This window comes from Flavobacterium erciyesense, assembly GCF_018069925.1.
Lineage (GTDB): Bacteria > Bacteroidota > Bacteroidia > Flavobacteriales > Flavobacteriaceae > Flavobacterium > Flavobacterium erciyesense.
This window is the reverse complement of record NZ_JAGPXB010000004.1, coordinates 1-57,671: the sequence shown is the minus strand read 5'-3', so window position 1 is coordinate 57,671 and position 57,671 is coordinate 1. Positions and strand designations below refer to the sequence as shown.

General features: G+C 35.7%; 46 protein-coding genes (1 of these 46 running past the window's edge). 19 read left to right on the top strand and 27 right to left on the bottom strand.

Annotated elements, in window-relative coordinates; all coding sequences use genetic code 11:
• The 11 genes from KBJ98_RS06030 to KBJ98_RS05980 all read left to right on the top strand — a co-directional run.
• Positions 1–1,957 carry the 3' portion of a tetratricopeptide repeat protein gene (locus KBJ98_RS06030; RefSeq protein ID WP_210788742.1) on the top strand. It extends 1,058 nt beyond the left edge of the window, so 1,957 of the gene's 3,015 nt are visible here — the last part of the coding sequence; its start codon lies beyond the left edge, outside the window; the stop codon is at positions 1,955–1,957.
• Between the two features lie 67 nt (positions 1,958–2,024).
• Positions 2,025–2,780 (top strand): PhzF family phenazine biosynthesis protein, encoded by a 756-nt coding sequence (locus tag KBJ98_RS06025; protein WP_225899073.1) that lies wholly within the window; start codon positions 2,025–2,027, stop codon positions 2,778–2,780.
• Positions 2,781–2,934: 154 nt separating this feature from the next.
• A complete protein-coding gene (locus KBJ98_RS06020; RefSeq protein ID WP_210788741.1) occupies positions 2,935–4,743 on the top strand; it encodes a TonB-dependent receptor in 1,809 nt (602 codons plus the stop codon).
• Positions 4,744–4,845: 102 nt separating this feature from the next.
• Positions 4,846–5,295, top strand: a complete 450-nt coding sequence (locus KBJ98_RS06015) for a hypothetical protein (RefSeq protein ID WP_210788740.1) — start codon at positions 4,846–4,848, stop codon at positions 5,293–5,295.
• Positions 5,296–5,504: 209 nt separating this feature from the next.
• Entirely contained in the window at positions 5,505–7,181 is a 1,677-nt protein-coding gene (gene asnB / locus KBJ98_RS06010; RefSeq protein ID WP_210788739.1) for an asparagine synthase B, read from the top strand.
• 172 nt (positions 7,182–7,353) lie between these two features.
• On the top strand, positions 7,354–8,979 hold the full coding sequence (locus tag KBJ98_RS06005) for an amidohydrolase (protein ID WP_210788738.1): 1,626 nt from the start codon (positions 7,354–7,356) through the stop codon (positions 8,977–8,979).
• Positions 8,980–9,162: 183 nt separating this feature from the next.
• The gene (asnB, locus tag KBJ98_RS06000; RefSeq protein WP_210788736.1) at positions 9,163–10,767 is read left to right on the top strand and encodes an asparagine synthase B; all 1,605 of its coding nucleotides are present in this window, start codon (positions 9,163–9,165) and stop codon (positions 10,765–10,767) included.
• 301 nt (positions 10,768–11,068) lie between these two features.
• Positions 11,069–13,012, top strand: a complete 1,944-nt coding sequence (gene gyrB, locus KBJ98_RS05995; RefSeq protein ID WP_210788734.1) for a DNA topoisomerase (ATP-hydrolyzing) subunit B — start codon at positions 11,069–11,071, stop codon at positions 13,010–13,012.
• A gap of 66 nt (positions 13,013–13,078) precedes the next feature.
• Positions 13,079–14,014, top strand: a complete 936-nt coding sequence (gene mdh / locus KBJ98_RS05990; RefSeq protein ID WP_210788733.1) for a malate dehydrogenase — start codon at positions 13,079–13,081, stop codon at positions 14,012–14,014.
• Between the two features lie 226 nt (positions 14,015–14,240).
• The gene (secDF, locus tag KBJ98_RS05985) at positions 14,241–17,213 is read left to right on the top strand and encodes a protein translocase subunit SecDF (RefSeq protein WP_210788731.1); all 2,973 of its coding nucleotides are present in this window, start codon (positions 14,241–14,243) and stop codon (positions 17,211–17,213) included.
• A 97-nt stretch (positions 17,214–17,310) separates the two neighbouring features.
• Positions 17,311–17,940: an acyloxyacyl hydrolase gene (locus tag KBJ98_RS05980; protein ID WP_210788729.1), complete on the top strand. Its 630-nt coding sequence runs from the start codon at positions 17,311–17,313 to the stop codon at positions 17,938–17,940.
• 60 nt (positions 17,941–18,000) lie between these two features.
• On the opposite strand, the gene lgt is transcribed toward KBJ98_RS05980, so the two are convergent.
• From lgt to KBJ98_RS05955, 5 genes are all read right to left on the bottom strand, one after another.
• Positions 18,001–18,924, bottom strand: a complete 924-nt coding sequence (gene lgt, locus KBJ98_RS05975) for a prolipoprotein diacylglyceryl transferase (RefSeq protein ID WP_210788727.1) — start codon at positions 18,922–18,924, stop codon at positions 18,001–18,003.
• A 51-nt stretch (positions 18,925–18,975) separates the two neighbouring features.
• Positions 18,976–19,218: a membrane protein insertion efficiency factor YidD gene (gene yidD / locus KBJ98_RS05970; RefSeq protein ID WP_210788725.1), complete on the bottom strand. Its 243-nt coding sequence runs from the start codon at positions 19,216–19,218 to the stop codon at positions 18,976–18,978.
• A 50-nt stretch (positions 19,219–19,268) separates the two neighbouring features.
• Positions 19,269–20,747, bottom strand: coding sequence for a cysteine--tRNA ligase (gene cysS, locus KBJ98_RS05965; protein ID WP_210788724.1), 1,479 nt, complete (start codon positions 20,745–20,747; stop codon positions 19,269–19,271).
• 124 nt (positions 20,748–20,871) lie between these two features.
• Complete coding sequence (gene folE, locus KBJ98_RS05960) at positions 20,872–21,543, bottom strand: GTP cyclohydrolase I FolE (protein ID WP_210788723.1); 672 nt, start codon at positions 21,541–21,543, stop codon at positions 20,872–20,874.
• Positions 21,544–21,734: 191 nt separating this feature from the next.
• Entirely contained in the window at positions 21,735–22,940 is a 1,206-nt protein-coding gene (locus KBJ98_RS05955) for a pyridoxal phosphate-dependent aminotransferase (protein WP_210788722.1), read from the bottom strand.
• Positions 22,941–23,067: 127 nt separating this feature from the next.
• Here KBJ98_RS05955 and KBJ98_RS05950 point away from each other — a divergent pair, with 127 nt between their 5' ends.
• On the top strand, positions 23,068–24,396 hold the full coding sequence (locus KBJ98_RS05950) for a PDZ domain-containing protein (RefSeq protein WP_210788721.1): 1,329 nt from the start codon (positions 23,068–23,070) through the stop codon (positions 24,394–24,396).
• A gap of 54 nt (positions 24,397–24,450) precedes the next feature.
• On the opposite strand, the gene KBJ98_RS05945 is transcribed toward KBJ98_RS05950, so the two are convergent.
• The gene (locus KBJ98_RS05945) at positions 24,451–24,837 is read right to left on the bottom strand and encodes a DUF1573 domain-containing protein (protein WP_210788720.1); all 387 of its coding nucleotides are present in this window, start codon (positions 24,835–24,837) and stop codon (positions 24,451–24,453) included.
• 160 nt (positions 24,838–24,997) lie between these two features.
• On the opposite strand from KBJ98_RS05945, the gene KBJ98_RS05940 reads away from it, so the two are divergent.
• Both KBJ98_RS05940 and KBJ98_RS05935 read left to right on the top strand, forming a co-directional pair.
• The gene (locus KBJ98_RS05940) at positions 24,998–27,631 is read left to right on the top strand and encodes a valine--tRNA ligase (protein ID WP_210788719.1); all 2,634 of its coding nucleotides are present in this window, start codon (positions 24,998–25,000) and stop codon (positions 27,629–27,631) included.
• Positions 27,632–27,931: 300 nt separating this feature from the next.
• On the top strand, positions 27,932–28,309 hold the full coding sequence (locus KBJ98_RS05935; RefSeq protein WP_210788718.1) for a hypothetical protein: 378 nt from the start codon (positions 27,932–27,934) through the stop codon (positions 28,307–28,309).
• A 67-nt stretch (positions 28,310–28,376) separates the two neighbouring features.
• On the opposite strand, the gene KBJ98_RS05930 is transcribed toward KBJ98_RS05935, so the two are convergent.
• From KBJ98_RS05930 to KBJ98_RS05880, 11 genes are all read right to left on the bottom strand, one after another.
• Complete coding sequence (locus KBJ98_RS05930) at positions 28,377–30,587, bottom strand: TonB-dependent siderophore receptor (RefSeq protein ID WP_210788717.1); 2,211 nt, start codon at positions 30,585–30,587, stop codon at positions 28,377–28,379.
• Between the two features lie 348 nt (positions 30,588–30,935).
• Positions 30,936–31,946: an FAD:protein FMN transferase gene (locus tag KBJ98_RS05925; protein WP_210788716.1), complete on the bottom strand. Its 1,011-nt coding sequence runs from the start codon at positions 31,944–31,946 to the stop codon at positions 30,936–30,938.
• Between the two features lie 54 nt (positions 31,947–32,000).
• Positions 32,001–33,137, bottom strand: a complete 1,137-nt coding sequence (gene chrA, locus KBJ98_RS05920; protein ID WP_210788715.1) for a chromate efflux transporter — start codon at positions 33,135–33,137, stop codon at positions 32,001–32,003.
• A gap of 242 nt (positions 33,138–33,379) precedes the next feature.
• On the bottom strand, positions 33,380–35,563 hold the full coding sequence (locus KBJ98_RS05915; protein WP_210788714.1) for a PepSY domain-containing protein: 2,184 nt from the start codon (positions 35,561–35,563) through the stop codon (positions 33,380–33,382).
• Between the two features lie 236 nt (positions 35,564–35,799).
• Complete coding sequence (locus KBJ98_RS05910) at positions 35,800–36,282, bottom strand: DUF2271 domain-containing protein (protein WP_210788713.1); 483 nt, start codon at positions 36,280–36,282, stop codon at positions 35,800–35,802.
• Between the two features lie 16 nt (positions 36,283–36,298).
• Positions 36,299–37,789 carry an ankyrin repeat domain-containing protein gene (locus tag KBJ98_RS05905; RefSeq protein ID WP_210788712.1) on the bottom strand — a complete coding sequence of 497 codons (1,491 nt, stop codon included), beginning with the start codon at positions 37,787–37,789 and terminating at the stop codon, positions 36,299–36,301.
• 409 nt (positions 37,790–38,198) lie between these two features.
• Positions 38,199–38,678, bottom strand: a complete 480-nt coding sequence (locus KBJ98_RS05900) for a DUF6265 family protein (RefSeq protein WP_210788711.1) — start codon at positions 38,676–38,678, stop codon at positions 38,199–38,201.
• A gap of 294 nt (positions 38,679–38,972) precedes the next feature.
• Entirely contained in the window at positions 38,973–41,279 is a 2,307-nt protein-coding gene (locus KBJ98_RS05895; protein ID WP_210788710.1) for a type IA DNA topoisomerase, read from the bottom strand.
• Positions 41,280–41,399: 120 nt separating this feature from the next.
• Positions 41,400–42,611 carry a sensor histidine kinase gene (locus KBJ98_RS05890; RefSeq protein ID WP_210788709.1) on the bottom strand — a complete coding sequence of 404 codons (1,212 nt, stop codon included), beginning with the start codon at positions 42,609–42,611 and terminating at the stop codon, positions 41,400–41,402.
• A gap of 629 nt (positions 42,612–43,240) precedes the next feature.
• Positions 43,241–43,699, bottom strand: a complete 459-nt coding sequence (locus KBJ98_RS05885) for a hypothetical protein (RefSeq protein ID WP_210788708.1) — start codon at positions 43,697–43,699, stop codon at positions 43,241–43,243.
• Complete coding sequence (locus tag KBJ98_RS05880; protein ID WP_210788707.1) at positions 43,677–45,194, bottom strand: hypothetical protein; 1,518 nt, start codon at positions 45,192–45,194, stop codon at positions 43,677–43,679. Before KBJ98_RS05880 ends, KBJ98_RS05885 begins: the two co-directional genes overlap by 23 nt.
• 838 nt (positions 45,195–46,032) lie before the next feature.
• Here KBJ98_RS05880 and prfA point away from each other — a divergent pair.
• Positions 46,033–47,109 carry a peptide chain release factor 1 gene (prfA, locus tag KBJ98_RS05875; protein ID WP_210788706.1) on the top strand — a complete coding sequence of 359 codons (1,077 nt, stop codon included), beginning with the start codon at positions 46,033–46,035 and terminating at the stop codon, positions 47,107–47,109.
• 81 nt (positions 47,110–47,190) lie between these two features.
• Here the strand turns inward: prfA and KBJ98_RS05870 are convergent, their stop codons facing one another.
• From KBJ98_RS05870 to KBJ98_RS05840, 7 genes are all read right to left on the bottom strand, one after another.
• Positions 47,191–47,532 (bottom strand): hypothetical protein, encoded by a 342-nt coding sequence (locus KBJ98_RS05870; protein WP_210788705.1) that lies wholly within the window; start codon positions 47,530–47,532, stop codon positions 47,191–47,193.
• A 261-nt stretch (positions 47,533–47,793) separates the two neighbouring features.
• Positions 47,794–48,087 carry a YtxH domain-containing protein gene (locus KBJ98_RS05865; RefSeq protein ID WP_210788704.1) on the bottom strand — a complete coding sequence of 98 codons (294 nt, stop codon included), beginning with the start codon at positions 48,085–48,087 and terminating at the stop codon, positions 47,794–47,796.
• A gap of 21 nt (positions 48,088–48,108) precedes the next feature.
• Positions 48,109–48,252 carry a lmo0937 family membrane protein gene (locus KBJ98_RS05860; RefSeq protein WP_166136815.1) on the bottom strand — a complete coding sequence of 48 codons (144 nt, stop codon included), beginning with the start codon at positions 48,250–48,252 and terminating at the stop codon, positions 48,109–48,111.
• A 27-nt stretch (positions 48,253–48,279) separates the two neighbouring features.
• Entirely contained in the window at positions 48,280–48,915 is a 636-nt protein-coding gene (locus KBJ98_RS05855) for a porin family protein (RefSeq protein WP_210788703.1), read from the bottom strand.
• 375 nt (positions 48,916–49,290) lie between these two features.
• Positions 49,291–51,078: a sensor histidine kinase gene (locus tag KBJ98_RS05850; protein ID WP_210788702.1), complete on the bottom strand. Its 1,788-nt coding sequence runs from the start codon at positions 51,076–51,078 to the stop codon at positions 49,291–49,293.
• A gap of 1 nt (position 51,079) precedes the next feature.
• Positions 51,080–51,526, bottom strand: coding sequence for a response regulator (locus KBJ98_RS05845; RefSeq protein ID WP_210788701.1), 447 nt, complete (start codon positions 51,524–51,526; stop codon positions 51,080–51,082).
• Between the two features lie 11 nt (positions 51,527–51,537).
• On the bottom strand, positions 51,538–52,101 hold the full coding sequence (locus KBJ98_RS05840) for a helix-turn-helix domain-containing protein (RefSeq protein ID WP_210788700.1): 564 nt from the start codon (positions 52,099–52,101) through the stop codon (positions 51,538–51,540).
• A gap of 412 nt (positions 52,102–52,513) precedes the next feature.
• On the opposite strand from KBJ98_RS05840, the gene pyrF reads away from it, so the two are divergent.
• A complete protein-coding gene (pyrF, locus tag KBJ98_RS05835; protein WP_210788699.1) occupies positions 52,514–53,356 on the top strand; it encodes an orotidine-5'-phosphate decarboxylase in 843 nt (280 codons plus the stop codon).
• Positions 53,357–53,399: 43 nt separating this feature from the next.
• Complete coding sequence (locus KBJ98_RS05830) at positions 53,400–54,194, top strand: ABC transporter substrate-binding protein (RefSeq protein ID WP_210788698.1); 795 nt, start codon at positions 53,400–53,402, stop codon at positions 54,192–54,194.
• Here KBJ98_RS05830 and KBJ98_RS05825 read toward each other — a convergent pair.
• Positions 54,189–54,338 carry a hypothetical protein gene (locus tag KBJ98_RS05825; RefSeq protein ID WP_210788697.1) on the bottom strand — a complete coding sequence of 50 codons (150 nt, stop codon included), beginning with the start codon at positions 54,336–54,338 and terminating at the stop codon, positions 54,189–54,191. The genes KBJ98_RS05830 and KBJ98_RS05825 overlap by 6 nt on opposite strands.
• Positions 54,339–54,445: 107 nt before the next feature.
• On the opposite strand from KBJ98_RS05825, the gene KBJ98_RS05820 reads away from it, so the two are divergent.
• The gene (locus KBJ98_RS05820; protein WP_210788696.1) at positions 54,446–55,231 is read left to right on the top strand and encodes an alpha/beta fold hydrolase; all 786 of its coding nucleotides are present in this window, start codon (positions 54,446–54,448) and stop codon (positions 55,229–55,231) included.
• 224 nt (positions 55,232–55,455) lie between these two features.
• Here KBJ98_RS05820 and purU read toward each other — a convergent pair whose 3' ends face one another.
• Both purU and KBJ98_RS05810 read right to left on the bottom strand, forming a co-directional pair.
• Entirely contained in the window at positions 55,456–56,310 is an 855-nt protein-coding gene (purU, locus tag KBJ98_RS05815) for a formyltetrahydrofolate deformylase (RefSeq protein WP_210788695.1), read from the bottom strand.
• Positions 56,311–56,419: 109 nt separating this feature from the next.
• Positions 56,420–57,127, bottom strand: coding sequence for a DUF4197 domain-containing protein (locus tag KBJ98_RS05810; protein ID WP_210788694.1), 708 nt, complete (start codon positions 57,125–57,127; stop codon positions 56,420–56,422).
• 280 nt (positions 57,128–57,407) lie between these two features.
• Here KBJ98_RS05810 and KBJ98_RS05805 point away from each other — a divergent pair.
• Positions 57,408–57,671: cobalamin-dependent protein (locus KBJ98_RS05805; RefSeq protein WP_210788693.1), on the top strand; the 264-nt coding region annotated here is incomplete at its 3' end.

Below are 57,671 nucleotides of genomic sequence, written 5' to 3'. Positions count from 1 at the left end.
TGCTTTGAATTACGCCAAACTAAGTTACGAATTAGGGAATTCTTACGAAAGTGTTCCTGCAGTATTGCAAGCTTTTTTGAAAAAGTATCCTAAAAATGCCAGTAGAGTTGAGGTTGAAAAATTATTAATCGACTCCTATATTTCATCTAAAAACTACAAAGAAGCTTTGGTATTGTTAGAGCGCAACAAATCACCTGAAAATAAGTTGGCCTATCAAAAGGTTTTATTTTACAGAGGATTGGAATTGTACACCGATACAAAATACTCCGAAGCATTGTCCATGTTGACTAAATCTTTGAACGAAGCAAAAGATCCATATATAACAGCACGAGCTACTTTTTGGAAAGCTGAAACTGAATATGTTTTAGAGGATTACAAAGAAGCCGTTTTAAGTTTTAAACAGTTTAGTGCTGCAGCAAAAGCGAGTACAACACCTGAGTTTAAAAATCACAATTACAATATTGCCTACACTTATTTTAAACTAAAAGAGTACGATCAGGCGGCTACTTTTTTCCAGAATCAAATAGAACAAGCGCCATCGGATAAGGTTCGTTTGTACGATTCGTATTTGCGCATGGCCGATTGTCGTTTTGTGACTTCAAAATACAGTCAAGCCATTGAAGGCTACACAAAAGCCATCGATGCTAAAAGTTCTGATGCAGATTATGCTTATTTTCAACGTGCCATTTCACAAGGTTTTTTAAATAAAAATGACAAAAAAATTGCAGAACTGAACTCTTTTTTGCAACTGTATTTAAAGTCGGATTGGCGAGATGATGCACTTTTTGAGTTGGCAAATACTTATGCCGCTGACAATAAAAACGATTTGGCCGTTAAAACATATGACCGTTTGATAACCGAATTTAAAAAAGGTTCTTTTGGGGCAAAAGCTATTTTACGTCAAGGCTTGGTGTACTACAATACTGATAAAGACGACTTGGCTTTGCAGAAATTCAAAAAAGTTGCTGCTGAATTCCCAAGAACTCCCGAGGCACTTGAGGCCGTGGCAACAGCTCGTTTGATTTATGTTGATAATGGTAGGGTAGATGAGTATGCAACTTGGGTGCGTACTTTAGATTTTGTGGCGGTTACTGATGCAGAGCTTGATAACGATTCATACGAAGCAGCAGAGCGTCAGTACCAGCAAAACAACACCAAACAAGCCATTGCTGGATTTAGTAGTTACGTGAGTCAATTTCCAAAAGGGATTCACGCACTAAAAGCCAATTACTTTTTAGCACAATTGTATTTTGCACAAGAGTCTTTCGATCAAGCTGTACCTTCATATCAATATGTAATTGCACAAGCTAATAACGAATATACAGAGCAATCTTTGTCGCGCTTGGCACAAATTTTTATCAAAAAGGATAATAATGAGCAAGCAATTCTAGTTTTACTTCGATTAGAAAATGAAGCCGAAGTGGCACAAAACAAAACTTTCGCACAAGCCAATTTGATGCGACTGTTCCGACTTATAAAAGACAATGATAACGCTGTTCGATATGCGGAGAAGGTATTGCAAAACCCAAAAGCCGATGATGCTTTAAAAAGTGATGCACAAATTACCATTGCTCGCGCGGCAATAGCATTAGGTGACGAGGCCAAAGCCAAAACGGCTTACGCCAATGTGCAGCTTATTGCCAAAGGGGAACTTGCAGCCGAAGCTTTATACTATGACGCATATTTTAAAACAAAAGAAGGGAAGTTTGAAGCCTCGAATGTGGCTGTTCAAAAACTAGCCAAAAATTATGCGGGTTACAAATATTACGGAGCGAAAGGTTTGGTGCTTATGGCGACTAATTTTTACAATTTGAAAGATAGTTTTCAGGCAACTTATATTCTTGAAAATGTAATTCAGAATTTTACAGATTATAAAGATGTTGTTGAAGATGCAAAGAAAGAATTGGATCGAATTAAAACCGAAGAGGCAAAAACCAATTCCAGTATTACCAAATAAATTGAATTAATAAATCAGTAAAGGTGCTTTGAGAATTTTTGCAGCACTCTTTTAGATATTTTAAAATATGACTTTACCTTTTTATATAGTAGATGTTTTTGCAGAACAAAAATATGCTGGCAATCAGTTGGCTGTTTTTACTGATGCGCAATCACTCTCTACTGAGCAAATGCAACAAATAGCAAGAGAAATTAATTTTGCCGAAAGTACTTTTATCACTGCCTTAAATCAGGACACGGGTACTGCTTCGGTACGTATTTTTACACCTGATCAAGAAATGAAATTTGCAGGTCATCCTATAATCGGAACATCGTGGATTTTGATGCATAAAATTTTTCAGAAAAACTTCGATGCTATTACGCTTGAAGTTCCTGTAGGAGCAATTCCAGTGCAACAAAAAGGGGATTTGGTTTGGCTTCAAGCTGCGCAACCTTCCTTTTTAAATACTTTTTCGGCAACTGATTTTGAGAATTTCAGTAACTTAAATGTAGCCGATTTTGATACAAATTTTGACATTCAAGAGGTAACAACAGGTAGCGCTTTTGTAATAATTCCTTTGAAATCAGCAGAAGCATTAAAACGTTTGCAACTCGACAAGCAAAAGGCGCACGAGTGGTTGGTAGCGAATTGTGGTACGGCGCACCGCGCTTTTTACTTTTTTACTTTGGAAGGGAATAAATTGGAATCGCGCATGCTTTGCATAGAAGACAATCAACTCAAAGAAGATGCCGCCACGGGAAGTGCGAGTACTTGTTTGCAAGCTTTTTTACTAAAGTATTACCAGCAAGAAATTCAAATAACCATCACCAAGGCGATTATATGAACCGTCCTTCGCGCATTTATTTTGACGGAAAAAAAGAGGCTGAACATTTTGAAATAAAAATTGGAGGCAAAACACAATATGTAGCAAAAGGCGAATGGGAAGTGTAAAATTCTCTTTTTATTCACAAACAAACACACGTATAAAACAGTACAAAATGGTAGTTATAAAATCGATCATACATACAATAAAAGCCTCTCAGACGAAGCAATTTGCTTTTTTGAACCCAAAAACCACTGCGGTAAGTTTGCTGGTTTTGTTGGTTTCTCAAATTTCGTTAGCACAAAAGAAAGAACAAATAGGCAATGAAACAGTTAATGTCGTAAAGGCCTATACTCCCAAAATTTCGGATGCATCCAAAGCCAAAGAAAATCCAGATTTAGACGATGAAGGTAACGAGAAAAAGGAACGTATTAAATATGCTATTTTCTCGTTCCCAGTAGCTTCGACTTTTACACCATCAAAAGGAAAAGCAGAAGGTGTGACCAAAGAAAAACAAGCACAAGTTTTTCAAAATTATGCCACTTTGGGTGTTGGGAATTATGGTACTTTGATTGGGGAACTTTTTGTAAACCATGAACTCAACAACACGGATTATGTAGGAGGAATGTTCCGTCATCATTCTTCGCAAGGAGGAATTAATGAAGTGGTTTTAGATGATAATTTTTACGATACTGCTCTCGATGTAATGTACGGTTCCAATCAAAAAGGATTGTCGTATAATCTAAATGCAGGCTATCAAAACCAAGTATACAATTGGTACGGTTTACCTGCTAGTTTTGGAGCAGGAAACACACCGCAAGCTAATGCTCAACTTATTAGTGGTATTGACCCACTTCAGGCATACACTACGCTTTCTTTAGGCGGAAATGTTGTGGTTTCTGAAAGTTTTTTACAAGACGCAACGGTTAAATTTACTCACTTTTTTGATAAGTATGATTCTTCCGAAAATCACTTTGCAGTAAAACCAACCTTTGTGTTTAACGCAAATGATAAAGCCATTAAAACCGAATTGACGGTTGATTATCTGTCTGGAAGTTTAAAAAATAATTTTAGCAATACTAATGTCGAAGCTTTAAAATACGGTTTTACAAATTTAGGTTTGGCACCAAGTTTTGAGATGCAAAGAGATGATTGGACACTGAATCTTGGAGCAGCATTCTTTTATAGTATGGACAGTCAAAACAGTAAAAACTCTTTTTTTATCTATCCGAAAGTAACCGCATCATACAAAGTTGTAGGCGATTTGATGCTGTTTTATGCTGGTGCTCAAGGCGATTTAAAACAAAACAGTTACGAAAGCTTGGTAGGACAAAATCCGTTTTTGTCACCGACCAATTTGATGCGTCCTACAGACCAACAATATGATATTTATGCAGGTTTAAAGGGGAAATTGTCAAACTCAGTTAGCTATAATGTACGTGGATCGTACTTAAACGAACGTAATAAATTTTTGTTTCGTGCGAACAATTACAGTGAAAACAATACGAATCCAGATTATGGTTTTGGTAATTCTTTTCAGGTGGTTTACGATGATGTGAAGACCGCTAGTTTTTATGGAGAGTTAAAAGCTGATTTTTCAAAAGCGGTTAGTTTTGGTGTAAATGGAACGGTAAGTACTTACAAAACGGCTTTCCAACAAGAAGCTTGGAACCTTCCAACGCTGCAAGTAAATGCCAATTTAGATGTTACTTTTTCTCCAAAATGGTTTGCTGCTGCACACGTTTATTATGTCGGAGAACGAAAAGACTTTCAAGAAAATACCTCCATTGTCACCAACAGCCCACCAATAACTTTGGATGGTTATTTTGATGTAAATGCAAAAATTGGATACAAATACAGTGACCGTTTGACAGCATTTTTAAACGGAAACAACTTGGCCAACAATTCTTATCAAAAATGGTTGAATTTACCAGTGCAAGGTTTGCAGCTTGTTGTAGGAGCCAATTATAAATTCGATTTTTAACTAAGAAAAATAAAATTCAGAACAATCAACAAGAGGCAGCTTATTGAATTCGCTACATGCAATTCTTAGCTGCTTTATTGATTTTAGCATTATTTCACAAATATGACTTTCAAACAAAAAATACACACACACTACATTCAACTGGTACAAGACCGAATTGATGTTTTCAAAGACATGATTGTAGCTTTGACAGAAGATTCAAAAAACGATGCCAAAGGTTCCGCTGGAGACAAGCACGAAACAGCACTTTCGATGATGCATTTGGAGCAAGAAAAACTCAATCATAAACTCAAGGAAGTATTGGGTCAAAAGGCCATTCTTGATAAAATTGATCCTTCAACTGTGGCGTCTACAATTATTTTGGGTAGTTTGGTCAAAGCCAATGGTATTCTTTTGTACATGTGTGCTGCACTTCCAAAGATTGCAGTCGATGAAGTTACGGTAATTGCGCTTTCGCCTCAATCGCCCCTTGGTTCAAAACTGATGGGTCAGCGAGTAGGCTTTTCGTTTGAGGTAAACACCACCAAATATTTGATCGAACAAATCAATTAATTCTTTCCATCTGAATTTAGATTGCAACAACAATTTTACAGTTTGTAATTAGAAGTACTAATTTTTTCAATCTATAATTACATATTTAATGTTATTGTTATTTTTTGATTTATTATTTAAACTAAAAAAGGCTTTTATGTTTTTAATTTAGAAGCATAATCACATCTTTGCCTTATCAAAATAAATAATAATATCAAAAATATAGCAATATGTGCGGAATTGTATGTGCCTTCGATTTGAAACAAAAAGCTGAGGTTTTAAGACCACAAGTTCTAGAAATGTCTAAAATAATTCGTCACCGTGGTCCAGACTGGAGCGGAATTTTTAGCAATGATAAAGCCATTTTATCACACGAGCGTTTGGCAATTGTTGATCCTGCCTCAGGAAAACAACCTTTGTTGAGTGCCGATAAACAATTGGTTTTGGCTGCGAATGGCGAAATTTACAATCACAGACTTTTACGCAAACAATTCGAAGGGAAATACCAATTTCAAACAGAAAGCGATTGCGAAGTTATTTTGGCTTTATACCAAGAAAAAGGTCCACATTTTATTGATGAAATGAATGGTATTTTCGGATTTGCTATTTATGATGTCGAAAAAGACGAGTATTTCGTGGCCCGCGATCACATGGGAATTATTCCTTTGTACATCGGTTGGGATCAGCACGGTACTTTTTACGTAGCTTCAGAATTGAAAGCGTTGGAAGGATTTTGCACCAAAATTCAATTGTTTCCTCCGGGGCATTATATGACAAGTACAGATGGTGAATTTGTACAATGGTACAAGAGAGATTGGACAGAATTTGATGCTGTAAAAGACAATGAAACCGATATCAGTGCCATAAAGACAGCTTTAGAAGCCGCCGTGCACAGACAATTAATGAGTGATGTACCTTACGGAGTATTACTTTCTGGAGGTTTAGATTCTTCTATCACTTCGGCTGTAGCCAAAAAATATGCTCAAAAACGTATCGAATCAGGCGATGTTGCCGATGCTTGGTACCCTCAATTACATTCGTTTTCAGTAGGATTGGAAGGTTCACCAGACTTAGCTGCAGCTCAAATTGTAGCCGACCATATTGGCACTATTCATCACGAAATCAAATTCACGATTCAAGAAGGTTTGGATGCCGTACGTGATGTAATTTATAATTTAGAAACTTATGATGTTACTACGATTAGAGCATCAACGCCAATGTGGCTAATGGCTCGTGTGATTAAGTCAATGGGTATTAAAATGGTATTATCCGGCGAAGGTGCCGATGAACTTTTTGGAGGCTATTTGTATTTTCACAAAGCGCCAAATGCAAGAGAATTTCACGAAGAGAACGTTCGTAAATTAGGTAAATTACACATGTACGATTGTTTGCGTGCCAACAAAAGTTTAGCGGCTTGGGGAATTGAAGGTCGTGTTCCGTTTTTAGATAAAGAGTTTATGGATGTGGCTATGCGCATCAATCCACAAGATAAAATGATCAATAAAGAGCATCCAATGGAGAAATGGGTTGTTCGTAAGGCTTTTGAAGATATGCTGCCGCAAAGTGTAGCGTGGAGACAAAAAGAGCAATTCAGTGATGGCGTAGGATACAGCTGGATTGATACGCTGAAAGCTACTGTTGCAGTTGAAATTACCGATGAACAATTGGCTAATGCCAAATATAAATTCCCATTACAAACCCCAACTTCGAAAGAAGAGTACTATTATCGTTCTATTTTTCACGAACACTTTCCGAGTGATGCTGCGGCGCTTTGTGTGCCACAAGAAGCAAGCGTGGCTTGTAGTACCAAAATTGCATTGGAGTGGGATGAGGCCTTTAAAAACATGAACGATCCATCCGGTAGAGCGGTAGCAAGTGTGCATGATGATGCTTATGAAAAAGTATAAGTTTTGATATCAAATCCATTTTTGCCATTTTGGATTTCTTTAAAAGCGTTTCCTTTGTGGGACGCTTTTTTTGTAAAATATTTTCAAGTTTGGTGAGACAAAAAATATAATCGTTCAAGCCGTCAGTTATTTAGGGAGAGTTTTTTATATTAGCATTCCTAAAAAAACAACTATGAAATTTTATACTTTCTTTTTCGCATCCTTACTTCTGATGTCCTGCTCCAACAAAAAAAAAATTGAGGTAGATACCATTGTAACCGATGCTACTATTTATACCGTAAACGAAGCTTTTGCTACTGCCACAGCCATGGCCATTGACAATGGGAAAATTGTTGCCATTGGCTCAGATAGCGAAATTACAGGAAAATACGAATCTAAAAACACTGTTGAAGCTGACGGGAAATTCATTTATCCGGGCTTGTATGATGCACATTGCCACTTTTATAATTTTGGGTTGACCTTGCAAGAAGTTGATTTACGAGGCACCAAAAGTATGGATGAAATCGTGAGTCGTTTGCAAGCTTTTCAAAAGAAAAAGAATCCTGCTTTTATTGTGGGTAATGGTTGGGATCAAAATGATTGGGCTGTGAAAAAATATCCAACAAAAGCCGATTTAGATAAAGCATTTCCAGACATTCCGGTAGTGTTAAATCGTGTTGATGGACATGCCATAATTGTAAATAGTAAAGCCCTGCAACTAGCGGGAATTACAAAAGATACAAATGCAGACGGCGGTCAAATTGAACTCGCAAATGGTGAGCCAACAGGTATTTTAGTTGATAATCCGATGGAATTGGTTTTTAAAATTATTCCAAAACCAACTCGTAAAATTCAAATAGCAGCTTTGTTAGACGCCGAAAAAGTAATGTTCGAGCACGGTTTAACAACAGTTAACGATGCAGGTTTAGATCCAGATGTGATTCATTTGATTGATAGTTTGCAAAAGGCCAAATTATTAAAACTGAATGTGTATGCTATGATTACTGCCAATCAAAAAAATATTGATTTGTACTTAAAAAAAGGAGTTTATAAAACGGATCAAATCAATGTACGTTCTTTTAAAATGTATGGCGACGGAGCGTTAGGTTCTCGCGGTGCTTGTATGCACAAAGCCTATTCTGATAAGCCAGGGCAATTTGGAGCTTTGCTAGCACCAATTGTAGGTTTAAAAGATGTTGCAAAACAACTAGCGCCTTCAGATTTTCAACTTAATACACATGCCATTGGTGATAGCGCAAACACGGTAATCCTTAAAATTTACAAAGAAGTTTTAGCGGGTACCAAAGATCGTCGTTGGAAAATTGAACACGCTCAAGTACTACGCGAAGCTGATTTTGATTATTTTAGGTTCGGAATCATTCCATCGGTTCAACCAACGCATGCTACTTCTGACATGTATTGGGCAGGCGAACGCTTAGGAAAGGAACGTTTAAAAAATGCTTATGCGTACAAAAAATTATTGCAAAAAGCAGGAACTATTGCTTTAGGAACTGATTTTCCAGTTGAAGAAGTAAATCCGATGTTAACGTTTCACGCTGCCGTTGCGAGAAAAGACAGCAAAGAATATCCTAAAGGCGGATTTCAGATTGAAAATGCATTGTCGCGCGCTGAGACTCTACGAGGTATGACTTTGTGGGCAGCATTTTCGAATTTTGAAGAAAAAGAAAAAGGCAGTTTAGAAGTTGGTAAATGGGCTGATTTTGTGCTTTATGATCAAGATTTGATGAAAGTGCCAGAAAATCAAATTGTGAAAATCAAACCTGCAGGAACGTACCTGAAAGGGCAAAAAGTGAAGTAATTTCATTTGATGCTTTTGAATAAATGTCATTTTAATTTGAAATGCTTCGGTATATTCTGATTACATTTTGAATTCAAATCTTATTTTTTACTTCAAAAACGAAAGTAGAAAGCAAAGTTGTGTTTGCACTTATAAGCGAGTAGCTCATATTTGCCAACTTGCTTAACAGTTAAATTATATGCTATGTGCGGATTATTAGCCATTATAGGTAAAGGAAAAGACGAACAGTTAGTACGAGACCTTTCGGCGCGTATGGCGCATCGTGGTCCTGATGAAAATGATTTATTTCAAACCGAAAAAGGACATTTCTTAGCTCACGAACGTCTCGCTGTCATCGATTTGCATTCGGGTAAACAACCTATTCAAGGTTCTGAGTCGGTGTACATGGTGCACAATGGCGAAATTTATAACCATGTAGAATTACGAAAAGGAATTCTTGATGGGTGTACTTTTCGAACCAAGAGCGACTCAGAGGTCATTGTACACCTGTATGAACTATTGGGTTACGATTTTTGTACGCAATTAGACGGTGATTTTGCTTTTGTGATTGTTGATGGCGATGATTATATGGCAGCACGCGATCCGTTGGGTGTAAAGCCACTGTATTATGGTTTGGATGAGCGCGGTAGAATGTTTTTTGCCTCCGAAATGAAAGCGATAATTGACCAGTGCAAAACATGTTCTACTTTTCCGCCAGGGCATTACTATACTCCAAAAACAGGTTTTGTGAAATACTTCAGACCAGAATTTGAGGATTATCAAACGGCTACTCAGGAGTCTGATTTGGTTCTAATACGAGAAACCTTGACAAAAGCGACTCAAAAAAGAATGATAGCTGATGTTCCTGTTGGTGTTTTGTTGTCTGGTGGTTTGGATTCGTCACTTATTACGGCTATCGCCAGCAGATTTTTCGAAGAAAAGGGTCAAAAATTAAAGTCATTTGCAATTGGTTTGGATAGTGAAGCTCCAGATGTAGTAGCTGCTCGAAAAGTTGCTCAGTTTTTAGATACAGCGCATACAGAAGTGTTTTTTACCGTAGAGCAAGGACTTGAGATTTTAGATACGCTAATCAAACAAATAGAAACTTATGATGTGATTACCGTGCGAGCTAGCGTTCCGATGTATTTTGTAGCAAAGGCAATTCAGCAAGCGGGAATCAAAGTAATACTTTCTGGCGAAGGTGCCGATGAAATTTTTGGTGGCTATTTGTATTTTGCGAATGCGCCATCTGCCGAAGATTTTCAAAAAGAAACAATCGAGAGAGTACAAAAATTATTTACAGCTGATTTATTGCGTACTGATAAAGCCACAATGGCGCACGGCGTAGAGGCAAGAGTTCCTTTTTTAGATGCTGAATTTTTAAACGTGGCTTTTGGTATTCAACCGTATGAAAAAATGCCTCGAAATCACGATGGAAAGGAGAAATTCATTTTACGAAAAGCATTTGATACGCCTGAAAATCCGTATTTGCCAGAGGAAGTTTTGTGGAGACAAAAAGAACAATTTTCGGATGGTGTTGGTTATTCGTGGGTAGACCAACTGATTGATTTTTGCGCCAAGCAAATTTCGGATGAGCAATTGGCTGGAGCCGCTCAAGAATACCCATACAATTCGCCTACAACGAAAGAGGCGTATTTGTATCGTCAAATTTTTCATAAACATTATCCACAGTTAAGTGCTGCGCAAACGGTTCGCAAATGGATTCCAAAGTGGCAAGAAAACCAAGACCCAAGCGGAAGAGCCAATGCTGCCCATGTCAAGTCAGCATTGTCGGGAAAGACTGAATGATACAGTAATACTTTTAGTGCTTGTCGTGCCACTAAAATCAGATATAAATTTTGATAAAAAAAACAGATTTTTAGGGTAAAACTGCTCAGTTTGCTACTAAAAATCTGTTTTTTATTTAGGATGATTTTTGTATTTCGATACAAGCTTGCTTTTTATTGGTTTTAGCAATTCAAATAGCTTAATTTTTTAAACAAATGTTAATAACTTAAAGCCTTTAAAAGTGATTTTAACGGTTATATAATTTGCGTTTTTATATATTTGCGTGTTATACAAAAAATTACATTTTTTAGATTAAAACAATATGAGCGAAGAAATCAATAAAGGGAATTATTCAGCCGATAGTATTCAGGCATTAGAGGGAATGGAGCACGTAAGAATGCGTCCTTCGATGTATATAGGCGATGTTGGAGTTCGAGGACTGCACCATTTGGTTTATGAAGTTGTCGACAACTCTATTGATGAAGCAATGGGAGGACACTGTGATACGATTTCGGTTGCAATTAATGAAGATGGTTCGATTACAGTTGAGGATAACGGTCGTGGTATTCCGGTAGGAATTCATAAAAAAGAAGGCGTTTCTGCACTAGAGGTCGTAATGACCAAAATTGGTGCCGGAGGAAAATTTGATAAAGATTCGTATAAAGTTTCTGGAGGTTTGCACGGTGTGGGTGTTTCGTGTGTGAATGCATTGTCCAATCACTTGATAGCCACTGTTCACAGTAGCGATGGTAAAGTGTACCAACAAGAATATGAGAAAGGAAAAGCTTTATATCCAGTAAAACAAATTGGTGATACTACTAAAAGAGGTACCATTGTTACTTTTTACCCAGATCCAACCATTTTTACGCAAACGACAGAGTATTCATATGATACACTTTCGGCACGTATGCGTGAACTTTCGTTCTTAAACAAAGGAATCACTATTACGTTTACTGATAAAAGAGAAGTTGATAAGGACGGAAATTTCATGTCAGAAGTGTTTCATTCTACTGAAGGTTTAAAAGAGTATATTCGTTATTTAGACGGGAACCGTGAGCCAATTATTGGACACGTAATTTCTATGGATCACGAAAAAGGTGATATTCCTGTTGAGGTAGCTTTGATTTACAATACGAGTTACTCTGAGAACATTTTCTCTTATGTAAATAACATCAACACGCATGAAGGAGGAACGCACTTGCAAGGATTTAGAACGGGATTAACTCGTTCCTTGAAAAAGTATGCAGATGCTTCTGGAATGTTAGATAAATTAAAATTTGATATCTCTGGAGATGATTTCCGTGAAGGTTTAACGGCTATTATTTCGGTAAAAGTTGCTGAGCCTCAATTTGAAGGTCAAACGAAAACTAAGTTGGGTAACAGAGAAGTTGTTTCTCCTGTTAGTCAAGCAGTGAGTGAGATGGTAGAAAATTATTTGGAGGAAAATCCAAATGATGCTCGAATCATTGTTCAAAAAGTAATTTTGGCTGCACAAGCGCGTCATGCTGCAAAAAAAGCACGTGAAATGGTTCAGCGCAAAACCGTAATGGGTGGCGGTGGATTACCAGGAAAACTGTCTGATTGTTCAGAGCAAGATCCTGCAAAATGTGAAGTATATCTTGTCGAGGGTGACTCGGCAGGTGGTACAGCAAAACAAGGTCGTGACCGTGCGTTTCAAGCAATTTTGCCATTACGTGGTAAAATCTTAAACGTAGAAAAAGCGATGCATCACAAAGTTTTTGAAAACGAAGAGATTCGAAATATTTTTACTGCATTGGGTGTAACTATTGGTACTGCCGAAGATAGTAAAGCTTTAAATATTGAAAAATTACGCTACCACAAGGTTATCATTATGTGTGATGCCGATGTCGATGGTAGTCACATTTCTACTTTAATTTTGACGTTCTTTTTCCGTTTTATGAAAGAATTAATCGAAGAAGGACACGTGTATATTGCAGCTCCGCCATTGTACCTTGTTAAAAAAGGAAACAAAAAAGAGTATGCGTGGAATGATGTGCAACGCGATCAAGCCAATGAGCGCATGGGTGGAAGTGCAGCAATCCAGCGTTACAAAGGTCTTGGAGAAATGAACGCAGAGCAATTATGGGAAACTACCATGGATCCTAACTTTAGAACCTTACGTCAAGTAACTATTGATAGTTTGGCAGAGGCGGATAGAGTGTTCTCTATGTTAATGGGTGACGAGGTGCCACCTCGTAGAGAATTTATCGAGAAAAATGCAGTTTACGCAAATATCGATGCTTAATTAATTTTTTTGAAAAGCTCAATAAAAATAAACCAAATAAACAATTAACCGAATAAACTATAAAAGATGAAAGTGACCATCGTAGGAGCAGGAAATGTAGGCGCGACTTGTGCAGATGTGATTTCATACAGAGGAATTGCAAGCGAAGTGGTTTTGCTAGATATAAAAGAGGGTTTTGCTGAAGGAAAAGCGCTTGATATCATGCAATGCGCAACCAACACTGGTTTCAATACCAAAGTGACGGGAGTAACTAATGATTATTCTAAAACAGCAGGAAGTGATGTGGTGGTTATTACATCAGGAATTCCAAGAAAACCAGGAATGACTCGCGAAGAACTAATTGGTATTAACGCAGGAATTGTAAAGACGGTGACTGAGAATGTGTTACAATATTCGCCTGAAACTATCATTGTTGTAGTTTCGAACCCAATGGATACGATGACTTATTTGGCATTGAAATCTACTGGTTTGCCAAAAAACAGAATCATTGGTATGGGTGGTGCGCTTGATAGCTCTCGTTTTAGAACGTATTTATCTTTAGCTTTAGACAAACCTGCTAATGATATTTCGGCAATGGTAATTGGTGGTCATGGTGATACAACTATGATCCCGCTTACTCGTTTAGCTTCTTATAATGGTATTCCAGTTTCTCAATTTTTATCTGAAGAGCAATTACAAAAAGTAGCTGCTGATACAATGGTAGGTGGTGCCACACTTACGGGGCTTTTGGGTACATCAGCTTGGTATGCGCCGGGTGCTTCAGTGGCGTTTTTGGTAGATAGTATTTTAAACGATCAAAAGAAAATGATTGCTTGTTCTGTATTTGTAGAAGGAGAATATGGTCAAGATGATATTTGCATCGGTGTACCTTGTATAATAGGTAAAAACGGTGTTGAGGAAATTGTAGATATTCAATTGAACGAAACTGAAAAAGGCTTGTTTGAAAAGAGTGCAGCTGCAGTCCGACAAATGAACGACGCCTTAAAATCGATTTTAGCCTAAGAAAATCACAAATAATTAAGGAAGACTGCTTAAGGGCAGTCTTTTTCTTGAGATTAATTAATAAATAAATTGGTTAATCTTAACCTTAATTATATATTTGCTCGGTTTAAAAAAAATAGCCCAACGCAATTGTTTCTTTTTTATTGTTTGTAAAATAGAAAAAGTGCAGCAGGAGTCGAAGCAAATCATCAATAAACAAATTTAAAATAATTAATTTTTAGTAATAATGCAGAATAAAGGACTGATTAAATTTTTTGCAATTCTATTTGCACTGGTAAGTATTTACCAACTTTCTTTCACTTTTGTGGCCAATAACATCAAAGGTGATGCTAAAGTTTTTGCAGGAGACAATCCTGATAAAGAGTTGAAATATTTAGATTCTATTGGTAAAGAGAAAATATTGGATCTTGGTTTTACTGATTTCACTTATGATGAAATTAAAAACAAGCAAATCAACAAAGGTCTTGACTTAGAAGGAGGAATTAACGTAATTCTTCAAATTTCTATTAAAGACGTTTTGAAAGGTTTATCTAATAACTCAAAAAACCCAGTTTTTAATAAGTCTTTGGCAGATGCTACTGCAAATAAAGAAGGAAACAAAACTTATTTGAATAAGTTTTTTGAAGCTTTCGAAGCCAATTCAAAAGGAACTGTAAAATTAGCTTCTCCTGATATCTTTGCAAACAGATCATTGCAAGGTGAAGGTGGTGTTAGTTTTCAAATGTCAGATTCTGATGTTCAAAAAGTAATCAAAAGAAAAGTTGATGAGTCTATCGAAAGTGCTTTTAAAGTATTAAGAGAGCGTATTGACAAATTTGGTGTAACACAACCAAACATCCAAAAATTAGGAGAAACAGGAAGAATTCTTGTTGAACTTCCTGGTGCTAAAGACGTAGATAGAATTAAAAAATTATTAGGTGGTAAAGCACAACTTGAATTTTGGGAAACTTACAATGTTCAAGAAGTTGGAAACTTTTTAGTGGCTGCTAACGAAGCATTGAAGAAAACAGAGGTTGTTAAAACAGAAGCAAAACCAGTTGTTAAAGATTCATTGAGTGCTTTGTTGACTGATGCAAAAGATTCAGCTGCAACTAAAAAAGGAAACAATCCATTATTTGACAAAATTGTTGGTCAAGGCGGTGGACCAGTTTTAGGTTTATTTGCTCCAAAAGATACAGCTACAATCAACGCATATTTCAAGAGACAAGATATCAAAATTCTTTTACCAGCAGCTTTAACTTACGCTAAGTTTGTTTGGGGAAAACCATTGAAAATTACTGACGACAAACAAAAACAAGTTGAAGTAGTTGAATTATATGCTCTTAAAGGTAATAGAGATAATGCTCCAGCAATGTTAGGTGCTGTAGTTACTGATGCAAAAGATACATTTGATCAATTGGGTAAACCAGCTGTTTCTATGCAAATGAATGCTCAAGGAGCAAAAGGTTGGGAAGAATTAACCGGAAGAGCTTTTACTCAAAAAAGCAACATTGCTATTGTTTTAGATAATGTAGTATATTCTGCTCCAGGTGTTTCTAGCGGACCAATCGCTGGAGGAAGATCTGAGATTTCAGGTGCTTTCGATATCACGGAAACTAAAGATTTAGCTAACGTTTTAAATGCAGGTAAATTACCAGCCTCTGCTGATATCATTCAATCTACTGTAGTAGGACCTTCATTAGGACAAGCGTCTATTGATGCAGGATTAATTTCATCTATCATCGGATTTTTATTAGTTTGTTTCTGGATGGTTTTCTATTACGGAAAAGCAGGTTGGTATGCTAATTTAGCTTTGTTATTGAACTTATTGTTCTTATTTGGAATTATGGCAAGTTTTGGTTTTGTATTGACATTGCCGGGTATTGCAGGTATAGTTTTAACATTAGGTACAGCAGTTGATGCGAATATCATTATTTACGAAAGAGCTAAGGAAGAATTGCGTGATGGTAAAACTTTATCAGAAGCAGTAGTTTCGGCTTACGGATGGCATGGTGCAATGCGTTCGATCATTGATGCAAACGTTACCCACGTATTAACGGGAGCGATTTTGTTCATTTTTGGAACAGGACCAATCAAAGGTTTTGCTTTGACCTTACTTATTGGTATTGCAACTTCATTGTTTACTTCTATTTTCATTGCAAGAATCTTTATTGATAAAAACATTGCAGGAAAAGCAGATTTAACTTTCTGCACAAATATGACTAAAGACTGGTTTACTAACTTTAATTACGATTTTATAAAAATTAAAAAGTTTACTTATGTTTTCTCTTCAATTGTAGTTGTAGTGAGTTTGATTTCTATCTTCTTCGTAAACGGATTAGATCAAGGTGTGGATTTTGTTGGAGGTAGAACTTTCCAAGTAAAATTCGAAAAGCCAGTAGATGCCTCTGTAATTTCTGAAGAATTGTCAACTGCATTTGGAACTCCTGTAGAGGCTAAAGTTTTAGGCGATGACGATCAATTGAAAATTACAACTAAATATAAAATCCAAGAGGATGGAATTGAAGTTGATAAAGAAGTAAATGAGAAATTATACAAAGCTTTAGCTAAGTATTATCCAAATACATCTTATGATAAATTTACAAATACATTTGATGGTAAAAAAGTAGGGGTATTGCAAGCTTCAAAAGTAGGTGCTTCGATCTCTGAGGATATCAAAACCAATTCATACTGGGCGGTACTTGGTGCATTAGCAGTAATCTTTTTATACTTAATGATTTCTTTCCGTAAATGGCAATATTCATTAGGTGCGATCGCAGCAGTTGCGCACGACGTTATCTTTGTATTAGGAATTTACTCTTTATGTTACAAATTCATGCCTTTCCACATGGAAATGGATCAGCATTTCATTGCAGCGATCTTAACTGTAATTGGATACTCGATGAATGATACTGTAATTGTATTTGACAGAATTCGTGAGTTTATCTTAGGAAAACGCAAAGGTACATTTGATAGTATTGTAAACGCTTCGATTAACACTACGTTGTCAAGAACTTTAAATACTTCATTAACGATGATCTTGGTATTGTTGACAATGTTCCTTTTTGGAGGCGAGTCAATCAGAGGATTTATATTTGCAATGTTAGTGGGTATTATCGTAGGTACTTATTCTTCTTTATTTATCGCAACTCCAGTAGTTGTTGATACTTTCACAAAAGAGGATAAAGATGCTATTGAAAAAGAACATGCTGCGGCATAATGCTCGCAACTAATTTATAGTAAAAAGGTTCAGCGTAAGTTGAACCTTTTTTTTGCATTGACTATAATTTTACTGCATTTAGATTTTACTATATAACATGAAAGTTTATAATTTATACAGAATTGCGCTTGCTACTTGCATTTGCTTTCTCTTTAGTTCGGTTGTTCGTAGTCAATCAGTTTTTCGTCCCACTTCAATTGGGTTTGCTGTAGGTTCAGGTTCCGAGTTTAAAAATCGGAATTACAGCCATAGTGCTGATTTTGTAAAGTTGGAATTGTTGTACTCGCTGATGAGAAAAAAATCTATCGGATTGGAGTTATTGATTCAACCCGAATTTAATAACGCTAAACATCAAATGTTGAATATCTTTTTTGTCAAGCCTGACACACCCAATTATGAAGATTTACGGTCGCTTTACAGTCAAAATAGGATAGTAAAAAGTTATATTTTAAATGTAGGCGGATTGCTTAGGAAACAATTTTCAACCGCGGCAAGTTGTTATGTCATGTTAAGTGTAGGTCCGATGTATACCGACACGCAAACGGAACGCCTTTCCAAAGGTTTCGCTTTCTCTGATGTTTTGGCAATAGGATTTTCGTATAAAATAAAGTCGGTTACAATTGATCTCCGACCGAGTCTTCAACATCAGTCAAATGCGGGTCTTGGTGCTTCAAATGCAGGCTATAACATTAAAAATATAGAGTTGAGTTGTGCTTTTCAATTGTAGTCAAAAAAAAGCGCTAATCCTTTTTGAGGGATTAGCGCTTTAATTTTTTTGTAATTTATTTTATTTAAGTTCTCTTTGAGCGGTGATTACAAAATACAAACCGATCAGTACAAAAGGAATACTTAACCACTGTCCTGTTGAAAATAAGCCTAAAGCACTTTCAAATCCACCTTGGCTTTCTTTTACCGACTCTACTACAAAACGTACCGAGAACAATAATACCAAAAACATTCCGAATAAATATCCAGTGTATTTGCGTTTGTCTGTTTTCCAATACAAGAAAAATAATATGGCAAATACAAATATGTAACTAAATGCTTCGTACAATTGTGTAGGATGACTGCTTGGCACTTGCTCTAATAAATTTGCAAATTTTGGATCTGTGGCAATAGCTGTGTATGCTTCTTTAGGATTGGCTATTTGTGTGTTGGTAACCGCGTCTTGTGGACTAAAATGGTCTTTTATGAATTTAATACCGAATGCCGAATCAGTAGCGTTACCAATAATTTCAGAGTTAAAAAAGTTACCCAAACGTACAAATATAGCACCACTAGCCACTGGAATAACAACGCGATCTAAAATCCAAAGCTGTGGTCGCTTCAAGATGTTCTTGCTGTAAAAGTACATGGCTATTATTATCGAAATTGCCGCACCATGACTCGCTAATCCTTGGTAGCCTGTAAACTCAAAACTTGGACTTAAGCGGAACGGTAATATAATTTCGGGTAAATGGTTGCGGTAATATTCCCAGTCGTAAAAAAACACATGACCCAAACGAGCTCCAGCCAAAGTAGCAAGTACTGTCCAGATGAAAAGTGAATCTAGTTTTTCAATTGATTCTCCTTCACGAACAAAAATATGTTTCATGATGTACCAACCTAAACCAAATGCAATTACAAACATTAAGCTGTAAAAGCGTATGGTAAAAAATCCTAAATCGATTCCTTCTGAAGGATTCCAAACAATGGTTAAAGCGTGTGTCATAGTGTTTTTGTATTCTGTTAAATAGAGTTTACTTGTTATCTATTATTTTTTTTATTTTTTTGGTTGGTTATCAGGAACAGGATCATAGCCTGTTGGTCCCCAAGGATTACAGCGCAAAATTCGTTTTAATCCTAAAAAACTACCATAAAACAAGCCGTGTTTTTGCAAGGATTGAATCATGTACGAACTGCATGTAGGTTCAAAACGACAAGCAGCAGGTGTAAAAGGAGATATCGCGGTTTGATAAAATCGCACCAATAATACAAATGGTAAAATCAATATTTTCGATACCATAGTGATCCTTTCTTTTGATTGTAACGCTTTAGCAAATAAAAGCAATTCCTTTAAATGCTAAACGTCGTTCCTTCTTTCCCATCTTTCAACTGAATTCCTAAAGCCAATAGTTGATCTCTAATTTGATCTGATAAGGCGAAATTTTTATTCTCTCTAGCTTGCTTACGCATTTCAATTAGTAGCGAAATAGTTCCTTCTAACTTATCGTTCTTGCTATCCGAAACTTTTTCATCCTCTAAACCAAGCACGTCGTAAATGAAGGCATTCATAGTTTGCTTTAAAGTTTCTAAATCAGCTGCGTTTAAAGTTTCTTTACCATCTTTCAATAAATTGATAAAGCGAACCCCTTCAAACAAATGTGCGATTAAAATTGGAGTATTAAAGTCGTCATTCATTGCATCGTAGCACGATTGTTTCCATTCAGCAATAGCCAATGAACTGGTTTTGCCTGCAGAAAGTGTTGCTAATGCACTCATGGCTTCCATTAATCTTTTGTATCCTTTTTCAGCTGCAACAATAGCATCATCTGAGAAATCTAAAATACTACGGTAATGCGCTTGTAACATAAAAAATCGAGCTACCGCTGCTGAAAAGGCTTTACTTAAAATCGTATTTTCGCCAGTCAAAATTTCTCTTGGCAAAATATTATTTCCAGTTGATTTGGCCATTTTTTTACCATTCAACGTAAGCATGTTGGCGTGCATCCAATAATTCACAGGCGTTTGTCCTGTACAAGCTTCGTTTTGAGCAATTTCGCATTCATGATGTGGGAATTTCAAATCCATTCCACCACCGTGTATATCAAAATGATTTCCCAAATATTTAGTACTCATAGCAGTACATTCAAGGTGCCAACCCGGAAAACCATCGCTCCAAGGCGAAGGCCATCTCATGATGTGTTGTGGCTCTGCTTTTTTCCACAGGGCAAAATCTTGTGGGTTGCGCTTGTCGCTTTGTCCGTCAAGATCACGCGTATTAGCAAGCATGTCTTCAATATTTCGACCGCTTAACTTGCCGTAATTATTGGTTTCATTGAATTTTACAACGTCAAAGTAAACCGATCCATTGGCTTCATACCCAATCCCATTCGCAATGATAGTCTTGATAATTTCAATTTGCTCAATAATATGTCCGGTTGCCGTTGGCTCAATGCTTGGTGGCAAAAAGTTAAAAGCACTTAAAATATCATGAAAATCTACGGTGTAGCGTTGCACTACTTCCATTGGTTCCAATTGTTCCAAGCGAGCTTTTTTGGCAATTTTATCTTCGCCTTCATCTACATCATCAACAATATGACCAACATCTGTAATATTTCGAACATAGCGCACTTTGTACTCCAAATGCTGAAAATACCTAAAAATGATATCAAACGACATAAAGGTACGCACGTTTCCTAAATGCACATTGCTGTACACCGTAGGACCGCATACATACATTCCTACATTTCCTTCGGTGATAGGTGTAAATGTTTCTTTTTCTCCTGAAAGAGAATTGTATATTTTAATGGCTTGCGTTTCGTATAATGGCATTTTGTTTTTTTTAGGAGCTGTTTCCTGCTTTTCGTTTCAATCTTTATATTTTTAAGAAAAAATATAAAGGATTTTCACTGCAATCAGGGCTATAGTTTAGCAGTCTAATTACGAACTTACTAATTTAGAATTTTGTTTCTAATTTGATGTAATCTAAAAATTCTCTACGCGTTACTGTATCTTTAAATTTACCACCAAATTCAGAGGTTACTGTACTACTTTCGATATCACTAATTCCTCTTGAGTTTACACATAAGTGTTTAGCATCAATCACACAAGCAACGTCTTCGGTACCCAAAGCTTGTTGCAACTCTTGTACAATTTGCATCGTTAAACGCTCTTGAACTTGTGGTCTTTTTGCATAATATTCAACAATACGATTCATTTTAGATAATCCAATTACGGTACCATTCGATATGTATGCTACGTGAGCTCTACCGATAATTGGTAATAAATGATGCTCACAAGTAGAGTAAACAATAATGTTTTTTTCTACCAGCATTTCACCGTATTTGTAGTTGTTATCAAAAGTAGATGCTTTTGGTTTTTTATTTGGATTTAAACCTCCAAAAATTTCCTTTACAAACATCTTTGCCACACGATTAGGTGTGCCTTTTAAACTATCATCTGTCAAATCCATTCCTAAAGTTTGCAGAATGTTTTCGACATCTTTTTTAATCTTTTCAATTTTATCATCGTCAGAAAGTGCAAAAGCATCTTCTCTTATTGGGTTTTGAGCTGATAAGCTTACGTGATTATCGCCTATTTCGTCTTGAAATTCTTCGTTTTTTATCATTAAATGCAACTATTATAGTGGGTGTATTTATTTGAGCGGTAAAGATAAATAATAAAAATTTAAGAATTTCTATAGCGTACACTATTTAAGACTTCTTTATCGCTTTGTAACTGTAGTATTTTTTGTGTGCAAAACAAAAAAGGCAATAGCGTGTTGCTATTGCCTTTTTGAAATCATTAGTTTTTAACTATTTATCCTTTTTGTGTCATGGCTTGGTAGGCAGGAATTGCTGCTTTTAAAATACGAACCGCACTTATTAAATCGTCCTTTTTCAAAACATAGGCAATTCGAACTTGATTCAAACCTACGCCTGGAGTCGAGTAAAATCCAGCGGCAGGAGCAACCATAACAGTTTCGCCGTTTAGGTCATAACTTTCAAGTAACCATTGTGCAAAAGCATCTGCGTTATCAATTGGTAATTGTGCGATGCAGTAAAAAGCACCTTTTGGCTTGCTGATAATTACGCCTTCAATTTGGCTTAACTCTTCAATCAATGTATCGCGACGCTCTCTATATTCTCCAATCACTTCATCAAAATAGCTTTTTGGGGTGTCTAAAGCGGCTTCGGCTGCAATTTGTTCAATTGTTGGCGGACTCAATCTTGCTTGTGCAAATTTCATGGCCGCGTTCATTACTTCTTTGTTTTTTGAAACCATGGCACCAATTCGTGCGCCACACATGCTGTATCTTTTTGACACAGAATCAATCATAATAGCGTGTTGCTCTAATCCAGGGATATTCATTACTGAGTAATGCACATCACCATCATAGGTAAATTCACGGTAAACCTCGTCAGAAATCAAAAACAAATCGTGTTTTTGTACCAACTCAGCCAATTGCATAATTTCTTCTTTTGAATACAAATAACCCGTTGGATTTCCTGGATTACAAATCAAAATTGCTTTGGTTTTTGGAGTAATCAATTTTTCAAAATCAGCTACGGCTGGTAAAGAAAATCCAGTGTCTATCGTTGAGATCACGGGTACAACAGTCACTCCTGATGCAGTTGAAAATCCGTTATAATTAGCGTAAAATGGTTCTGGAATAATAATTTCATCACCTTGATCCATAGTGCTACCAATAGCAAATAGCAAAGCTTCTGATCCACCGGTTGTAATGATGATGTCTTCTTTGTTTACTGAAACACCTTGTTTGATATAAGAGGCGCTCAATTTAGTTCTGTAACTTTCGTTACCAGCAGAATGACTGTACTCTAAAATAGTCAAGTCGATATTTTTTACCGCTTCCATGGCAACTTCTGGAGTTTTTATGTCCGGTTGGCCAATGTTTAAATGAAATACTTTGTTTCCTTTTTTCTTTGCGATTTCAGCAAAAGGAACTAATTTTCGAATGGGAGATTCAGGCATTTGCGTGCCTTTTTTAGATATTGTTGGCATAGTCTTTTTTTGTTGAATTGCAAATTTGCGATTTTTTTTCCGAATTAAATCCAATTAAATGCTCTATCAATTGTTAAATCTGTATTTCTCATTCTTTTATTTCGTAATTTTAAGGGAAAGTTAATTTATGAAAAAATGTTTTCTGGTCCTTTTATTTACGTTCTGTAACCAAATTTTGGTTGCGCAAGTAGGATTTGAATTTAAAGAGGGTGAAACAAAAGTAACAGTTCCTTTTCAGTTGATTAATAATTTAGTCTTTGTACCAATCAAAGTTAATGGTGTCGAATTGAATTTTTTACTCGATACTGGGGTTTCTGAGACTATTTTGTTTAGCCTTGAGGAAAAAAAAGAAGTGCGTTTTTTTAATGCGCAAAAAGTAATGCTCAAAGGTTTAGGAAGTCAAGATACTGTAGAAGGACTCAAATCGACTAATAATCTCTTAGAATTTGGCAATTTGCAATACCGCGGACATTTTCTTTATATCGTGCTAGATCCTGATTTTAATTTGTCCTCACATATTGGGATTCCTGTTAATGGAATCATTGGATATCATTTTTTTAAAAATAATTTGATTCATTTGGATTACCGACGAAAAAAGATAGTTGTCTTGAAAGACACACCTCAAAACAGAAAAAAATACACGCATAAATCTTCAGTAGTACCGTTACAGATAGAAGGTAACAAGCCTTATGTAATCGCTAAAGTAGATCTTGAAAAGCAAGATATTCCAGTAAAGTTATTGGTTGATATTGGTAATAGTGATGCAGTTTGGCTTTTTCATAATCGTGATCCTTTGGTAAATGTTCCTAAAAAAAACTTTAATGATTTTTTGGGCCGCGGATTTAGTGGTGATATTGAAGGCCAGCGAGCAAAAGTAAACAGGTTTAAATTGGCTGATTTTACCTTTGATGATGTTATTAGTGCTTTTCCCGATTCAATTTCGATCAAAAATGTGACGATGGTTCCTGACCGAATGGGATCAGTAGGAGGTGAGATTATGAAACGCTTTAAGGTTTTGTTCGATTACTCGGCGCAGCAAATGTTTTTGCGAAAAAGCAAAGCTTATTACGAGCCGTTCTCTTATAATAAAAGTGGAATTGAAATCCAGCATCACGGTTTACAATGGGTACAAGAAACAGTACAAATGGAAACTGTCCCGCAATCAGGTTTCAATGCATCGGGCGGTCAATCGGTTTATAGAAATGATTTCAAATACAAGTTCAAGTTAAAACCAGTGTACGATATTGCGCATATTCGACAAGGTTCTCCCGCAGCATTAGCTGGGTTGCAAAAAGGTGATATCTTAGTTCGAATTAACAATAGAATGCCTTATCAATATTCATTGGAGCAGATCAATCAACTTTTCAAATCAGAAGAGGATAAATGGATTACTTTAGAAATTGAAAGAAAAAGTCAATTATTAACCTTCTCTTTTCAGTTGGAAAATAAGTTATAAAAAAAACTAACATTTCTCTAAAGCAAAAAATGTTAGTTGACAAAGTTTTAAAATTTAATTTTCTACTACTTCACCTCTAATCTTAAGAGCAACACGACCACTTTCGTAGTTAATCGCATTCGATTCTACAGTTAATGTTTTTCTAATTGGTCCTATTGCCATATTGTATTTTACGGTTATTTTCCCTGTTTTTCCAGGCATTATTGGCGCATCAGGTTTAGTAGGAATCGTACAGCCGCAGGTAGAAAGTACGTTGGTAATCAATAAAGGAGCGTTTCCTGTGTTGGTAAAAATAAAATCTCTGCTACTGTTGTCGGTACTTTTAACGCGCCCGTAATCAATGGTGTTATTCTTTGCCGAAAATTCGATCTTTGGACCATTTTGCGCAAAACCAATCGTACTGATTAAGACAAATGCTAATAAGGCGATACTTTTTTTCATTATCAAAGGTTTAAATTCGGTTAGTAAAGTTACTTTCTTTTAAATAACGTACAAATTTTTATTTCGCTTTTTATAGTGTACTTTATTATTTACTTTTGTTTAATATTAGATTTACAAATATCAGACCAAAACATATTTTTGGTTTTAACAGTTGCTTTATATGACAATTCCTGCCCAATTTGACGCGAAAACTATTGAGAATAAGTGGTATGACTACTGGATGAAAAATAATTATTTTCATTCGGAGCCAGATCACAGAACACCGTATACAATTGTAATCCCACCGCCCAATGTGACTGGAGTTTTGCACATGGGGCACATGTTAAACAATACCATTCAAGATGTTTTAATTCGACGTGCTCGATTAAAAGGATTTAATGCATGTTGGGTTCCGGGTACGGATCACGCCTCAATTGCAACCGAGGCAAAAGTTGTTGCTAAGCTAAAAGCCGAAGGAATTAATAAAAACGATTTAACTCGTGAAGAGTTCTTGGCGCACGCATGGGAATGGACAGATAAATACGGTGGCGTAATTCTAGAGCAACTCAAAAAACTAGGTGCTTCTTGTGATTGGGAGCGTACAAAGTTTACCATGGATCCAGATATGTCAGCATCAGTAATACGTTCCTTTGTTGATTTGTACAATAAAGGAATGATTTATAGAGGGTATCGAATGGTGAATTGGGATCCAGAGGCCAAAACTACACTTTCTGACGAAGAAGTAATTTACGAAGAACAACAAGGAAAACTATTCTTTTTAAAATACAAAATCGAAGGCACCGAAGACTTTTTAACGATTGCCACCACACGACCTGAAACAATTTTTGGAGACACTGCAATTTGTATTAATCCTAATGATGAACGTTTTGCCCATTTACGAGGTAAAAAAGCAATTGTGCCAATTTGCGGAAGAGTAATTCCTATTATTGAAGATGAGTACGTAGATATGGAGTTTGGAACAGGTTGCTTAAAAGTAACACCAGCCCACGATATGAACGACAAAACTTTGGGCGAAAAACATCAGTTAGAAATTATCGATATTTTAAACGAAGATGCTTCTCTCAATTCTTTCGGATTGCATTACCAAGGGAAAGACCGTTTTGTGGTTCGCGCCGAAATTGCAATCGAGTTAGAAAAAATTGGAGCTTTGTTAAAAACAGAGTCGCACTTAAATAAAGTAGGAACATCTGAAAGAACCAAAGCAGTTATTGAGCCTCGTTTGTCGGACCAATGGTTTCTGAAAATGGAGGAGTTGGTAAAACCAGCTATCAAATCTGTTCTTGAAGATGGTGATATTAAATTGCACCCAGCTCGTTTCAATAATACCTATGCACATTGGTTAAACAACATTAGAGATTGGAATATCTCCCGTCAATTATGGTGGGGACAACAAATACCAGCCTATTTTTATGGTGATGGAAAAGAAGATTTTGTAGTTGCAGAGAATATTGATGATGCCTTAAAGTTAGCAAGAGAGAAAACTTTAAACCTTAAACTTGAAACAAAAGATTTAACTCAGGATGTTGACGCACTTGATACTTGGTTCTCTTCATGGTTGTGGCCAATGTCAGTTTTTGGAGGGATTATGGATCCTGAAAGCGCTGATTTTAAATATTACTATCCAACAAATGATTTGGTAACTGGTCCAGATATTTTGTTTTTCTGGGTAGCACGTATGATTATTGCGGGCTATGAATATACTGGTGAAAAACCATTTACAAATGTGTATTTGACTGGATTGGTGCGTGATAAGCAACGTCGTAAAATGTCTAAATCGTTAGGAAATTCACCAGATCCGTTAGATTTAATTGATAAATTCGGGGCAGATGGAGTTCGTGTTGGCTTGTTATTAAGCGCCTCAGCAGGAAACGATATTATGTTTGATGAGGAATTGTGTAACCAAGGCAAGGCGTTTACCAATAAAATTTGGAATGCCTTTAAGTTAATCAAAGGCTGGGAAGTTTCAGAGGCTATTCCACAACCTGAATCTTCTAAAGTAGCAATTGAATGGTACGAAGCTAAATTACAACAAACATTAGCAGAGATTGAAGATAACTTCGAAAAATATAGAATTTCTGATGCCTTGATGGCTATCTATAAATTGGTTTGGGATGATTTCTGTTCTTGGTTCCTAGAAATGATCAAACCGGGTTACCAACAACCAATTGACAGTAAAACTTTTGCGAAAGCAATAGAAATGCTTGAGAACAATTTGAAGTTATTGCACCCGTTTATGCCATTTTTAACTGAGGAAATTTGGCAGTTTATTGCAGAACGTACTCCAAATGAAGCTTTAATTGTTGCTACTTGGCCAGAAATGAAACCGTTTAATGCGAGTTTGATTGCTGATTTTGATGCAACAATCGAAGTGATTTCTGGAATTAGAACGATTCGTAAAGACAAGAATATACCGTTCAAAGATACCATCGAATTAAAGATTGTGAACAATGATAAGTCGTCAGCTTATTTTGATGCTGTTGTGTCTAAATTAGGGAACATTAGCAACTTAGAATATGTTTCTGATAAAGTAGATGGAGCACTTTCTTTTAGAGTTAAATCAAATGAATATTTTATCCCAATCACTGGTAATATTGATGTTGCTGCCGAGATTGCAAAACTTACTGCCGAATTGAGTTATACGGAAGGTTTTTTAAAGTCGGTTCAAAGTAAATTAGCAAATGAGAAATTTGTTTCTGGTGCACCAGAAAAAGTTTTGGCTAACGAAAAACAAAAAGAAGCCGATGCATTAGCAAAAATCGACACGCTGAAAAATAGCTTAGCTGGTTTACAATAAATTATAGTAAAATAAATTATCGCAATCCCATTTTAGAATCTTTTCTAAAGTGGGATTTTTTTTAAAAGTAGTTTGATTATCAGTATAAAGAAAATAAATCTATATTGGTATGCCACATTAGCAAAGGAAAGCTTAGAACAGTTGCTGTGCTAAATATGTTTTAACATTTTAAAAGTACCGATTAACGGCAAGCGCCTTGTAATTAACAGATTAAATAGCCCGTTCAACGATTATAGTTTTTTTGGAGATGCAATATAAGTAGGTTTGTATAGAATTTCAAACACCACAAATGATATTTCTATGAAAAGGATAATAAATGATGTATACAGGCAAAATTATTACAGAGGACTTGCAATTGGTTTGGATCCTTATTTAGAATTTAATGATGCCATGAAAAATGAGGCAGTTATTGCTGGATTTATCGCAGGGCGTATGGAGTACGAACGTCTTAATGGTTGTATTAGCAAAGGTATTCCTGAAAGAATAGTTACTGATAAAATACTTGAAGATTTTTTAATAGCAGGTTTACTCGGGTTACCAATCGATGACGAAGGCTATACAGCTCATCAATTGGGTTTAATTGCAGAGTGGTACCAAAGTGGGGTAGAAAAATACGAACCTCATGTTAATGTTTTGTTGAACGATCTATTGGAAGTTAACGGAATTGAAATGCATTAATTTATTATTATAAAAAAACAAGCCCCAAAATAAATGTATTTTGGGGCTTGTTTTTTTTGAAATAGGACTAAAACTTATATCGCAAACTTGTCATGATTTGTCTCGGAGCAATCGGGTTTACACTGTAATTTTCGTGTACGGTATAATTCAATTCATTCGTGATGTTAGATAATTTGCAAAGGATAGCAATTTTTTTCCATTCATAACCAACTGATAGGTCAATTGTAGTATAACCCTCTAAAGGAATTTCTCTGTCAAATATACCATTAGGCAACGCAGGATCTACTTGATTGTTCCATCCACCAACTCTTTTCCCGATATAATTTCCTAAAGCTCCCAGCGAAACTCCTTTAAGTGTGCCAGATTGTAAAGTGTAGAAAAAGCTTAAATTGGCTGTATTTGCTGGAGTTCTAGCCAATCGATCCCCTTCAATAAAACTCCCTTTTAAACCAGAAGTTTTTGTAAAACGCATGTCATTGTAACTATATCCGGCAATAATGTTTAGTCCCTCAATTGGTTTTGCAATAATATCCAGTTCTACACCTTTGCTGTTTGTTTCTCCACTTAACACTTTTATTGAGCTATCTGTATTAGGGGATCCATCAGCTTTAAATTCAGCTGTTTGTGCTAAATTACTATTTGTAATTTGGTACAAGGTAACATTTGTGCTCAATACTCCTTTCCAAAAATCTTTTTTCACGCCGAATTCATATTGATCAATGATGGAAGGTTCTATTGCTTTCAAGTCTACTGTTGTTCCTGTATTTGGCGTAAAAGAGTTTGAGTAACTGGCAAATACAGACATATCCTTTGTAGGTTGATAAACTAATCCAAGTTTTGGAGTGAAGGCAAGGTCTTTTCGCTTTTTATCTTTGATGATTGTTTTTTTAGTCAAATCTGTAGTTTCTACTTGTGCTTCTTGCCAAGACCAACGAATTCCTGCCAGAACTTTAAATTTTTCAGTAAGTGAAATTAAATCTTGTGCATAGATACCAAAACGGTTCGTATTTGTTTTTACAATTCGGGTATTTGTGCCATTTGGGATTGCTCCGCCTTGATCAAAATTTTCAAAATCAAGTAGGTTTCCACTTCCGTACGTTGTAGGTGTAAACGTAAAGGTATATGCTTGCGAAAAGGAATTTTCCATATCTACACCAGTAAACAATTGATGTTTAATTTGACCTGTTTTAAAATTTCCCTGCACACTTAATTGTTCGCCTATAATTTGTTCTAAGTTTCTGTTCTGACCCAAAGGTCGATTCCAATCGCCATTTGCAGTTGGTTGTACTCGTTCGGTACCTTTAGAAGTTCTCTCAAAATTTTGAAAAGAAGTATTAAAATTTAATTTCCAGTCTTTATTAAAGTTATGTGTAACCAAACCTGAAACAGTAGCTTGATTAGTTTCACCATTAGACCAAGTTGCGCCTAAATAAAGGTTTCTAGGAAGGTCTAAGATTTTTTTTCCGATTATTCCCGTTCCAAAATCGGGTGTCCAATAGTCTTTCAAATAATCTCCTTGTAGAACAATCTCCGTTTTATCACTTACTTGAAACAAAAAAGAAGGATTAATGTAGTAGCGCTCTTTGGTTACATTATCTCTAAAACTTTCAGAGTTTTCATAAGAACCAGTAAAGCGGTAAGCAATAATGTCATTTAATGGCCCATAAACATCAATGGATGGTTTATAAAAAGAATAACTTCCCATTTGCATTGAAATTTCACCTCCTTTTGTGAAAGATGGAGTTTTGGTAACCATATTTAAAATTCCCCCAGGCGCCACATTGCCATAAAGTAGAGCGGCACTTCCTTTTAAGACTTCAACTTTTTCCAAAGATGAAACTTCAGGGATAGATCCGCTATTAAAACGAAAGCCATTTTTGAACATATTGTTGGCTGACATGTCATAACCTCTCGAAAAAAATGATTCCTGAGCGCCGCCTCTTGCTGAACCAACATAAACGCCATTTACGTTTTTAATAACCTCACTTAACCGAATAGCCTGTTGTTGTGTGATGATTTCAGATCCAATAACTTGAATACTTTGTGGGGTATCCATCGGTTTTAAACCCGAACGCAACACCGATACTGGTTTTTTCTCTCTGTTGTTGGTTACGATTACTTCTTTTAATATTTCACCTTTTTTGTTTTTAATGGTATCGTTTAATGCTTGTGCAAAAGAAGTGTCTTGATGGTCGCTGTTTGCAGCACTGATGCGCTCTTGAGCTAAAATGTTTGTACTAAAAAGTAACGTTGAGGCTGCAAATAATAGGTATTTCATAACTGTTTATTTAGAATAATTAAAAATAACAGCGCAAAGATAGAGCCCTCTTTTGGATTAACAAAACTTATTTAGATTAAATATGAATAATAATTTTATTGAAAAGCTAAGCTCTTGTTTTAATGTTATTTATAATAATTCTTATTTATTAACATAGTCATCAAGAAGTTTTAATTGAAGTAAAATAGTGTTAAAATATAGAAGGATTGACGAGTAAAAAGAAATTAACTTTTAATATAAGATTATTGCTATTTTAAGTTGCTACAATCCGCGGCTAAACGGGAAGTACTATTTTAGTAGGTGGAGTTATTTATCAGACCTAATAGACCTTTAACTGAAAAGTAGTGTTTACTTGGCTTTGTTTTTGAATTTCTTCACTCGGAAGTTTTTCGATTTAATGACCTTACCAGTATCGGTAATCATGATACAGCTGTATTCTGGGAATTGCTGCAGTAATTGTAATCCCGAAGTTGAACCTAAAACCATTAGCGAGGTACTCAATCCATTGGCAGTTTCGGCATCAGGGCCAAAAACGGTAACGCTGCATAAACCTGTTGCGGGGTAACCTGTCGCAGGATTGATAATATGCGAATAGCGTTTGCCATCCAGAACTACAAATTTTTCATAACTGCCCGATGTGGTTACTGCCTCTTGTGTTAAAGGCACTACAGCCAATAATTTTTCAGGACGAAAAGGATTTGTAATGCCTATATTCCAAGCTTTGCCATTGGGTTGTTTGCCCCAAGTACTCATATCTCCGGAGCCATTTATGATTCCGGCTTCAATGCCATTGTCGAGCATCATTTTACGACATTTATCAGTTGCGTAGCCTTCGCCGAGCGCACCAAAACCAATTTTCATACCTTTCAGTTTCAAAAAAATGGTTGTATTGGCGCTATCCAAAACAATGTTTTTGTAGCCTACTTTTTCAACTGATTTTTTAATAGCTTCTTCAGACGGTATTTCAGTCATTGAACCATCAAATTTCCAAATTCTGTCCATTGCGGCAAAACTAATATCGAAACTACCGTTTGTAACTTCCGAAAACCGCAGCGCACGTTGCGTTAATTCAAAAACTTCCCGATCTACTTTCACAGGTTGAACGCCCGCATTCCGATTTACTTCTGATATTTGTGAGTCTGACTTCCAGTCTGAAATTAAATTTTCAATTCGGCTAATCTCTGCAATAACAACATCAATATTTTTTTCTGCGGTAAGCGAATCATTCCCTACAATTGTGATGTCAAAACGACCGCCCATCAATAAAGTGGTTCGTTTACGCAATACTTGAGCGTCAGAGGTACAATGCACAACAAGCGCTATCAAAAGGAAAAAAGTAGTAATCGATTTTGTTTTCATAATTTATTCGTTACCAATAATTATTAAGCGAGATAGCTCAATCAATTATTCTGACTAGATTAAGCTAAGTAAATATCCCAAAAGTGAACTTCCAACAACCACCAATACGCTGTTTAGTTTTTTGTAACTAAACAAAATGAGCATACTCAGCACTGCAATCAAAAGTGTTTTCCAATCTAGGATGCTTTCTGCTCCCATAGACCAGCAAACCGACACAATAATAGCAACCGAAGCTACATTTACAGCATCCAGAAAAGCAGCAAAAAGTACCGAGTTTCGCATTTTGCTGACCAACGGATTGAGCAATGCTACAAATACAAACGAAGGCAGAAAAATACCGACACTAGCAACAATCGCGCCAGTCCAATCGTTAATTTGATAGCCAATAAATGTTACCGATGAGAAAACGGGTCCGGGCGTAAATTGCCCAATAGCAATAGCATCAATTAATTGTTGGCGCGTTAAAAGTCCCGTTGCAACTAACTCCGTGTCTAAAAAAGCAAATAAAACATAACCGCTACCGTATAGAATAGCGCCTATTTTTAAAAAAATCCAAAACAACTTTGCATTACTACTAGCCAAAAGTGTTCCTGCTGTTGTGGGTAACGCAACTAAAGGTAGCATACAATTACTTCTAAAGGCACGATTCGAATTCCAATACTTCAAAAAAAGACCCACAAAACCTGCACCAAATAACAAGTAAATTTCATAATAATGCAGCAATGAACCCAGTAAAACTAGCAAGCCAATGAGGGCTAATGTCACCGTTTTCAATGATTTTTTGGCCAACGGATAAACCGCTGCAATAATTATGGCAATAATAGCTGGTTTAATTCCGTACAAAAAAGGTTGCACAGCCGGAGTTTGTCCGTATTCTTTGTAGCTCCAAGCCAAAAAAGCAGTAATCAAAACCGCTGGCGAGATAAAGCAAAGTCCGGCGACCAATAATCCTTTCCAGCCGCCTTTTTCATACCCAATGTGTATGGCCATTTCGGTGCTATTTGGACCGGGAATCAAGTTGGTAGCGCCAATTAAATCTAAAAAATGTTGCTCGCTGAACCATTTTCGTTTGGCAACCACCTCGTCCTGCATCATCGCAATATGTGCTGCAGGACCGCCAAAACCAATGATGCCTAATTTCAAAAAAAGGCCTGCAATTTCTTTTAAGGGAACACTACTTTTTTCAGTCATGCGGTTCAGTTTCAATTGTAAACAGTAAAGGTACTATTTGAAGTCCGTTTTCAAAAAAGGAATTTTTCGAGAATATAATTATTTGGGCGTGCCCCTCCGTAAAAACTTCGGGTCGTGCTGTACGCTCCCGCTTTTTTTAGCCTGCCCGAAAAAAGGGCAGGCTAAAAAAGAGCTCCGCTGCCATCACTCACGCGGACAAAGTGTTACATAAGATGTGGGTTGCAAAAATGTAGTTAGGCGATTTAATAACAATCAGTAAGTACTTGTCCGTTTTCTTTATAAAAAGCAATACTCTTGTTTGATTGCTGTAAACAAATCGTATCGAGCACTTTTTCGACGTCTTTTTGCATCGCGAGCGACCCACAAATCAAAACAGTACCGCCATCTTGCAATAGTTTTCCAAAAAACAAGGCGTCGCGCTGAATCAAATCCATCACATATTCTTGGTTACCTTCACGAGATAGTGCCAAATGAAAACTGTTTAACTGTTGTTTGGCTAGCATGTCGTTGGCAAATTGTTGGTAACCCATCACCGTTGCGGTTTGCTGACGGAAACCACAATACAAGTGTGTTGCAGTTTTGCTCTGATTTTGTGAAATCATTCCCAAAAATGGAGCAATACCCGTTCCGTTAGATATCATTGCTACTTGAGTTGCTTTTGCAGGTAAGTGAAACGATTTGTTCTCAATGATCCTTGCTTTAAAAACGCTTCCTTTCTCTAAATCATACAAGAAGTTCGAGCCCAAACCTGAGGGATGCAGTTTGACTACCAATTGCATTTTTCCGTTCACTTTTCCGATAGAGTAGAGGCGCTCTTGATTATCATTTGCCGGATACACAGCAAGTAAATCGCCTGAGGTATATTTAGAAAAAGTAGTGGTTTGTAATGTCAACAGAAAAGTATGTTCGGTTTCTGAAATCAACGTTTTGTCGAGTACCTTTATTTTTTCAAGGCCTTTTGGGACTTCATTATAAAGTGACGGAGTAGTGGCTAGGTTTACGCCAGTTTGGGCGTTCCATAAGTTAATCCATGCAACAAATTCGGTAGCCGATTTGTCGTTTACAGTTTGCATTTCCATCACACGATTAGCCCATTTTTGCTGAGCTAAAGCTTGATCAACATCATTTGCAAAGGCACAAAAATCAGGATACGCTACTGATCCAAACCCTACTACCGAAAACTGAATGGGTTGCTGTTGGGCTGTTTTTTGTAAGCGAGTTAAAAAGTTACTGGCATTTGCTGGTGCATCGCCCAAACCATGGGTTGAAGTAAAAACAATCAGTTGTTGCGCTTTTGGGTAGCTAGTATACGAATTCAATTCGCCTAAAAATACTTTTTTGCCTTGTGCTATTAATTGTTTTTGAATGGCATTTGCAAACGCAAGCGTGCTTCCGTTTTCTGACCCTACTAGTAAAATAAATTCACTTTCGGCAGCTTTAAACATGTTTTTGATTCGGCTTGCTCTGCGTTTGAGCGTCATAGCAAAACCAGAGTAAATGAAAAATAAAATATTGAAGCTAGCTAGCGCCAAAACTATTGCCCATAAAATGCTCGTGCGACCCGTGTGCAAATCTAAATTCCATTCGGTTGCAATGGTTTGCAGCGGAAAAAGAGTTTCGCTCATGATGGCACCCGTTTTTTGGTTCACTTCAATTTCGCGATCGTGTAACGTAATGATGTAAAAATCTTCGGGATCGTCAGAGAATGGGAATTCAATTTTTTTAACCTCGCTTAAAAGAGTTGTCGAAAAGAAATTAGTAGTCGCTGCCGGAGGAGAAACGGTTTGATTGGTGGGTTCACTGGATTTTTTTTCTAGGAAAAAATTAAATTTTTCCAACGTCAAATACGTACCAGAAACGGAAAGCAAAATTATCGGAAGCAATGACAAGCGACCCAAATACACATGGTAGTACTGTGCAAAATTCTCCTTGATGATTTTGGAGTACAACGCTTTGATTCCTTTTTGGCGGTTGAGCAATAAGGCAAAACCTGAAATAGCAATCAAAAGCAATAAAAACGAAACAAAACCGACAATAAATCGTCCCGTTTCTTTAAGAAAAAGCGAGCGGTGCAAGGCGGTTGTCCATTGTATGAATTCACTTTTTTGCTCGGGTGTCCCTAAAATTTTGGCTGTTTTTGCATCAACATACGCATTGACATCATTGCCTTTTTGATCGATACCTTGCAGGCTTACAAATTGATTGTGATCTACCGCGAGTTCAGTGATTTCAGGATATGTTTTTCGTAAAACAGGCAAGGTTTGCTCAAGACTAATGGCGTCAAAATTAGCAATCTTGTAGGGCGGCGTTTTTTCTTGAATAGCATCAACGGCAAGGATTACTCCCGTAACCGATGCTAATACTAAGAATGCAGCAGAAAAAATGGCTAAAGTTAAGTGTGCGTAACGCCAAAAAGAAAGTGTCATGTTGAAAAGGTATTTTTCAGGACTCCAAAATTCGGTTCGAGAAAAGGAGCGGGATATTAAAAAGTTACTGCTTGACCAACGCCGATTTGTGTTTCAGGTGGTTTTGCGTGAGGGGTTGCAGTGGAGCTCTTTTTTATAAAGGCTTTTTTTGCCTTTATAAAAAAAGCGGGAACGGAAGACCCGACCCGACTTTTTTTAAAGAGGGTCACGCCCCAAAAAAAACGTTGTTTTGTTTTTTAAATTTTGTTCAAACGCACGTAGCGAATGTAGTTTTTGCCTTCGGTTTTTGCAGCAATTCCCTCGGTTGTTAAAGGAATTTCAAGATCGGCAGTGTGGTATTTTTGATCCTCTACCGATGTTTCAAAACGCAGTTTAAAACCTTTGTTGATTTTAGCGTCTTCGATTTCGATGGTGGTAATACTACGATCGCCGCCCGTTACCGATGCGCCCGTTTTTGCACTTATATTTTCTGGTTTTTTTGAATAGAATTTATGCCATTCTTTGATGGTTTTGTACCATTTTTTATCGTCGCCCATAACGTATAAGGTTTTTACGTATTCGCCTTTGGCATTAACCAAAGAAACTACGATATACGCGCCTTCGCCCATGTAGTTAGACATTTGCAACATGCATTTGTATTTGCTTGTTTGGGCTGTAGCCGATGCAGATACTAGGAATAAAAAGGCTATTGAAAGGCTGATTTTTAGGATTGATTTCATGTTTTGCTGCTATTTTTTATTTTAAAAAGTCTAAAGAAATTTTGTTTTGAATTAACGACTCGTTTTCTTGTGCTAGTGCATACGGACTTTCATCAAAGTCAGTTAAAATGTCTTTTTTGGCACCGATAGAAATGAGGTATTTCAAGATCGTATCGTCTTTGGCAATAAGAGCTGCTTTGTGTAATGCAGTTAAGCCGTCTTTGTTTTTAGCATTTAGATCGATGTTTAAAGCTGCTAATTTTTGCAACAAAGAAAGGTCGTTTTTGACAACGGCAAAATGCAATAAAGTGTTGCCATCGTTTTGAGGAGTAGCTAAATTTAGACCTTTGTCCTGCAAAAGTTTAATTTTTACTTCAAACGGATCAGCAGTAGTGGCGCCACGAGGGGCAGGTCGGTAGGATTGTACGAGGTAGAATCCCAAGTTGTTATTGTCTTTATCAAGTACATTTGCGTCAGCGCCTTTGTTTAAAAGTGCGGTAATTGCCTCGGGAGTTCCTGATTTTACTGCCATTGTTAGCGCCGATTCGCCTTTGTTGTTTTTAGCATTGCTATTTTTTACCACTCCTAAAAATAAGTCTAAAGCGGCATTGTCTCGAGCAGTTGCGGCAATCATTAAAGGTGTCGTGCCGTCAATAGTTGCTGCATTGGCATCTACACCTTGCGAAAGAAAGTAGTTGATGATAGCGGTTTGATTGGGTTTATTGGCCAAATAATGCAGCACATTTTCGCCTGATTTATTGGTAGCTGTGGCTTTTATTTTTAAAGTTTCGACTAAATATTTATAAGTCTCTAGTGAAGTAGTTTCACGGCGTGTACCTTGTGCGGCAAACAACAAGGCATTGTTGCTGTATTTTACGGCTTTGTCTAAAAGAGATTGTAAAAGAGCGGTACTGCCTGATTTGGCAGCATAGTCAAATGCGGTGTTTCCTGCAGCATCAGTGTCTTTTAACGACAATCCTTTTGAGTTTAAATAAGTGGCAAGACTTAAGTTTTTATCAGCAGCAATCGACATGAGTAGCAGCGTCACCCCGTCTTTGTATTTTTTCTTTGGGTCGGCCCCAGCTTTAAAAAAAGCTTCATAAAGTGCTGGATTACTTTGTCCACCGATGGCTGCGAATGTTAAAGGCGTTTCGCCTTTGCTGTCTTCGAGATTGATGTCGGATCCTTTTTTGATGAGGTACTCAACCAATGCTACATTTCCTTTGTTGGCGGCCCAATGCAGGTAAATACGGCTGTCGTGCGTAATTTTAGTTACTTCATTTCCGGGTTGGTCTATCAAGAATTGAATGGTAGCTAAAGGCGCATCATTGTTGATGGCTAATACGGTTGCGTCAAATGCGTTTGAGGTTGCTGCGGTTGGATTATTTCCTTTTGCAATTTCAGCTTTAACAGTTGCCACATCTGGAGCGGTTTTCCAAAAGGCTTGCTCTAAAAGACTGTTTTTTTGTTGTGCGTTCATCCATGCGGTGGCGCAAAGGGTAAGTGCTATTATTAGATTTTTTTTCATAAGGCTTATGATGCTTAAGTATGTTCTGTTGTATATATTATTTAGATTAAATAAAAATAATGCAAATGTAAAAATTAAAATAATATCTTCGGCAATAATTGTAGCAATTATCACAAAAAATTAAGACTTGATAATGGATGTTACCGACACTTTTATGTAACTTCTTTATTTGATTCTTTGGATGTTAAAAACAAGAAAAGGTTTAATACTAGAGTCTGACTTGCGCTGCTTCTTTTTGTGTTTTTTAAATAAATCTTTGCTAAACGTTTATCATCAACAAGAAAGTTACTTGAAAAGTTGCAATGAGATAGAGGGTTTTTAAAAGTAAGCACACTAATTTATTTGATTTTTGAAACAAAAAAAAACTCACTACTAATGAGTGAGTTATGGTAAAACTAGCTAAAGTTTTTTATTTGATTTTTTTTAATCCAAACTGTTCGGAGCTTTGTTTTCCTTGTAGTTTCCCAGAAATTTGGGCTACAATACTATCAGCAGTGATTTTGGTGTAGGATATTTTTTGTGGATAATCGTTTTTTTGGTTTTCAAAAATGACTTGCTTTTCGGTTTCAGAAAACAAAGTAAAAGCTACCGGCTTGTCATTGTGTTGCCCTTTGATTGTTGCAGTGTAGGTCAGTTGTTCTCCTACTTGTTGCAAACGAATCGTTTCAAAATGCACGGTATCTTTTGCATTGATAAAATAAGAGGTAGCCGAAAACGTACTATCATTTACTTGCGACCAATTTTCTTTTAAACTTCCTTCAGCTGATTTGCTTTCCCAATTTCCTAGAAGCCAAGTGGCCGCTTTTATTTTTTCTTTCTCGGTTGTTTCTTGATTTTTACAAGCAACCAAAGCAAGCAGAAGTAGTAACGAGGTTGTTTTCTGAAACATAAGCTTAAAATTAGAAGGTTATTTTTAACAAGCTAAAATATAAAAAAAAAAGGTATTGGTTTGGTTTTTTTAAAGTTTGAATTCTTGAAAATTAATCAAGTTTTACATTGATTGGAATTTGACCAAAGCAGCTAGGATATTATGAGATTACATTCTTTTTTAAACCTCAAAAAAAAATGATCCTTAATTGCGCCAAGAATAAATCTATCAAAATTTCTCGAGTAAATTATTTGTCTTTTAAACCAACTTCAATGACTTTAAAAGTCTTATATGGTTTGAAATTAATTTATCCTTTTAAATGCTCGATTTCAAAATTGCATACACCAATTCTTTTGTTGGTTTTTGCTCCTTCAATTGCGCTCGAACTTGTTCAAAAGTTACTTTAAAGTTACATCCTGATTTGTAATGACTGCAACCGTAAGCTGTTTTTCCTTTTAAAACTGTTCCTTTTTTGCATTTCGGACATGCTAATTCGTCAGGAACGGCTTTCGCTACTGTCTTTTTAGGTTCTAGAACAAGTTGGAAATTTTCGTCAAAACGCAGCAGTCCTTCAACTGTTCCAGTTTCGGTTTTAAAATCCTTCAAGTTCACCGTTGATCCTTTTTGAAGTAACCTTATAAATTGATTTTCGGATATTTTTTTATCACTGAAAACAAATGGCAATTTAAAATTACAACCCGTTTTATAATTGGTACAACCGTAAGCAGTTTTTCCTTTCAGTAAGGTTCCTGTTTTGCATTTCGGACAGGTTTCGGCTAAAATTCCCGCGGCTTTCTTTTTTTCTGTTTTTACTACTACTTTTGGGCTGGTGGCAACGTGCGAAATGTTGGCGCGCCTGCTTTCGCTGCGCACTTCGTCAACCAAAGTGGCCACCATTAGCTTCATGTTTTTGATGAACGAGCCCGCTGTGAAAGTTCCTTTTTCAATATCTTTCAATTGCTTTTCCCAAGTTCCGGTTAACTCTGCTGATTTTACCAATTCGTTCTGAATCGTATCTATTAATTGAATGCCAGTTGTCGTAGGTAAAACTTGTTTTTTATTTCGAACGATGTATTGTCTCCTAAAAAGTGTCTCAATAATATTCGCCCGTGTTGACGGCCTACCAATTCCATTTTCTTTCATCAATTCGCGCAAGTCTTCATCATCAACTTGTTTACCTGCGGTTTCCATGGCGCGCAACAAAGTAGCTTCGGTAAATTGGTTGGGTGCTTTGGTTTCTTTTTCTAAAAAGGAGGGTTGGTGTGGTCCTTTTTCGCCAACAACAAAACTGGGTAAAATATCAGCTTCTTTTTCCTTGGCGTTTGAGCTGAGCGCAGTCGAAGCTTCGAAAACGATACGAAAACCTTTTTTCAAAATTTCTTTACCCGTAGCTTTAAATAATACTTCTGCAGCTTTGCCTACAACGGTAGTATTGGCAACCAAACAATCATCATAAAAAACGGCAATAAAGCGTTTGGTGATAATGTCATAAACTTGTTGTTGATTATACTGCAAATTGTTTTGTACTCCAGTTGGAATTATCGCATGGTGATCGGTTACTTTTTTATCGTTGAAAACCTTAGGCGATTTTTTAATTTTTTTCTCCAAAAGCGGTTGTGTCAACGCCGCATAATTGGTTAATTTTTGCAAGATCCCCGGCACTTTTGGGTAAATATCGCTCGGCAAAAAAGTAGTGTCAACTCTAGGGTAGGTGACCACTTTTTGTTCGTACAATGTTTGAACAATTTTTAATGTCTCGTCTGCCGAAAAACCAAATTTTGTATTGCAATACACCTGTAAGCCCGTTAAGTCAAACAGTTTTGGAGCGTATTCGTTTCCGTTTTTTTTGTCGATAGAAACAATTTCAAACTCGCTTTCTTTTACTTTATTGGCCAATAGTTCTCCATCTTCTTTATTTAAAAAGCGACCTTCTTCATAGCTAAAAAGTGTTTCTCTGTACAAGGTTTGCAATTCCCAATAGGATTGCGGTTTAAAATTTTCGATTTCCTTGAAACGGTCAACGACCATTGCCAAGGTTGGAGTTTGTACACGACCAATTGAAAGCACTTGTTTGTAACCGCCGTGTTTTACAGTGTACAAGCGTGTAGCGTTCATACCCAAAAGCCAATCGCCAATAGCTCTTGAAAATCCAGCGTAGTATAAATTATCGTAGTTTGAAGCAGGTTTTAGATTCTGGAAACCCTCTTTTATGGCTTCGGCAGTTAATGATGAAATCCATAGGCGTTGCACTTTGCCTTTGTAATTGGCTTCGGTCATTACCCAACGCTGAATCAATTCTCCCTCTTGCCCAGCATCGCCACAATTGATAACCAATTCTGCTTGGTCAAATAATTTTTTGATGATTTTAAATTGCTTCTGAATCCCCGAATTTGCCACTATTTTCGTTTCAAATTTCTCGGGTAACATGGGCAAGTTGTTCAAATCCCAGCTTTTCCAGTGCGGTTTGTAATCGTTGGGTTCTTTTAAGGTACACAAATGCCCAAACGTGTATGTAACCGCATAGCCATTGCCTTCAAAATAGCCATCGTGCTTGGTATTGGCACCCAAAACAGCTGCTATTTCACGGGCGACACTTGGTTTTTCGGCAATGCAAACCTTCATTTTTTACTATTTTTTTGATGGCGCAAATCTAGGAATTTACAAATAGGTCTTGAAATTAATTCAGCAGTAATTATGAATCAGAAGTTTTAGCAAAAGAATTAGGAGCAAATCAAGAGAAAGTTACTGCAATTCGGGCAAGTAAATATGAAAAGTAGATCCTACATTTATTTCAGATTCGGCAGTGATTTTTCCGCCATGATTTTCAACGATTTTGCGGGCAATGGTTAAGCCAATACCTGTTCCATCATATTCTTTACGATCATGAAGGCGTTGAAAAATTTCAAAAATTTTATCCTTGTATTGTTTTTCAAATCCAATTCCATTATCAGTTATGGTTATTATATGGTAATTAGTATTCAATATCATTTTGTCAGGCTGAGTCGCATCGAAAGTGATTAGTTTACTATCGATTTTTATAATTGGAGTTCTTGATGAAGGACAAAATTTTAACGAATTACTGATGATATTTTGTAAAAGTTGACGGAATTGAAACGGTATGATAGTAATGTTTTCTGCATTAGCAATTTCAATTACTGCTTTCTTTTCAGCTAAATCCTCTTTGAGCATGGCCATTGCTTCGTCTACAATTTCCTTAAGGTTGCAAGACACAAACTTGCGTTGTGTGGTGCTCGTTCTAGAATAAGCAAGAAGATCATTAATTAGAGTCTGCATGTGTAGGGCCGAAAGTTTGGTTCGCTCTACGTAATATTTGCCCATGGCTGATAAATTGTCATATTCTTCAACAAAAATACGTCCCGAAAAAGATTGAATTTTACGCAGCGGTTCCTGCAAATCATGACTAGAAATATAGGTAAACGATTCAATTTCTTTGTTAGCCAGCAGGAGTTCATTGGCTCTTTTTTCCTTTTCTTGATTTTGAAATTCCAATTCGGTATTAGCAATAGCAAGCTCTTCGGCTCGTTTTTGCTTTTCCTGGTTTTGATATTGGAGTTCGATATTCGCAAGCGCCAATTCGTTTGCTCTGTTTTGTTTTTCTTGATTTTGATACGCCAGTTCTTTATTGGCTATGAGTAATTCTTGCGCTCTTTTTTCTTTTTCTTGATTTTGATACGCCAGTTCTTTATTAGCAATTAGTAATTCCTGCGCTCTTTTTTCTTTTTCAATATTCTGTAAAACAAGCTCTTCATTAGCAATTTGGAGTTGATGGGCTAATTCGGCATTCTCGGCGCTTTGCTTTTTTAGTAAGTCATTGAGGGTTTGTAATTCGCGCTTTTGCTGTTCTGTTTCCAGAATTTGCTGCGCTAAATTATGGTTCGTTTCTTTTAATAGTGCTTGCTCGTCATTTGCTTCCATATCCTCTTTTTGCACCATTATGTTTTTTGCTTAAATAAAATTGAAAGGCAAAGATAGACTAACTAATGCTGTTAAACTACTTTTAGGTTTTTTATAAAGTTAAACCTATAAATATGGTTGTAAATTTTTTGTCTCGTAAATTTAATAGTTGGCTGTATTTTTAGATTTAGAAGAAGGCCACGCTATTTGTATATTTAAATAACAGCTTGACAAATGATCTATCTAAAACTAATTCAAATCAGGTCGAAGGCGGTAAACTTTTCTTAGCGGAATCTTTAAGCTGTCCTCAATTTTTAGCTTTGTTTTTTAGGTAGCAGAAGTTCTGTTTTCATAACACGCACATTCCCGCTATCCGTTACAATCTTTACTGCCGAACCCCGGCAATAAAGGATTTTCACTGCTATCGGGGCTAAACAGGCGTTGCGCTATTTCAGAAGGCGAGTGGCAGTTTTGATAAAGCACAAAAGCAGCTCAATAACAAGCTGCTTTTATGTTGGTGAGGAAACTTTTCCTACTAACAAATCAGGAAATAAAAAGTCGAAGTCAGGAGACTTCGACTAAAGGGGTTTAAATTACTTTACATTTTTCAAAAGCCTCATTTATACTTCTAAATATTCCATCTTTACTTAGATTTATGCTATAATCTTTTACCTGATGGAATAAATCCAATCAACTTCATATATAATATTTTTTTCTGTGGACAACTTTTCTAATATGAAAACTCTACAATTATAATGATTGAATGGAACTGGAATTTTTCTACCATTTTCCTTTGATCGATTTAAATGTTCATTATATTCATCTGTGGTTAATTGACTAACTGTGATTGCTTTAATCTTCTTTATTTTAAAATTAGAGCATGTATCTGCTTTGTGAATATTTTTGTTGTACTTAAATATTTGGTGATCAATATTAAAAATAATTGTATTTGAATTATGAATAATTTTTTCCCCTTTGTCTAATGATATATGTCTAACTATTTTTGGATATTTTTTCCCGTTTTTTTCAATGGTGTAATAGTTTTTAGTTTGTGAAAAAATAAAATTTGTAAAAAAAATAATTAAAAAAAATATTTTTTTCGTTTTAATTGCAGTTTTTTGTTCCATTATGAAATAGGTTTATGATATTTAATTTTATCCTTTCTTGTTCTGTAGTAGGCAGCTTGTTCCATGCAATTGAATTAACATTTTTGTCTATTTCCCTTAAACCTGCCCATGCTAAATCTTCATAAATTTGTCTAGGAAATCTATTGTTGTCATATTGTTGGGCTATATCTGCAATTGTGGAACGATAATGTTGAGCCATTAAATCATGGTTCCAATATTTATGAACTCTTGCGTAATAATAATCATATAATCCTGGGAAATTGTTTCGCAATGAATTAACAAAATTAATATTTTCTTGTGTTGTGTAATTGTTTGTATTTAAGTCTCCTTTTTTCGCTGCAGACAGTAGCTTTCTGAAAATTTCAGCATGAATTATTTCATGAGCTATAGATATTGCACTTCCAAGATCAGAAATATTCGCCAGTTGGGTATTGCTTAGTTCTATTGTTATTATAAAATTATCGGGTGGATTTGTAACACCATAATTTCCTGAAGGTAAGTCGTTGTTAATTGTAAATTTCAAATGACTTACAGGGAATTCCCCATCAAATTTTTTAATAGAATTTGAAAAACCTAAGCTTGAAGATTTTAATTTGTTGTAGATACATAATGCTTTTCCAGTAAGTGAGTTGATGATTTGTGCATCAAAATCAACTTCAGTGCTATTATTTGTTTTTATTTGACTAATAATCACTTCTTTTAAAAAATTATCAATTTCAGGAGTTATTTCTCCAACTTCAACTAAAAAAAAAATAATATCTTGTAATTTTTGGCTGGTTCTATTATTAAACACCCAATTAAACTGCTGAAAATTTAGATTTAGCTTATCCCCAAAGTTCAAAGCTGATTTTGCATCGGATTTTGAAGTTTCAGAGAAATTATATTTTATTAAATACCAGTCTATCGTACTTTTAATATTAGATTGTGGATCAGAATGGTAATAATTTCTTTCATCAATACTGAGAAAGCCGCTTTCAAAGTTTTTTAGCTGAGAGGTATGTGTCACGGTATTTGGTGCCGCTATTACAGCCGAAGAACCTCCTCCTGATGTATTTGTTGTATTTGGTAGATTTGTTGTTTGCCCATCATTATTTCCTGTACCATCTTCATAATAACCACATGAAAGATTGGTAAGTACCCATCCTTCCTCAAATGGGTCTTCATTACCTGCGCCTACAAGTTCACCTTTGTCTCCATCTTTTATAATTTTCCATTCCCAGGCGGCAGTACATCCATAAGCCATTTTAGAAGAAGTACCATTTTTAAAAGTGGAAGTGTCAAAATCAATTGAATATATTGAAGTTCTATAATTTTTTATAGAGTTGGAATTTAATTTTGCATATTCAACCGAAGTAAAACCATACTGAATAATGTAAGCATCATAACCACCCTTGCTATTCGATTGAATCAAAAGGTTTTCAAGATTAGTTATTTTAACGGTATCCCTGACGATTTGAAAACTGTAGGAGTGTCTGCCAGTTTGAGTGTCTTCCATGTAATTAGCATTGTCTGTATTAACTGTAAAACCGAGTTTATGATGAATTTCTTTCGAAAATAGGGATTTAATGGTTTTTGTTTTTTTTTACTCAATACTAACTAATTTTTGTACTATCTTAGTATTAGACCTAATTTTTTCATTATTCAAAACTATTACTTTAAATCTTGATTGTTGATCGTTAGTAACAGAATTTGGATTAGTTTTGATTAATAAATTCTCTTCACAATTAGTCATAATTAATAAAGTGAAAATAGATAAAATTGTGGCTGGTATTATTTTTTTTATTTGTTATTCATAAATTAAGGGTTAATTTTGGTTGTTTTATTATTAAGATAATTTAGAAAATGCTTTTTCATTCTAATCTTCCGATCTTTGGGTTAATATTCGAAAGTTCATGTCGATTTTATTACTCAATCAAATATATTGTTTATTTCCGAAAAAGCTGATAAAAAATTATTGTTACAAAACTAATTCCTTTTGTTTGAAGTACCTTACGGGAAACCGTAAACATCTTTTTTTAACGCAAATTCCTAGCCCTGATAGCAGTGAAAATCCTTTTTTAAGGCTTTTTGCCGAAAAAAAGATTACTTCATTATACTCTTATTTTTATAGGTATTCAGTGAATTTCATTTGTAACGCATAGCAGGAAACAGCTCCTAAAAAAACTTTAAATGTGTACTGTTTTACTGTTGAAAATTGCTACCGTAGGGCTGTTTGTATTGTTGATGGCTTTGTGCTGATAAAGATTTATGTAGATTAAGAATACACCAAAAACGAGCCTTGCAAACTGAATACTTTTTTCGTAATTTTGCACCCTAAATAAAGGACTAAGAAAATGTTAGATAGACTGCAAATAGTAAAACAGCGTTTTGATGAGATTTCGGATTTGATTATTCAACCGGATGTAATCTCGGATCAAAAGCGTTATGTGCAATTGAATCAAGAGTATAAAAGTTTAAAGGCGTTGGCCGAAAAACGCGATGAATACGTTTTGTTAATGGCTAACATTGACGAAGCCAACGAAATTATAGCTGATAATAGTGATGCAGATATGACCGAAATGGCCAAAATGCAACTAGAAGAAGCCAAAGAACGTTTGCCAGTGCTTGAAGAAGAGATCAAATTCATGTTGATCCCAAAAGATCCGGAAGATGCTAAGAACGTGATGGTGGAGATTCGTGCCGGTACAGGTGGTGACGAAGCCAGTATTTTTGCAGGTGATTTGTTCCGTATGTACACTAAATATTGCGAAAATCAAGGTTGGAGAACATCTGTAGTGGATATGAACGAGGGGACTTCGGGCGGATTCAAAGAGGTGATTTTTGAAGTTACTGGTGAAGATGTTTACGGTACTTTGAAGTTTGAAGCGGGTGTACACCGTGTACAACGTGTGCCTCAAACAGAAACGCAAGGTCGTGTACACACATCAGCAGCGACAGTGATGGTTTTACCAGAAGCAGAGGAATTTGATGTACATATTGATATGAACGATGTTCGTGTTGATTTCTTTTGTTCGTCAGGGCCTGGAGGACAATCGGTAAACACAACTAAGTCGGCTGTACGTTTAACGCACATTCCTACTGGATTAGTGGCTCAGTGTCAGGATCAAAAATCACAACACAAGAATAAAGATAAAGCTTTTGGCGTATTGCGTTCTCGTTTATACGAGCAGGAATTAGCTAAAAAGCAAGCTGAAGATGCCTCTAAACGTACTTCGCAAGTAAGTTCGGGTGACCGTTCAGCTAAAATTAGAACGTATAACTATGCGCAAGGACGTGTTACTGACCACCGTGTGGGCTTAACACTTTATGATTTGGGTAATATCATGAATGGTGATATTCAAAAAATTGTTGACGAGTTGCAATTAGTGAACAATATGGAGAAATTAAAAGAAGCGAGCGAAGTTTTTTAAATTTCGATTTCTTTGTTAAAAATAAAAAAATACCGTGCCTTTGGGACACGGTATTTTTTTTGAATTAATAATACCTTTTTATTATTCAATAAACAAACTGGTATCAGATTCGATGGCGAAACCAAATAGTGCTTGCTTAAAGGATTTGTATTTTTTGGTGGCAGAATCCATTTTGACGCCTAAGTTTTTAGAATCTTCTAAATTATCCATTTTAAAATTGAGTTCAATGGTCTTTTTTTCAAAAGCCTTTTCAATTTTATTCCAATTTGCCTTAGCGTCTGCTTTGTTTCTAGAAGTAACAGAGTCTACAAAGCGTACATAATTATTAGTTACGATTTCTACCTTTTTTTCAGCCTCACTTTTACACGAAATTATAGTGAAGCATAGGGTAAGAAGAACTATAAGTTTTGCTGCATTTTTCATTTTGTATTTCTTATTTGGGATCAGTATTCCTTGCACTGAACAATGTTTTGATGCTATTGATTTACACTGTCAATCGAGTGTTTGCAATGGCTTGTGTTTTGGTTGGTTTTTTATTATTGGTTGTTTAGCAGAAATGGTATTTTTTTCTATGTTGGATATCTGTTTTTAAAGGACAATCAGTAAAAAAAGCAATTATGCTACTGGTTTAAACAGCAAAATTCACACTACTTGTGATAGTGTGAATCGTACTGAATTGATTTTTTATTTTTGTTTGTTGATGTCTGCAAGATGATTAAAATTTTGAACTTCATCTTTGATGATTTCTGTCGTGTGCCCTAAAAATTCTTGTGATTCTCTTTTTAGATCTTGCACAGTTTGTGAAATTTTATCTGACAATTTCCCAGTTGTTTCAACAACTTTATCTTTCAAATCGGTGCTTTTATCAACGATTTTTTTTCTAGTTTCACTTCCTTTGGCTGGTGCAAACAAAATTCCCAATATAGTTCCAACTGCTAAACCGCCCAAAATTCCTGCTGCTAAATTGCTATTTTTCATAATTTCTAATTTTTGTAATTGTTATCCTTTTATTACTCTCAGTAAAATTGCGATTAATGCTATTACTAATAAAATGTGAATGATTCCTCCCGCGCTGTAAACGAAGAATCCTAATGCCCATAGTATCACTAATACTACTGCTGCGGCGTATAATAGGTTTTGCATGATTTTATATTTTTAGGTTAAGTATATTTAAAATTTGAAGGCTGCGTAAATGCTCAATACGCTGTTTTTTGAATCGGGGAAAGTGTAAGTTCCTCCAGCAAAATTACGCTCTTTACCAACGGTAGTTAATCCGTAATTGTATCGTGCTCCAATTCCAAATGTGTCAAAATCGAATCCAACACCTGCAGCAACTCCTACATCTACAGTATTTAAATCATCTTTATCAATTGATTCTTCAAAATTGATATTTCCGTCTTGACCTTCATTAGTTATTTTAGAATCAATTAAGAAAGCTGCGTAAGGTCCAAAATGCACATTGAAATTCTTGGTTAAATTGGCTTTAATTAAAACCGGAACTTCCACGTAGTTCAGCCTAAATTTAGCAGTTCCTTGTGCGAAAAAGTTATCATATCGCAATTCTGCTCCTTTTGTGGTGTAGTTTAATTCAGGTTGAATAGCTAAACTTGATGATATTGGTAATGTTGCAAAAAGACCAACATTGAATCCGCTCAATACGTTTTGATCATCAACATCTTCAGTGTAAAGGTTTGACATGTTATAACCTCCTTTAATACCAAGTGATGGGCTATTTTCTTGTGCTTGAATTTTTGATGCTCCTGCAAGGATTAGAGCAACTGCTAAAATGCGTTTTAAGTTTTTCATATCGTTTGTAGTTTAATGTGTTGTTTTGTTTTTACAAAGATGCGATCACTTCACAAATTGCGTGTTACATCAATTTATTGATTTGTTATAGAATTTACAGATGTTCTTAGTTAAATTGATTTAAATGATCTGGTTACACACTGGTCTGGTAGTTTTTTGTGGTGGGTAATGCATTTATAAGCAAATGATTATTAAGCTTTTGTTGTGGTTTTTTTCTTTTTATACCAATTTATTTTTTTTTATGAAAGGTGTTGCATAATATCACTATTTGTAGCAGTAGTGATTTTTGAAAATGTCAAGTAAGGCCACAAAAAAAACAGCAGCTAGACTTTAAAAGTCGAACTGCTGTTATGATTGTATATTTTAAATTTTGATTTACACTGCGGGTAAAAATAGGGTAAAAGTGGCTCCCACACCCAACTCGCCATTGGCAAAAAGATAGCCTTTGTGGTTGTCGGCAATTTTTTTACAAATAGCTAAACCAATTCCAGTACCGTCGTATTCGTTTTTGTTGTGTAATCGGTTAAAAAGAATGAATATTTTTTTAGCATACTCTTGTTCAAATCCGATACCATTATCAGTAAATATGATTTTATGGTAATGAGCGAGTGTGTTGTGAGGTAACAATTCTTCGTCTAAGGCACTAACTAACTTAGATTTGATAGTGATAATGGGCGGTACATCCGTTTTACTATATTTCAAGGAATTATTGATCAAGTTGGTGAATAATTGCTGAATTTGAAACGGAATGACATTCAAAATAGGTAAGTTCTGGCTTTCAATAGTCCCTTTTTTATCATCAATCACTTGAACAAGTTCTTGTTTTACATGATCTAAAATTTCATTTAAATCAGCTGGTTCAAAAACCTTCTCCGCTTTATTAGTTCGCGAGAACTGTAATAAATCTTCAATGAGCATGCGCATTCTTTTCGCCGATGCTTGAATGCTATTAATATATTGTTGCCCAGACTTAGACATGTTTTCATAGTCCTTACTTATTAATCGAGATAAGAAGGTTTCTATTTTGCGTAAAGGCTCTTGTAAATCGTGGCTTGCTATATAGTTAAATGCTGTTAATTCTTTATTGTTGTTTTCAAGTTCTCTGTTTCGCTCCTCAATATAATTTTGTGCGTATACCTGTTCCGTTACATCACTAGTAGTGCCAATGTGTGTGCGTTCTCCTGAGGCAACGGTAACTACACGGCCCGAGGCTCTAAAATATCGAATTTCTCCATCCTTACGAATTACCCGATAAGTAAATGGATTTAAATTGGTTTTTTCCTGCACGCTTTTAGAACTTTCAATTACATATTGTAAATCTTCTGGGTGAACGAATTTGTAAAATTCTTCAGAACTCGCTTCGAAAGACTGTGGTGCACAACCTAAAAGGCGGTATTCATTATCCGAAAAAGTAAATTGGCCGCTATCTATGTTATATTGCCAGCTACCAAATCCGCCCACAATTTCGGCCAAATTACTCGCCTCATTAGCAACGGTTAGGGTATTGATGGTGTTTCTAAGTAGCACAAGGTCACGATTCATTTTGATAAAAGCGATGGTAATCAAAATTAAAGTAACAATTAATGTTAAATAGATTAACAATGGCGTATAACTCATAGTAGAGTCATAATCTTGTTGCCTGTTAGTTAAAAGGATTTTCTGAGTAATAATCATTTCGTCTATTTTTTTACGAATAGAGTCCATGGCTTGTCTACCGATAGTTAAGTTATAGCTTAAATCTGCTTCTTTATAGTTTTTTTGCTGGGTTATATAAATGTTTTTCGAAAGGTAATTTTGTTTTTTATTTATGTAAAAAAGAAGTTTTTTTAAATTGGCCTGTTGCGTTCGACTGTTTTGGGTAAGCTTTGATAGTTCATTGAAAGAATCCCTAATCAGGTCTTTAGAATTATTGTACGGTCTTAAAAACGCAGTGTCTTTGGTGAGCAAGTAACCACGTTGCCCAGTTTCTGCATCTTTTAGGTAGGATATTAAACGTTCTAATTCAGTATTCACCGCATGGCTATTGGTTACAAAGTGGGATGATTTTTTTAAAACAGTAATATGCTTAAAAGTAATACCACCTATAAAAAAGATTACTGCTACTGAAACAATAAAGATTATTTTTAAAAACAGGGGTGATTTATGAATTTGAATGTATTTCATTTTATAGACGCATTAAAAAATTGTCCTTGTTTAATCCTGAAGTGTGGTATTGCCAATTTATGGTAACAACTTCCGATAGGATTTTTTTAAGATCTTCAAAGTCACTTGGTTTTTTGATATAGATATTGGCTCCATTAACAAAAGTCTCTTCAATATGCTCTTCAGATGATGAGGTAGAGTAAATGGCAATCGCAATGTCATTTAATTTTTCGTTCTGCTTAATTTCAAGTAAACATTCTACGCCATTTTTTTTAGGCATATTCAAATCTAAAAATAAAACATTTGGCAGGATAGAATCGCCGTCATTCAAATAATCCATCAACTCTACACCGTCGTTAAATGTCATTACATTGGTTTTCATTTTGAGTTCTTCGAAGGCGTCAGTAAAAAACAATCTGTCGTCTTCGTCATCATCAGCAAGGCATATATTTATAAAGTCAGTATTCATCGTTGTTTAGTTTAAATTGAGTTTTTAGTACTTAAAGCTCTACGTTTTTGAATGATTTTTTGAAAGGCTGAGGGTGTCATGCCCGTTGTGTGTTTGAATTGCGTACTTAGGTGCGCCACACTAGAATAATTCAATTGAATTGAAATTTCAGTCAAATTCATTGGAGTATTAATCATCAGTTGTTTGGCCAATTCAATTTTTTGGATGATGATGAAGTTTTCGATTGAGGTGTACGTAACCTCCGAAAAAACATTTGATAAATAGGCGTAGCTCAAATTTAACTTATCAGCAATGTAAACCGAACTTTTTACTTGCAATGGTTTTTCGCTATGCACCATCTCAATGATAGCATCTTTTATTTTTTGAACTAAAACACTTTTCTGATTTTCTACAATGTCAATACCGTACTCTTTAAAAACACTAGTGAGCTCGTCCATTTTAGAGGTAGGTACTTTTTCTAAAAAATTAAATTCGCCAAATCCGACAATATTGAATTTATATCCCAACTCGCTTAGTCTATCTTGAACAATTTTTTTTGTCAATTGTACATAATCAAATTTTAAATATACTTTCATAAAAATTGTTGTTTAATGTAGTAAAGATATAAAAACTGTTCTTTTAACAATAATGTTGTTCGTCACAAAAAAAAGATCTTAGTGTATACGTCATGTTAGAGGCTTGATAGTTAAAAATAATTTTGTTGTAATGATGTATTTTGTTTTTGATTATGAGATGATTGCATGTGTTTTCTTGGGTAGTATAATTGATTTATCTATTTTACTAAAGATTGAACAAAAGTTAATTTTATGATATTTTTAGTAGGTTTATTACTAATTTTAATATTTCACTTTTAGGTAATTTGCTTTCAACTCTGGAGACTATTTGTCTCTTGTTGTAAATGTTTTTTCACTTGCTTTGTTTTTTTATTAAAGTACAATAGCAAATTTTGCTCCTTTGTTTGTAGTTTTGCAGCACAACTACAACAACATGACTACACAACAATTATTTGAACAAATTCAACTCAAAAAATCATTTCTTTGCGTTGGTTTAGATGTCGATTTGACTAAAATTCCGCAACATTTATTAGTTCTTGAAGATCCAATTTTTGAGTTTAACAAAGCAATTATTGATGCCACCCACGATTTGGCAGTATCCTATAAACCAAATACTGCTTTTTACGAAGCTTACGGAATCAAGGGTTGGATTTCACTCCAAAAAACAATCAATTACATCAACGAGAATTATCCAGATTTGTTTACCATTGCCGATGCTAAACGTGGTGATATTGGGAATACTTCTTCTATGTATGCCAAGGCATTTTTTGAAGATTTAAATTTTGATAGTGTTACCGTGGCGCCTTATATGGGTAAAGATTCTGTCGAGCCTTTTTTGGCTTTTGAAAACAAGCATACGATACTTTTGGCTTTAACTTCAAACACGGGTGCATTTGATTTTCAAACCTTGCAATCTAAATCTGAAAAACTTCTTGAAGCTGAATTGTACCAACAAGTTTTAGAAACATCTAAAAACTGGACCAACAGCAAAAATTTAATGTATGTGGTGGGTGCTACAAAGGCGACTTATTTTTCAGAAATTCGAAAAATTGTACCTGACAGTTTTTTATTGGTTCCAGGAGTAGGTGCGCAAGGAGGTAATTTGGCTGAGGTGTGCGCGCATGGTATGAATGATCAAGTGGGTTTATTGATAAATTCGTCACGTGCAATTATCTATGCATCCAATGATTTTGATTTTGCTGTAAAAGCTCGTGCAGAAGCGCTTAAAATGCAGCAAGAAATGCAAGTGATTTTAGATGCTAAATTTTCGAACTAGGCAGTACTTGAACTTTTAAATTTTTTTACTATCCCGACTTTTAATGAAAACATACACAGACCAACTCGGTATTTCCCATTCCTTTGAATCCGCTCCGCAGCGCATTATTTCACTTGTGCCTTCGCAAACAGAATTATTGTATGAGTTGGGTTTAGAGGAAAAAATTGTGGGGATAACCAAATTTTGTGTGCATCCGTATCATTTTAAATCAACCAAAAAAATTGTTGGTGGTACGAAAAAAGTACATTTCGAAAAAATTAAACTTTTACAACCAGATATTATCATTTGTAACAAAGAGGAAAATACCGAGGAGATGGTTGCTGAATTGCGGAAAATTGCCACCGTTTGGGTCACAGATATTTGCACTATCGAGGACAATTTACAAATGATTATTGATTTCGGGCAACTTTTCAATGCCCGTACCGAAGCTCAAAAATGGAACGATAAGTTAAAATTTGCTTTGGCAAACTTTAAAAATTTCATTGCAGACAAACCAATCAAAAAAGTAGCGTACTTCATCTGGAAAGATCCTTATATGGTGGCCGGTGGATCTAACTTTATCAACGAATTATTAAAGTTAAATCATTTTGAAAATATTTATGAAGGCAGAGGTCGTTACCCCGAAGTAGAAATCAGTAAAATTCGTGCAGAAGGCGATCCTGCCATTGTGTTTTTATCATCGGAACCTTTTCCTTTTACAGAGCAACATGCTTTTGAAATTGGTGTACATACGCACCACGCCAAAACGATATTCGTAGATGGCGAAATGTTTTCTTGGTACGGCAGCAGGTTGCTGAAAGCGTTTGATTATTTTATGAAGTTACACCAAAAACTATAGCTCACATTCTTCTAGAACGCATTCTTCTTGGTATATACTTGATTCCAATTCAATTTTGGAGAGGTCAAAATTTACGGTAGCTAAGAACTGGTATTCTTCAATGAGTTTTTCTATTTCACGCTTCTCTTTCAATAATCCTTTCATGGGTGCAATTTTTTTGCAAATTTAAGGCTTACTTTTATAAAATTCGCAATATTTTTTGTTAAGATTGAGATTTCGATTTAATGTGCTATTTTTACCAAAAAAAACACGTGATTAGTTACACCATATATAACAATGCTTCAACTGACCAATGGGTTACTTTTGTCCATGGTGCAGGAGGGAGTTCGTCTATTTGGTTCAAACAAATTAGAGATTTTAAAAAACAGTACAATGTTTTACTCTTAGATCTTCGCGGACACGGCGAATCAAAAACAACGTTAAAAACGGCTTTCAAACAAAAGTATACTTTTTCTGCTCTGGCAAATGACATTCTTGAAGTTTTAGATCATTTACAAATTAAGAAATCACATTTTGTTGGTATATCACTAGGTACTATTTTAATTAGACAATTAGCTGAAATGTATCCGGAGCGCGTGCAAAGCATGATTTTGGGAGGCGCTATTTTAAAAATGAATTTCCGCTCGCAAGTTTTGATGCGATTAGGTAATATGTTCAAATACGTGTTGCCATATTTGGTTTTGTATCAATTTTTTGCTTTTGTAATCATGCCTAAGAAAAGTCACAAACAATCGCGACTACTTTTTATAAATGAAGCAAAAAAATTGTATCAAAAAGAATTTATCAAATGGTTTAAGTTAACGGCCGAGATAAATCCGGTACTTAAATGGTTCCGACAAGTAGAATTGAATATCCCTACGCTTTACGTAATGGGTGAGGAGGATTATATGTTTTTACCGTCAGTTCGTAAGGTGGTCGAAAGTCATTACAAGTCGTCAAAGCTTTTTGTCGTTCAAAATTCAGGACACGTAGTAAACGTGGAGCAACCGAATATTTTTAATGATGTGGTGCTTTCTTTCCTTAAAACAGCCCACTAAAAAAAAAAATGCCCGCACAAGTTGTGCGAGCAAATCTTTAACTAACCAAAACCAAAATAATAAATAACCAGTTTATTACACTACAAAGGTCGGTAACAAGCACAGATATCGCTGTTAAGATTTTGTTATTACTTTGCGAACCATTCGTTAAGATTTTAAGTCGCTAGGTTCTTAAGATTTTTTAAAGATTAAAAAACTGACAATGAAGGCTTTATTTTTTTTAATTATAGAAAAACAACCGTTTTATTATTGTACACCATCGTCTTGTGCTCCGCATGAAGTTTGATCGCTCTTGCCAATACCATTCGCTCTACATCACGACCTTTAGTTATAAAATCTTCAATAGAATGGCTATGCGAAACGCGTGCAATATCTTGCTCGATAATTGGTCCTTCGTCTAGCTCCTCGGTCACATAATGACTGGTGGCTCCAATAATTTTTACACCGCGTTTAAAAGCAGAATGATACGGCTTGGCACCAGGAAAAGCAGGCAAAAACGAATGGTGAATATTGATAATTCTGTTTTTGTAACGCGCAATCAAGTTTGGGGTTATTATTTGCATGTAGCGCGCCAAAACAATGAAATCAATCTCATATTTATGGAGTATTTCTAGCTGTTGCTCTTCGCCTTTTACTTTTATTTCTTTTGTAAAAGGAACATGATAAAAAGGAATTCCAAATTGTTGGGCAACAGGTTCTAAATCCCTATGATTGCTGATGATCACACTAATTTCAAGCGGCAACTCATTAGCTCGGTAACGCCCCAAAACATCATACAAACAATGATCGTATTTGGAGACAAAAATTGCCATCTTTGGTTTTTGCTCTTGCGTAAACAATTGCCAAGTCATTTCGAAAGGCGCTGCCAATTGTTGCTCAAAATCTGCTTCTAGCGCCTTCAAATCATTTTTCGGATTTTTAAACTCGCATTCAATGCGCATAAAAAAAACATCTTCGTCCTCGTCTACATGTTGGTCTAAGTACACAATATTGCCGTCAATACAGGCAATATAATTAGTTACAGCGGCAATGATGCCTTTTTGGTCTTTGCAATGTATGAGTAAGGTAATTTTTTGCATTTCAATTATTGTTATAGCTGTATTTCAGTAATGTGTCTCAAAAATAACCCAATCAATTCGATTAAAAAATCGCTGAGGCAACCAAATATGTTTTAAAAAAGTTCAAAATTTATTTTTTGTCTTGCATGGCAAATACACGTTGCAACAAAACAGAAGTTCGTGCGCTCAAGTTGGTTCTAATATTTTGCTCCTCAACGGCTACCATTTTAAATACGCCATTCAAAGCTTGATTAGTCACATAGTCTGTCAAATCAGGATTCACTTTGTTCACAAGCGGGATGCTGTTGTATTTGGTGATAATATTAGCCCAAACTTTATCAGCGCCCACTTTAGTAAATGAATTTTTTATAACCGGATTGAATTTTCCATACAAAGCCGTACTCGTGCTGTTTTGTAAATAAGTGGTTGCTGCGCTTTGGTTACCCAATAAAATACTTTTCGCATCAGCAAAACTCATATTGCGCACCGCATCTACAAAAATTGGAGTGGCTTCTTTCACGGCATCTTCTGCAGCACGATTCAAAACTTTTAAACCCTCGTCAGCCAAGGAACTTAATCCAATTTTGCGCAAGCCCGCATCTACTTTTCTCAATTCAGAAGGAAGTAAAATTTTCACAGCTTCGTTGCGATAAAACCCATCAGTTGCTGTTAATTTACTCACTTGTTTCGAAATTCCGTTGTTCAACGCTTCTTTTAATCCGCCCGCAATATCCACGCCGCCTATACCTTGTGTTTGCGGAAATTGACTCATCACTTGCTGCATTTCGGCACAACTCGATAACGAAAGTGCGACTGCTAAAACTATAATTTTTTTCATAAAAAGAATCGGTTACATTAATTGGCCATCTGGCATTGGTAAAAATACAACAATTGCAAAAACAAAGCCAATTATTGACTAGGAGCAGGCGTTTTTGTTTTCAAATCACGGCTTCTCCCGCTTTCCGCTGTATCCTCGCTCCCAAAAAAGCGAGGGATGCCGCTGCAATCGGGGCTAGAATAGCTATTTTTTGCTTCGATTGTGAATAACATCATCCAACTTCAAATAGTTTTTTAAAATAAAATTGTAAATTGCAGGCTTAAATTATCATATTCATAAAATGGAACAACAAATACCATATATCCCTAACAATAAAGTAAGAATTGTAACGGCAGCAGCTCTTTTTGATGGCCATGATGCAGCAATCAATATCATGCGCCGTATTATCCAATCTACAGGTGTCGAAGTGATTCACTTAGGTCACGACCGCAGCGTAGAAGAGGTTGTGAATACTGCCATTCAAGAAGATGCCAATGCTATTGCTATTACCTCTTATCAAGGTGGTCACAATGAGTATTTTAAATACATGTATGACTTGCTTCAA

Excerpts from the sequence above, each read along its gene's own strand:
- prfA (WP_210788706.1), top strand. The coding sequence starts at position 46,033 with ATGTTAGATAGACTGCAAATAGTAAAACAGCGTTTTGATGAGATTTCG.
- KBJ98_RS06015 (WP_210788740.1), top strand. The coding sequence starts at position 4,846 with ATGACTTTCAAACAAAAAATACACACACACTACATTCAACTGGTACAA.
- KBJ98_RS05855 (WP_210788703.1), bottom strand. The coding sequence starts at position 48,915 with ATGAAAAACTTAAAACGCATTTTAGCAGTTGCTCTAATCCTTGCAGGA.
- gyrB (WP_210788734.1), top strand. The coding sequence starts at position 11,069 with ATGAGCGAAGAAATCAATAAAGGGAATTATTCAGCCGATAGTATTCAG.
- KBJ98_RS05840 (WP_210788700.1), bottom strand. The coding sequence starts at position 52,101 with ATGAAAGTATATTTAAAATTTGATTATGTACAATTGACAAAAAAAATT.
- asnB (WP_210788739.1), top strand. The coding sequence starts at position 5,505 with ATGTGCGGAATTGTATGTGCCTTCGATTTGAAACAAAAAGCTGAGGTT.
- KBJ98_RS05860 (WP_166136815.1), bottom strand. The coding sequence starts at position 48,252 with ATGCAAAACCTATTATACGCCGCAGCAGTAGTATTAGTGATACTATGG.
- KBJ98_RS05825 (WP_210788697.1), bottom strand. The coding sequence starts at position 54,338 with ATGAAAGGATTATTGAAAGAGAAGCGTGAAATAGAAAAACTCATTGAA.
- chrA (WP_210788715.1), bottom strand. The coding sequence starts at position 33,137 with ATGACTGAAAAAAGTAGTGTTCCCTTAAAAGAAATTGCAGGCCTTTTT.
- KBJ98_RS05925 (WP_210788716.1), bottom strand. The coding sequence starts at position 31,946 with ATGAAAACAAAATCGATTACTACTTTTTTCCTTTTGATAGCGCTTGTT.
- KBJ98_RS05900 (WP_210788711.1), bottom strand. The coding sequence starts at position 38,678 with ATGTTTCAGAAAACAACCTCGTTACTACTTCTGCTTGCTTTGGTTGCT.
- KBJ98_RS05870 (WP_210788705.1), bottom strand. The coding sequence starts at position 47,532 with ATGAAAAATGCAGCAAAACTTATAGTTCTTCTTACCCTATGCTTCACT.
- KBJ98_RS05880 (WP_210788707.1), bottom strand. The coding sequence starts at position 45,194 with ATGGAAGACACTCAAACTGGCAGACACTCCTACAGTTTTCAAATCGTC.
- KBJ98_RS05890 (WP_210788709.1), bottom strand. The coding sequence starts at position 42,611 with ATGGTGCAAAAAGAGGATATGGAAGCAAATGACGAGCAAGCACTATTA.
- KBJ98_RS05810 (WP_210788694.1), bottom strand. The coding sequence starts at position 57,127 with ATGAAAAAAATTATAGTTTTAGCAGTCGCACTTTCGTTATCGAGTTGT.
- asnB (WP_210788736.1), top strand. The coding sequence starts at position 9,163 with ATGTGCGGATTATTAGCCATTATAGGTAAAGGAAAAGACGAACAGTTA.
- KBJ98_RS05930 (WP_210788717.1), bottom strand. The coding sequence starts at position 30,587 with ATGAAATACCTATTATTTGCAGCCTCAACGTTACTTTTTAGTACAAAC.
- KBJ98_RS05830 (WP_210788698.1), top strand. The coding sequence starts at position 53,400 with ATGAAAACATACACAGACCAACTCGGTATTTCCCATTCCTTTGAATCC.
- KBJ98_RS05905 (WP_210788712.1), bottom strand. The coding sequence starts at position 37,789 with ATGAAAAAAAATCTAATAATAGCACTTACCCTTTGCGCCACCGCATGG.
- lgt (WP_210788727.1), bottom strand. The coding sequence starts at position 18,924 with ATGACACACGCTTTAACCATTGTTTGGAATCCTTCAGAAGGAATCGAT.
- yidD (WP_210788725.1), bottom strand. The coding sequence starts at position 19,218 with ATGGTATCGAAAATATTGATTTTACCATTTGTATTATTGGTGCGATTT.
- KBJ98_RS05940 (WP_210788719.1), top strand. The coding sequence starts at position 24,998 with ATGACAATTCCTGCCCAATTTGACGCGAAAACTATTGAGAATAAGTGG.
- cysS (WP_210788724.1), bottom strand. The coding sequence starts at position 20,747 with ATGCCATTATACGAAACGCAAGCCATTAAAATATACAATTCTCTTTCA.
- KBJ98_RS05955 (WP_210788722.1), bottom strand. The coding sequence starts at position 22,940 with ATGCCAACAATATCTAAAAAAGGCACGCAAATGCCTGAATCTCCCATT.
- KBJ98_RS05950 (WP_210788721.1), top strand. The coding sequence starts at position 23,068 with ATGAAAAAATGTTTTCTGGTCCTTTTATTTACGTTCTGTAACCAAATT.
- KBJ98_RS05945 (WP_210788720.1), bottom strand. The coding sequence starts at position 24,837 with ATGAAAAAAAGTATCGCCTTATTAGCATTTGTCTTAATCAGTACGATT.
- KBJ98_RS05915 (WP_210788714.1), bottom strand. The coding sequence starts at position 35,563 with ATGACACTTTCTTTTTGGCGTTACGCACACTTAACTTTAGCCATTTTT.
- KBJ98_RS05935 (WP_210788718.1), top strand. The coding sequence starts at position 27,932 with ATGAAAAGGATAATAAATGATGTATACAGGCAAAATTATTACAGAGGA.
- KBJ98_RS05850 (WP_210788702.1), bottom strand. The coding sequence starts at position 51,078 with ATGAAATACATTCAAATTCATAAATCACCCCTGTTTTTAAAAATAATC.
- KBJ98_RS06020 (WP_210788741.1), top strand. The coding sequence starts at position 2,935 with ATGGTAGTTATAAAATCGATCATACATACAATAAAAGCCTCTCAGACG.
- KBJ98_RS06025 (WP_225899073.1), top strand. The coding sequence starts at position 2,025 with ATGACTTTACCTTTTTATATAGTAGATGTTTTTGCAGAACAAAAATAT.
- KBJ98_RS05845 (WP_210788701.1), bottom strand. The coding sequence starts at position 51,526 with ATGAATACTGACTTTATAAATATATGCCTTGCTGATGATGACGAAGAC.
- KBJ98_RS05885 (WP_210788708.1), bottom strand. The coding sequence starts at position 43,699 with ATGGAACAAAAAACTGCAATTAAAACGAAAAAAATATTTTTTTTAATT.
- KBJ98_RS05980 (WP_210788729.1), top strand. The coding sequence starts at position 17,311 with ATGAAAGTTTATAATTTATACAGAATTGCGCTTGCTACTTGCATTTGC.
- KBJ98_RS05865 (WP_210788704.1), bottom strand. The coding sequence starts at position 48,087 with ATGAAAAATAGCAATTTAGCAGCAGGAATTTTGGGCGGTTTAGCAGTT.
- KBJ98_RS06005 (WP_210788738.1), top strand. The coding sequence starts at position 7,354 with ATGAAATTTTATACTTTCTTTTTCGCATCCTTACTTCTGATGTCCTGC.
- folE (WP_210788723.1), bottom strand. The coding sequence starts at position 21,543 with ATGATAAAAAACGAAGAATTTCAAGACGAAATAGGCGATAATCACGTA.
- KBJ98_RS05910 (WP_210788713.1), bottom strand. The coding sequence starts at position 36,282 with ATGAAATCAATCCTAAAAATCAGCCTTTCAATAGCCTTTTTATTCCTA.
- pyrF (WP_210788699.1), top strand. The coding sequence starts at position 52,514 with ATGACTACACAACAATTATTTGAACAAATTCAACTCAAAAAATCATTT.
- KBJ98_RS05895 (WP_210788710.1), bottom strand. The coding sequence starts at position 41,279 with ATGAAGGTTTGCATTGCCGAAAAACCAAGTGTCGCCCGTGAAATAGCA.
- mdh (WP_210788733.1), top strand. The coding sequence starts at position 13,079 with ATGAAAGTGACCATCGTAGGAGCAGGAAATGTAGGCGCGACTTGTGCA.
- purU (WP_210788695.1), bottom strand. The coding sequence starts at position 56,310 with ATGCAAAAAATTACCTTACTCATACATTGCAAAGACCAAAAAGGCATC.
- secDF (WP_210788731.1), top strand. The coding sequence starts at position 14,241 with ATGCAGAATAAAGGACTGATTAAATTTTTTGCAATTCTATTTGCACTG.